At 69.4% G+C, this 57,671-nt stretch carries 50 protein-coding genes, 1 tRNA gene and 1 riboswitch (1 of these 52 cut by a window edge); of the genes, 30 read left to right on the forward strand and 21 right to left on the reverse strand.

The window, feature by feature from the left end; translation table 11 throughout:
- Window positions 1–175: 175 nt before the first annotated feature.
- The gene (locus ACIG5F_RS03895; protein WP_396515864.1) at window positions 176–811 is read left to right on the forward strand and encodes a TetR/AcrR family transcriptional regulator; all 636 of its coding nucleotides are present in this window, start codon (window positions 176–178) and stop codon (window positions 809–811) included.
- 405 nt (window positions 812–1,216) lie between these two features.
- On the opposite strand, the gene ACIG5F_RS03900 is transcribed toward ACIG5F_RS03895, so the two are convergent.
- Window positions 1,217–1,846 carry a disulfide bond formation protein DsbA gene (locus ACIG5F_RS03900; protein ID WP_396515865.1) on the reverse strand — a complete coding sequence of 210 codons (630 nt, stop codon included), beginning with the start codon at window positions 1,844–1,846 and terminating at the stop codon, window positions 1,217–1,219.
- 214 nt (window positions 1,847–2,060) lie between these two features.
- Here ACIG5F_RS03900 and pepN point away from each other — a divergent pair, with 214 nt between their 5' ends.
- A complete protein-coding gene (pepN, locus tag ACIG5F_RS03905) occupies window positions 2,061–4,613 on the forward strand; it encodes an aminopeptidase N (protein ID WP_396515866.1) in 2,553 nt (850 codons plus the stop codon).
- A gap of 98 nt (window positions 4,614–4,711) precedes the next feature.
- On the opposite strand, the gene ACIG5F_RS03910 is transcribed toward pepN, so the two are convergent.
- Entirely contained in the window at window positions 4,712–5,197 is a 486-nt protein-coding gene (locus ACIG5F_RS03910) for a DUF5130 family protein (protein WP_396515867.1), read from the reverse strand.
- On the reverse strand, window positions 5,184–5,447 hold the full coding sequence (locus ACIG5F_RS03915; RefSeq protein WP_396515868.1) for a hypothetical protein: 264 nt from the start codon (window positions 5,445–5,447) through the stop codon (window positions 5,184–5,186). The genes ACIG5F_RS03910 and ACIG5F_RS03915 overlap by 14 nt, the downstream gene beginning before the upstream one ends.
- Window positions 5,448–5,830: 383 nt before the next feature.
- Here ACIG5F_RS03915 and ACIG5F_RS03920 point away from each other — a divergent pair, with 383 nt between their 5' ends.
- A complete protein-coding gene (locus ACIG5F_RS03920) occupies window positions 5,831–6,112 on the forward strand; it encodes a hypothetical protein (RefSeq protein ID WP_396515869.1) in 282 nt (93 codons plus the stop codon).
- Between the two features lie 90 nt (window positions 6,113–6,202).
- Here the strand turns inward: ACIG5F_RS03920 and ACIG5F_RS03925 are convergent, their stop codons facing one another.
- Window positions 6,203–6,886, reverse strand: coding sequence for an HNH endonuclease (locus tag ACIG5F_RS03925; protein ID WP_396515870.1), 684 nt, complete (start codon window positions 6,884–6,886; stop codon window positions 6,203–6,205).
- Between the two features lie 151 nt (window positions 6,887–7,037).
- Here ACIG5F_RS03925 and ACIG5F_RS03930 point away from each other — a divergent pair, with 151 nt between their 5' ends.
- The 5 genes from ACIG5F_RS03930 to ACIG5F_RS03950 all read left to right on the forward strand — a co-directional run bounded on the left by ACIG5F_RS03930 (window position 7,038) and on the right by ACIG5F_RS03950 (window position 14,266).
- On the forward strand, window positions 7,038–9,164 hold the full coding sequence (locus ACIG5F_RS03930) for a prolyl oligopeptidase family protein (protein WP_396515871.1): 2,127 nt from the start codon (window positions 7,038–7,040) through the stop codon (window positions 9,162–9,164).
- Window positions 9,161–10,147, forward strand: coding sequence for a mechanosensitive ion channel family protein (locus tag ACIG5F_RS03935; protein ID WP_396515872.1), 987 nt, complete (start codon window positions 9,161–9,163; stop codon window positions 10,145–10,147). Before ACIG5F_RS03930 ends, ACIG5F_RS03935 begins: the two co-directional genes overlap by 4 nt.
- Before the next feature lie 15 nt (window positions 10,148–10,162).
- Complete coding sequence (locus ACIG5F_RS03940; protein ID WP_211762858.1) at window positions 10,163–10,546, forward strand: globin; 384 nt, start codon at window positions 10,163–10,165, stop codon at window positions 10,544–10,546.
- 102 nt (window positions 10,547–10,648) lie between these two features.
- Window positions 10,649–12,241 carry a glycoside hydrolase family 13 protein gene (locus tag ACIG5F_RS03945; protein WP_396515873.1) on the forward strand — a complete coding sequence of 531 codons (1,593 nt, stop codon included), beginning with the start codon at window positions 10,649–10,651 and terminating at the stop codon, window positions 12,239–12,241.
- 189 nt (window positions 12,242–12,430) lie between these two features.
- Window positions 12,431–14,266, forward strand: a complete 1,836-nt coding sequence (locus tag ACIG5F_RS03950; RefSeq protein WP_396515874.1) for a LamG-like jellyroll fold domain-containing protein — start codon at window positions 12,431–12,433, stop codon at window positions 14,264–14,266.
- A gap of 389 nt (window positions 14,267–14,655) precedes the next feature.
- Here the strand turns inward: ACIG5F_RS03950 and ACIG5F_RS03955 are convergent, their stop codons facing one another.
- From ACIG5F_RS03955 to ssb, 7 genes are all read right to left on the reverse strand, one after another.
- Window positions 14,656–14,784, reverse strand: coding sequence for a hypothetical protein (locus ACIG5F_RS03955; RefSeq protein ID WP_396515875.1), 129 nt, complete (start codon window positions 14,782–14,784; stop codon window positions 14,656–14,658).
- A gap of 46 nt (window positions 14,785–14,830) precedes the next feature.
- Complete coding sequence (locus ACIG5F_RS03960; protein WP_396515876.1) at window positions 14,831–15,466, reverse strand: hypothetical protein; 636 nt, start codon at window positions 15,464–15,466, stop codon at window positions 14,831–14,833.
- A complete protein-coding gene (locus ACIG5F_RS03965; RefSeq protein ID WP_396515877.1) occupies window positions 15,459–15,890 on the reverse strand; it encodes an acyl-CoA thioesterase in 432 nt (143 codons plus the stop codon). The genes ACIG5F_RS03960 and ACIG5F_RS03965 overlap by 8 nt, the downstream gene beginning before the upstream one ends.
- Before the next feature lie 145 nt (window positions 15,891–16,035).
- The gene (locus tag ACIG5F_RS03970) at window positions 16,036–21,006 is read right to left on the reverse strand and encodes an NAD-glutamate dehydrogenase (RefSeq protein WP_396515878.1); all 4,971 of its coding nucleotides are present in this window, start codon (window positions 21,004–21,006) and stop codon (window positions 16,036–16,038) included.
- A gap of 165 nt (window positions 21,007–21,171) precedes the next feature.
- Complete coding sequence (locus ACIG5F_RS03975) at window positions 21,172–24,204, reverse strand: diguanylate cyclase domain-containing protein (protein ID WP_396515879.1); 3,033 nt, start codon at window positions 24,202–24,204, stop codon at window positions 21,172–21,174.
- 15 nt (window positions 24,205–24,219) lie between these two features.
- The gene (ettA, locus tag ACIG5F_RS03980; protein ID WP_396515880.1) at window positions 24,220–25,896 is read right to left on the reverse strand and encodes an energy-dependent translational throttle protein EttA; all 1,677 of its coding nucleotides are present in this window, start codon (window positions 25,894–25,896) and stop codon (window positions 24,220–24,222) included.
- Between the two features lie 287 nt (window positions 25,897–26,183).
- The gene (gene ssb / locus ACIG5F_RS03985) at window positions 26,184–26,636 is read right to left on the reverse strand and encodes a single-stranded DNA-binding protein (RefSeq protein WP_396515881.1); all 453 of its coding nucleotides are present in this window, start codon (window positions 26,634–26,636) and stop codon (window positions 26,184–26,186) included.
- 298 nt (window positions 26,637–26,934) lie between these two features.
- Between ssb and ACIG5F_RS03990 the strand changes: the two genes are divergently transcribed.
- From ACIG5F_RS03990 to ACIG5F_RS04015, 6 genes are all read left to right on the forward strand, one after another.
- A complete protein-coding gene (locus tag ACIG5F_RS03990) occupies window positions 26,935–27,987 on the forward strand; it encodes a hypothetical protein (RefSeq protein ID WP_396515882.1) in 1,053 nt (350 codons plus the stop codon).
- A gap of 60 nt (window positions 27,988–28,047) precedes the next feature.
- Complete coding sequence (locus tag ACIG5F_RS03995; RefSeq protein ID WP_396516369.1) at window positions 28,048–28,728, forward strand: response regulator transcription factor; 681 nt, start codon at window positions 28,048–28,050, stop codon at window positions 28,726–28,728.
- Window positions 28,725–30,122, forward strand: a complete 1,398-nt coding sequence (locus ACIG5F_RS04000; protein ID WP_396515883.1) for a sensor histidine kinase — start codon at window positions 28,725–28,727, stop codon at window positions 30,120–30,122. Before ACIG5F_RS03995 ends, ACIG5F_RS04000 begins: the two co-directional genes overlap by 4 nt.
- 88 nt (window positions 30,123–30,210) lie before the next feature.
- Window positions 30,211–30,849 carry a TetR/AcrR family transcriptional regulator gene (locus tag ACIG5F_RS04005; protein WP_396515884.1) on the forward strand — a complete coding sequence of 213 codons (639 nt, stop codon included), beginning with the start codon at window positions 30,211–30,213 and terminating at the stop codon, window positions 30,847–30,849.
- Window positions 30,846–31,787: an ATP-binding cassette domain-containing protein gene (locus ACIG5F_RS04010; protein WP_396515885.1), complete on the forward strand. Its 942-nt coding sequence runs from the start codon at window positions 30,846–30,848 to the stop codon at window positions 31,785–31,787. The genes ACIG5F_RS04005 and ACIG5F_RS04010 overlap by 4 nt, the downstream gene beginning before the upstream one ends.
- A 22-nt stretch (window positions 31,788–31,809) precedes the next feature.
- Complete coding sequence (locus ACIG5F_RS04015) at window positions 31,810–32,661, forward strand: ABC transporter permease (RefSeq protein ID WP_396515886.1); 852 nt, start codon at window positions 31,810–31,812, stop codon at window positions 32,659–32,661.
- A 320-nt stretch (window positions 32,662–32,981) separates the two neighbouring features.
- On the opposite strand, the gene ACIG5F_RS04020 is transcribed toward ACIG5F_RS04015, so the two are convergent.
- Window positions 32,982–34,955, reverse strand: a complete 1,974-nt coding sequence (locus ACIG5F_RS04020) for a cytochrome c oxidase assembly protein (RefSeq protein ID WP_396516370.1) — start codon at window positions 34,953–34,955, stop codon at window positions 32,982–32,984.
- A gap of 90 nt (window positions 34,956–35,045) precedes the next feature.
- Complete coding sequence (locus ACIG5F_RS04025) at window positions 35,046–36,248, reverse strand: MFS transporter (protein WP_396515887.1); 1,203 nt, start codon at window positions 36,246–36,248, stop codon at window positions 35,046–35,048.
- Between the two features lie 95 nt (window positions 36,249–36,343).
- On the opposite strand from ACIG5F_RS04025, the gene ACIG5F_RS04030 reads away from it, so the two are divergent.
- Both ACIG5F_RS04030 and ACIG5F_RS04035 read left to right on the forward strand, forming a co-directional pair.
- Window positions 36,344–37,426 (forward strand): LacI family DNA-binding transcriptional regulator, encoded by a 1,083-nt coding sequence (locus ACIG5F_RS04030; RefSeq protein WP_396515888.1) that lies wholly within the window; start codon window positions 36,344–36,346, stop codon window positions 37,424–37,426.
- A gap of 147 nt (window positions 37,427–37,573) precedes the next feature.
- A tRNA-Arg gene (locus ACIG5F_RS04035) sits at window positions 37,574–37,646 on the forward strand.
- 850 nt (window positions 37,647–38,496) lie between these two features.
- Here the strand turns inward: ACIG5F_RS04035 and ACIG5F_RS04040 are convergent.
- The 4 genes from ACIG5F_RS04040 to ACIG5F_RS04055 are packed head-to-tail and all read right to left on the reverse strand — an operon-like array spanning window position 38,497 to window position 41,849.
- Window positions 38,497–39,111, reverse strand: a complete 615-nt coding sequence (locus ACIG5F_RS04040) for a response regulator transcription factor (protein ID WP_396515889.1) — start codon at window positions 39,109–39,111, stop codon at window positions 38,497–38,499.
- 1 nt (window position 39,112) lies between these two features.
- On the reverse strand, window positions 39,113–40,228 hold the full coding sequence (locus ACIG5F_RS04045) for a sensor histidine kinase (RefSeq protein ID WP_396515890.1): 1,116 nt from the start codon (window positions 40,226–40,228) through the stop codon (window positions 39,113–39,115).
- Complete coding sequence (locus tag ACIG5F_RS04050) at window positions 40,225–40,959, reverse strand: ABC transporter permease (RefSeq protein ID WP_396515891.1); 735 nt, start codon at window positions 40,957–40,959, stop codon at window positions 40,225–40,227. Before ACIG5F_RS04050 ends, ACIG5F_RS04045 begins: the two co-directional genes overlap by 4 nt.
- Entirely contained in the window at window positions 40,959–41,849 is an 891-nt protein-coding gene (locus ACIG5F_RS04055) for an ABC transporter ATP-binding protein (protein ID WP_396515892.1), read from the reverse strand. Before ACIG5F_RS04055 ends, ACIG5F_RS04050 begins: the two co-directional genes overlap by 1 nt.
- Before the next feature lie 88 nt (window positions 41,850–41,937).
- Between ACIG5F_RS04055 and ACIG5F_RS04060 the strand changes: the two genes are divergently transcribed.
- Window positions 41,938–42,237: a hypothetical protein gene (locus tag ACIG5F_RS04060; RefSeq protein WP_396515893.1), complete on the forward strand. Its 300-nt coding sequence runs from the start codon at window positions 41,938–41,940 to the stop codon at window positions 42,235–42,237.
- Here ACIG5F_RS04060 and ACIG5F_RS04065 read toward each other — a convergent pair.
- Window positions 42,200–43,411: an alpha-hydroxy-acid oxidizing protein gene (locus ACIG5F_RS04065; protein WP_396515894.1), complete on the reverse strand. Its 1,212-nt coding sequence runs from the start codon at window positions 43,409–43,411 to the stop codon at window positions 42,200–42,202. The two genes, ACIG5F_RS04060 and ACIG5F_RS04065, sit on opposite strands and share 38 nt — an antisense overlap.
- A 70-nt stretch (window positions 43,412–43,481) precedes the next feature.
- Here ACIG5F_RS04065 and ACIG5F_RS04070 point away from each other — a divergent pair, with 70 nt between their 5' ends.
- Together ACIG5F_RS04070 and ACIG5F_RS04075 are read left to right on the forward strand one after the other, a co-directional pair.
- Entirely contained in the window at window positions 43,482–44,438 is a 957-nt protein-coding gene (locus ACIG5F_RS04070) for a TrmH family RNA methyltransferase (protein ID WP_396515895.1), read from the forward strand.
- Window positions 44,439–44,441: 3 nt separating this feature from the next.
- Window positions 44,442–45,158 carry an MgtC/SapB family protein gene (locus ACIG5F_RS04075; protein WP_396515896.1) on the forward strand — a complete coding sequence of 239 codons (717 nt, stop codon included), beginning with the start codon at window positions 44,442–44,444 and terminating at the stop codon, window positions 45,156–45,158.
- Here the strand turns inward: ACIG5F_RS04075 and ACIG5F_RS04080 are convergent, their stop codons facing one another.
- The gene (locus tag ACIG5F_RS04080) at window positions 45,159–45,767 is read right to left on the reverse strand and encodes a class I SAM-dependent methyltransferase (RefSeq protein ID WP_396515897.1); all 609 of its coding nucleotides are present in this window, start codon (window positions 45,765–45,767) and stop codon (window positions 45,159–45,161) included.
- 75 nt (window positions 45,768–45,842) lie between these two features.
- Here ACIG5F_RS04080 and ACIG5F_RS04085 point away from each other — a divergent pair, with 75 nt between their 5' ends.
- Window positions 45,843–46,937 carry a DNA glycosylase AlkZ-like family protein gene (locus tag ACIG5F_RS04085; protein WP_396515898.1) on the forward strand — a complete coding sequence of 365 codons (1,095 nt, stop codon included), beginning with the start codon at window positions 45,843–45,845 and terminating at the stop codon, window positions 46,935–46,937.
- A 15-nt stretch (window positions 46,938–46,952) separates the two neighbouring features.
- On the forward strand, window positions 46,953–47,945 hold the full coding sequence (locus ACIG5F_RS04090; protein WP_396515899.1) for a helix-turn-helix transcriptional regulator: 993 nt from the start codon (window positions 46,953–46,955) through the stop codon (window positions 47,943–47,945).
- 58 nt (window positions 47,946–48,003) lie between these two features.
- On the opposite strand, the gene ACIG5F_RS04095 is transcribed toward ACIG5F_RS04090, so the two are convergent.
- Both ACIG5F_RS04095 and ACIG5F_RS04100 read right to left on the reverse strand, forming a co-directional pair.
- A complete protein-coding gene (locus tag ACIG5F_RS04095) occupies window positions 48,004–48,753 on the reverse strand; it encodes a sugar isomerase domain-containing protein (RefSeq protein ID WP_396515900.1) in 750 nt (249 codons plus the stop codon).
- A gap of 80 nt (window positions 48,754–48,833) precedes the next feature.
- Entirely contained in the window at window positions 48,834–49,379 is a 546-nt protein-coding gene (locus ACIG5F_RS04100; protein WP_396515901.1) for a precorrin-8X methylmutase, read from the reverse strand.
- A gap of 70 nt (window positions 49,380–49,449) precedes the next feature.
- Window positions 49,450–49,625, forward strand: a riboswitch (cobalamin riboswitch).
- Between the two features lie 52 nt (window positions 49,626–49,677).
- Between ACIG5F_RS04100 and cobM the strand changes: the two genes are divergently transcribed.
- From cobM to ACIG5F_RS04145, 9 genes are all read left to right on the forward strand, one after another.
- Entirely contained in the window at window positions 49,678–50,514 is an 837-nt protein-coding gene (gene cobM / locus ACIG5F_RS04105) for a precorrin-4 C(11)-methyltransferase (RefSeq protein ID WP_396515902.1), read from the forward strand.
- The gene (gene cobJ, locus ACIG5F_RS04110) at window positions 50,511–51,356 is read left to right on the forward strand and encodes a precorrin-3B C(17)-methyltransferase (protein WP_396515903.1); all 846 of its coding nucleotides are present in this window, start codon (window positions 50,511–50,513) and stop codon (window positions 51,354–51,356) included. Before cobM ends, cobJ begins: the two co-directional genes overlap by 4 nt.
- Window positions 51,353–52,129: a uroporphyrinogen-III C-methyltransferase gene (cobA, locus tag ACIG5F_RS04115; RefSeq protein ID WP_396515904.1), complete on the forward strand. Its 777-nt coding sequence runs from the start codon at window positions 51,353–51,355 to the stop codon at window positions 52,127–52,129. Before cobJ ends, cobA begins: the two co-directional genes overlap by 4 nt.
- Window positions 52,116–52,778 carry an energy-coupling factor ABC transporter permease gene (locus ACIG5F_RS04120; protein ID WP_396515905.1) on the forward strand — a complete coding sequence of 221 codons (663 nt, stop codon included), beginning with the start codon at window positions 52,116–52,118 and terminating at the stop codon, window positions 52,776–52,778. The genes cobA and ACIG5F_RS04120 overlap by 14 nt, the downstream gene beginning before the upstream one ends.
- A gap of 196 nt (window positions 52,779–52,974) precedes the next feature.
- Complete coding sequence (gene cbiQ, locus ACIG5F_RS04125; protein ID WP_396515906.1) at window positions 52,975–53,751, forward strand: cobalt ECF transporter T component CbiQ; 777 nt, start codon at window positions 52,975–52,977, stop codon at window positions 53,749–53,751.
- Window positions 53,682–55,442, forward strand: a complete 1,761-nt coding sequence (locus tag ACIG5F_RS04130) for a CbiX/SirB N-terminal domain-containing protein (RefSeq protein WP_396515907.1) — start codon at window positions 53,682–53,684, stop codon at window positions 55,440–55,442. The genes cbiQ and ACIG5F_RS04130 overlap by 70 nt, the downstream gene beginning before the upstream one ends.
- A 4-nt stretch (window positions 55,443–55,446) precedes the next feature.
- Entirely contained in the window at window positions 55,447–56,520 is a 1,074-nt protein-coding gene (locus tag ACIG5F_RS04135; RefSeq protein WP_396515908.1) for a hypothetical protein, read from the forward strand.
- A gap of 91 nt (window positions 56,521–56,611) precedes the next feature.
- Window positions 56,612–57,418 carry an SAM-dependent methyltransferase gene (locus ACIG5F_RS04140; protein ID WP_396515909.1) on the forward strand — a complete coding sequence of 269 codons (807 nt, stop codon included), beginning with the start codon at window positions 56,612–56,614 and terminating at the stop codon, window positions 57,416–57,418.
- 7 nt (window positions 57,419–57,425) lie between these two features.
- Window positions 57,426–57,671, forward strand: the beginning of a protein-coding gene (locus ACIG5F_RS04145) for an SAM-dependent methyltransferase (protein WP_396516371.1). It continues 576 nt past the right edge of the window; only the first 246 of its 822 coding nucleotides appear in the window; the start codon lies at window positions 57,426–57,428; the stop codon falls past the right edge of the window.

The following is a 57,671-nucleotide window of genomic DNA, read 5'->3' on the forward strand; positions in this document are numbered from 1 at the left end:
CCGCCACCGAAAATATCGAGGTCCCCGCTTGGTCGCCGGGGTTCACCCCCCCCGCTTGGCCCCCGGGCCTGTGTTTGTCGGGGTTGTGCCCCGCCCGCCGGGGCGGGCCCACAACCGGCCCTTCGGCCAGGTAGCCTCGTCCGGGCACATACCTGCCGGTGGAGGCGTGTGGGGAATGACGGGACAACTGCGGGCGGACGCGAAGCGCAATCGCGACCAGATCCTCGCTGCCGCCCGTGACCTGCTGGTCAACCAGGGCGCAGGCGTGCCGATGGAGGAGATCGCCCGCCACGCGGGTGTCGGTGTCGGGACGCTCTACCGGCGGTTCCCCGACCGCGTCGCCCTGCTGCGGGCGCTGTCCGTGCACACCGTCGAGAACATGACCGACCTCGCCCGCACCGCGCTGCGCACCGAGCCCGACGCCTGGAACGCCCTGAGCCGGTTCGTCCGCGAATGCGTCGCCCTGCGGCTGGGCGCGCTCCGGTCCATCGTCGATCCTCAGCTGCAGACCGCGGTCCACCACAGCGACGAGGTCCGTTCGGCCCGCCTGGAGCTGCTGGGCATCGTCGAACAGATGATCACCACCGCCCAGCGCGACGGCTCCATGCGCACCGACGTCGGCGTCGTCGACGTGGCCATGCTGGTGTCCCTGCACCTCAAGCGGCCGTTCGACCTGCCCGGCACCCGGGATGAGGAGATCGACGCCCGCCTCACCCAGCTGATGCTCGACGGCCTGCGCCCCGACGCCGCGACCCCGCTGCCCGGCAAGCCCATCAACCTCGCCGACGTCGTCTGGGAAGCCGGACGCTGAGCACTCCGGCGCACCCGCGCGGGCAGTCCGACGAAAACCACGACTTCGCACGACCTCGAGCAGACCGACGAACTCGAGAAGTCCGCCGAAGTCCAGCAGACCGACGAAGTCGAGCAGCGCGTCGAAGCACCGAAGCGCGACCAGGTCGAGAAGCTCGACGGAGCCCAGCAGACCGACGAAGTCGAGAAGTTCGTCGAAGTCCAGAAGTTCGTCGAAGTCCAGAAGTTCGGCGAAGTCGACCGGGACGCGAGCGGACGAGCTGTCCGGGTGAGCACGACCGGCCCGCACGTGGGCGAGGACTCCGACGAAATGCAGTGGAGCGACGCGGACGACTGCCGCGGACGACAAAGTCAGGCGCGGCTGCCGCGAGGAGTGCGGCGGCCGCGCCCGGGTTCGGTCAGGCGGTCAGGAGAAGTCGGGCGACTCGGTCCGGGTCCGCTTGAGCTCGTAGAAGTGCGGGTAGCCGGCCAGCAGCCGGGCGCCGTCGAAGACGCGGACGGCGTCCTCGCCACGCGGGATCTTGGACAGCACCGGGCCGAAGAAGGCCACGCCGTTGACGTGGATGACCGGGGTGCCGACGTCCATGCCGACCGGGTCCATGCCGGCGTGGTGGCTGGCCTTCAGCTCCTCGTCGTACTCGGTGCTGGTGGCCGCCTCGGCCAGCTCGGCCGGCAGGCCGACCTCGGCCAGCGCCTGCTTGATGACCTCGTCGTACTCCTTGGCCCCCTCGTTGTGGATCCGGGTGCCCAGGGCCGTGTACAGCGGCAGCAGCACCTTGTCGCCGTGGTGCTTGGCGGCGGCGATGGCCACCCGCACCGGGCCCCACCCACGGTCGAGCAGCTGGCGGTACTCCTCGGGCAGGTCCCGCCCGGAGTTGAGCACGGACAGGCTCATCACGTGGAAGTTCAGCTCGATGTCGCGGTGCTCGGCGACCTCGAGGATCCACCGGGACGTGATCCACGCCCACGGGCAGATCGGGTCGAACCAGAAGTCGACCTTCACCTTCTCGTCCGCGACGGACGGCACTGCGGTCATCAGCACATCTCCATGGCTCAACGCCGGCCCGGCCTGCCCGGGCCCACCCCTTAGGGCAACCATCGGGGGGCGCCGTGTCTTCCCGTCCGGCGATTACGCCGGATCCTGGCAGCGCGGCGACCACGTCACGTGATTGGATGCGGGGACCCCTGCCCATCCCCGGTGGCCGACGACAGCCACCCGGACCCCCGACATCCACAGATGAGGTGACCCAGTGGCCGCGCCGAACCTCACCCGCGACCAGGCCCAGCAGCGCGCGGCGCTCCTCGAGGTCCAGTCCTACGGCATCGCTCTGGACCTGACCGGCGACGGTCCGACGTTCGGGTCGACGACTACCGTGCGCTTCCGCAGCCGCACGGTGGGCGCGTCGACCTGGATCGACCTTGTCGCGGGCGAGGTGCAGTCCGCCGTGCTCAACGGCGTCGAGCTCGACGTGTCCGGCTACCGGGACGAGGACGGCATCGCCCTGCCCGACCTGGCCGAACAGAACGAGCTGGTGGTGCGGGCGCAGTGCCTGTACACGAACACCGGCGAGGGCCTGCACCGCTTCGTCGACCCGGTCGACAAGGGCGTCTACCTGTACACCCAGTTCGAGACGGCCGACGCGAAGCGCATGTTCACCTGCTTCGACCAGCCGGACCTGAAGGCGGTCTACGACGTCACGGTGACCGCGCCGCAGGACTGGAAGGTGATGTCCAACGCGGCGTCGGCGAGCGTCGAGGAGATCGACCCGGAGACCTCCAAGCACGTCTTCGAGACCACCAAGACCCTCTCGACCTACCTGATCGCGCTGGTCGCCGGCCCTTACGCCGAATGGCGCGACGAGTACACCGACGACGAGGGCAGCATCCCGCTCGGCCTGTACTGCCGGGCCTCGCTGGCCGAGCACATGGACCACGAGCGCCTGTTCACGCAGACCAAGCAGGGCTTCGACTTCTTCCACCGCGCGTTCGGGGTGCGCTACCCGTTCGGCAAGTACGACCAGGCCTTCGTGCCGGAGTTCAACGCCGGCGCGATGGAGAACGCCGGCCTGGTGACCTTCCTGGAGGACTTCGTCTTCCGCAGCCGGGTCACCCGCTACCTGTACGAGCGGCGCTGCGAGACGGTGCTGCACGAGATGGCCCACATGTGGTTCGGCGACCTGGTCACCATGCGCTGGTGGGACGACCTGTGGCTGAACGAGTCGTTCGCCACCTGGGCCAGTGTGCTGTCGCAGGCCGAGGCCACCGAGTACAAGCACGCCTGGACGACGTTCGCCAACATCGAGAAGTCCTGGGCCTACCGGCAGGACCAGCTGCCCTCGACCCACCCGGTGGCGGCCGACATCCCGGACCTGCAGGCGGTCGAGGTCAACTTCGACGGCATCACGTACGCCAAGGGCGCCAGCGTGCTCAAGCAGCTGGTCGCCTACGTCGGCCTGGACAACTTCCTGGCCGGGCTGCGGGTGTACTTCGCCAAGCACGCCTGGGGCAACGCGACCCTGTCCGACCTGCTGGCAGCCCTGGAGGAGGCCTCGGGGCGCGACCTGTCGTGGTGGTCGGCGCAGTGGCTGGAGACGACCGGCCTGAACCTGCTGCGGCCGAAGTTCACGGTTGACGCGGACGGCCGGTTCAGCGAGTTCGCCGTGCTCCAGGGCGGCGCCCGGCCGGGCGCGGGCGAGCTGCGCACGCACCGGCTGGCCATCGGCGTCTACGACGACGACCCGTCGACCGGCAAGCTGGTCCGCACCCACCGCGTGGAGCTGGACGTGACCGGCGAGCGCACCGAGGTCCCGGACCTGGTGGGCGTGCCGCGGGGCAAGCTGGTGCTGGTCAACGACGACGACCTGACCTACTGCACGATGCGGCTGGACAACGACTCGCTGGCCACGCTGGTGGACCGCATCGCGGACATCACCGAGCCGCTGCCGCGCACGCTGTGCTGGTCGGCGGCCTGGGAGATGACCCGCGAGGCCGAGCTGAAGGCCCGTGACTTCGTCACGCTGGTGCTCGGCGGCATCCGCTCGGAGAGCGAGGTCGGCGTGGTGCAGCGGCTGCTGCTCCAGGCGCAGACCGCGATCTCCTCGTACGCCGACCCGGCGTGGGCGCCGGAGGGCTGGCGGCGGTTCACCGACACGGTGCTGGAGCTGGCCCGCACCGCGGAGCCGGGCTCCGACCACCAGCTGGCGTTCGTCAACTCGCTGGCCGGCGCGTCACTCACCGACGACGTCGTCGCCGTGCTGAAGGGCTGGCTGGACGGCAGCGAGCCGCTGGCGGGCCTGGTGGTGGACACCGACCTGCGCTGGCGGCTGCTCCAGGCGCTCACCGCGCACGGCGCGGCCGGCGACGCCGAGGTGCGCGCCGAGCTGGAGCTCGACCCGACGGCGGCCGGTCAGCGGCACGCCGAGCGGGCCCGGGCGTTGGTGCCGACCGAGGCCAACAAGGCCGAGGCGTGGCGGCGTGCGGTGCACGACGACGAGCTGCCGAACGCCGTGAACGAGGCGATCATCTACGGCTTCTCGCACCCGAGCCAGAAGGAGCTGCTCGCGCCGTACGCGCAGCAGTACTTCGCCGATGTCGCCGACGTGTGGCGGCGGCGGTCCAGCGAGCGGGCGCAGCCGACGGTGACCGGTCTGTTCCCGTCGTGGGCGGTGGACGCGGCGACCGTGGCGGCGTCGGACGAGTGGCTGGCCGCCGACGAGCACCCGCCGGCCCTGCGCCGGCTGGTGTCCGAGGGCCGTGCCGGCATCGTGCGGGCGCTGGCCGCCCGGGAGTTCGACAGGTCCTGACCAGGACGAACACGAAGGGGCCGTTCCGGATGGGTTGTCCGGAACGGCCCCTTCGTCGTCTGTGCTGAGTTGTCAGTGCCGCATCGGCCGGCCGAGGTTCAGCGGCGCGGGGCAGGGCCCGCCTGGTCGGTCAGCATGCGCAGGCCGCTGACCAGGCCGCCAGCCAGGTTGCTCTCCTTGAAGGAGGCCACCATGCTCATCACGGCCAGCTTGCAGCCACGGTCGGGCAGCCGACGGTGCGACTCCTCGCCGGTCACGATCTCGACGGCCCGCTGGCCCGGCGACACGGCGATCAGCACCGCGTGCGTGGGCCGCAGGGTCTGGGCGTGCAGCTCCTCGGCGGCCTTGCGGGTGTCGTCGCCGTCCAGCTCACCCAGGTAGATGCTGAAGTCGAGGCCGGTCTCACGGCTGGACAGCGTCAGCGCCTCGTCCAGCTGGGCCAGCTCCGAGGAGCGGAACGGCAGGGCGGGCGGCTTGGGCTTCTGCTCGACGGCGACCGAGATCCGGCCGTCGGCCATGCGGGCCGCGCCGTAGCCCAGCTCGCCGTCCTCGACGTCCTGTCGCGCGATCTCACCAGTTGCCACGAGCACCTCCCCGTGCGGTCGGCGCGGGCTCACCGGCCTCGCCCTGCTCCAGCGCCAGGTGCGCGGAAGGGGCGTGGGCGCCTACGCCCGCGGGATTGGCGGTCCACCACACTGGCGCGTAGCCCCACTCCTGGCCTGCCTGGTACCGGGGGGTACGCGCGAACTTCGGCCACAGCGTCAGCAGCGCGATCAGGCCGTACACACACAGCGGGATCAGCGCGAAGACGAGGAGGGTGTCCACGACGTTCACGGGGCTTTACGGTAGCCGAGCCCTCCGCCAGGCGCGTCACCGGCGTCCGAGTGTGGGAGGTTGCCATTGCCCGATCGACCACGGTCAGCGACGACGTGACCACTCCGTTGCCGATGACAGGGCGTGAAAGTGATCATCAGCACGCACTCTTGTGGCGGAGCGCGCTGCGCCGAACGGCCCCCGGGTTGGCAACGCGAATGCCGCCGATTTGGCGGCTTGTCCTGACCGGCGAATCAAGATTAGCTTTCACCTAGACGGGTCTTGCGGAGCAAGGGCCTTGCCTGAAAGCCACCCCGAACCTCCCAGGAGGGCACGCCATGTACACGCCGAGCCTCCCCACCCCGGTTGCGACTGTCACCCGATCGAGTGAAGAGACGCCGTCCGTGCTCACGTTTGCGGCGGGCATCCGGGTGAACAAGTCGACCCTTGTCCAGCGTGGCATTCGGGTGAACGCCCAGGCCGGGATCCGCGTCAACCGCGACGGCATCCGGGTCAACCGCGACGGGATCCGCGTGAACCGGGCCGCCGCCGACCGCGCCGGCATCCGCGTCAACCGCGAGGGCATCCGCGTCAACCGGGCCGCCGCCGACCGCGCCGGCATCCGCGTCAACCGGGACGGCATCCGCGTGAACCGGGACGGCATCCGGGTCAACCGCGCGGCCTGACCCCACAGACACACAACGACGGCGGTCCTGGCGGGAAACGCCCGGACCGCCGTCGTGTGTCGTGCGACTCCTACCTGGACGAGCCCGGGCTCACGCCGCCGGCTCGCCCAGGTATGGCAGCCATTGGGGGTCGGCGTCGGCCACGCCCGCGAGCAGCCGCCAATGCGGCCCACGCGGCGCGGTCGGCACGACCAACAGCCTCCAACCCAGTTCGGACAGCATCTTGTCGGCCTTGCGGTGGTTGCACTTGGCACAGCAGGCCACGCAGTTGGTCCAGCTGTGGGCACCCCCGCGCGAGCGCGGCACGACGTGATCGATAGTCTCTGCCCGCCCGCCGCAGTACGCGCAGCGGTAGCGGTCCCGGTGCATCAGCCCGGCCCTGGTCAGCGGCACCCGTCCGCGATAGGGGACCCGGACGTAGCTGGACAGCCGGATCACCGAGGGCACCACGACACTCGCAGTGGAGGAATGCAGGATCAGACCGGCCGAGTCGCCGTGCACGACCTCCGCCTTGCCGCAGACCACCAGCACCACCGCTCGTCGTAGCGGTAACGCCGTCAGCGGCTCGAACGTGGCGTTGAGCAGGAGCACCCGCCTTCGACCCCAACTGGGCCCGCCCGGCGCACCGCGCGCCCGGTCCTGGCCGACCCGGTCCGCGTCCACGCTGGATACGTGGCTGCTGGCCGTGGCCTGGGCAGGAATTTGAGACAGGGGGACCCGCGGCGCCAGACCCGATCTGGGGGCGCCGATCGGAGTTGGTTGTCGGTCGGGCACGCGACCACCTCCACCGGTGCTGCCCTAGTCGACCACACTTGCCCCGTTCAACGCACGTGTGATGCATGACATGTCATGAACCCGACGTGAAATCCATGGTGAACCGTGGCCTAACGGCGATCGTTTTCACCTGGTCGCTACTCTTCGGCAGATGACGGAGGCTCTCCCCCATTCGACGGCGTCCTATCCACCGGCCGAGCGGCTCGCGCTGGTCGAGGACCTGCACGGACACGCTGTGTCCGACCCTTACCGCTGGTTGGAGGACCCGGCCGACGAGCGCACCGTCGCCTGGTCGGCCGCACAGGACACGCTCACGTCGTCATGGCTGGCGGCGCTGCCCGGCCGCGAGGCGCTGCGGAGCCGGCTGGAGCGGCTGATGGCCGCCGGCTCCATCGGGACACCCGTCTGGCGCAACGGCCGCGCCTTCTTCACCCGCCGCGACCCCGGCCAGGACCACGCCTCGCTGTGGCTGCGTGAGCGCGACGGCAGCGAGCGCGTGCTGCTCGACGTCGCCGCCATCGACCCGTCCGGGCGCACCACCCTCGACGGCTGGTCGCCGAGCCGCGAGGGCGCCCGGCTGGCATACCAGATCTCGGTCGGCGGAAACGAGGAGTCGCTGCTGCACGTCCTGGACGTGGACAGCGGCGAACTGCTGGACGGCCCGATCGACCGCTGCCGGTACAGCTCGATCGGCTGGCTGCCCGGCGGCGAGGAGTTCTTCTACGTCCGCCGGCTGTCCACCGACCTGGTGCCGGCCGGCGAGGAGCTGTTCCACCGGCGGGTCTGGCGCCACCGTGTCGGAGCCGACGCCGTGACCGACGTCAACGTGCACGGCGACGGCATGGACCCCACGTACTACTTCACGCTGCACACGTCGGAGGACGGCCACTGGCTGATCGTCGACGGCCGCCGCGGCACCACGCAGCGGGAGGCGGTGTGGATCGCCGACCTCACCGCGGACGAGTTCGTGCTGAACGACGTGCTGCCCGACGACGCCGGCGCGCGATGCAACGCGTGGGTCGCCGGTGACGGCCGCCTGTACCTGCTGACGACGCTGGACGCCCCGCGCGGCCGACTGTGCGTCACCGATCCGCGCCGGCCCGGCCGTGAGCACTGGACCGAGCTGGTCGGCGAGGAGCTCGACTCCGTGCTGGAGAACGCCGAGTGGGTACGCGGCGTGGACGATGGCGCCCACCTCCTGCTCCAGCGCACCCGACACGCCGTGTCGGAGCTGCACCTGCACGACCCGTCCACCGGCGTCCACACCGGCCAAGTGCCGCTGCCGAGCAAGGGCAGCCTGCACGGCATCACCATGACCGACGCGCGCACCGAAGGCGACGACGGCGTCATCTGGTTCGGCTGGACCGACTTCACGACGCCGGTCTGCGTGCGCAAGTACCGCATCGGCGCGGCCGACACCGAGCTGTGGGCCTCGGCGCCGGGCTCGGTCGTGGTCCCGGACGTGCGCACCGAACAGCTGGAGTACGTCTCCAAGGACGGCACCGTGGTGCGCATGTTCGTCGTGTCGCAGCACGGTCGCCCGACCCGGCCGCTGCCGACGCTCGTCACCGGCTACGGCGGTTTCGCCCTCACGCGGCGTCCCGGCTACAACAGCACCGCGCTGGCCTGGGTGCAGTCCGGCGGCGTGTACGTCGTGGTGTCGCTGCGCGGCGGCAGCGAAGAGGGCGAGCAGTGGCACCAGGCTGGCATGCGCGACCGCAAGCAGAACGTCTTCGACGACTTCCACGCCGCCGCCGAGCACCTCGTGCGCCAGGGATGGACCACGCCGGAACAGCTCGCGATCATGGGCGGATCCAACGGTGGTCTGCTTGTCGGAGCGGCGTTGACCCAAAGGCCGGAGCTGTACCGGGCGGTGGTGTGTTCCGCGCCACTGCTGGACATGGTGCGCTACGAGCGGTTTCTGCTGGGCAGGCTGTGGGCGGAGGAGTACGGCAGCGCCTCGGTGGCCGAGGAGCTGGCTTGGCTGCTGGCCTACTCCCCGTACCATCGGGTGCTCGAGGAGGTCGAGTATCCCGCCGTGCTGTTCACCGTCTTCGAGTCGGACAGCCGGGTGGACCCGAACCACGCCCGCAAGATGTGCGCAGCGTTGCAGCACGCCACCAGCGCGGACCCCACCAAGCATCCGGTGCTGATCCGGCGCGAGACCGAGGTCGGCCACGCCGCGCGGTCGGTGTCCCGCAGCGTGGCGCTGGCCGTCGACGAGCTCGGCTTCCTCGCCAACGAGGTCGGCTTGGAGCTGGAGGAACCGCATATATGACCGGGCAGGACAACAACGTGGTCGCGGCGGCCGGGTGGTTCGCCGACAACTGGCCGTTGTTAGTCACCGGAGCCGTCCAGATCGCGGTCATCGTGGCGCTCGCCGTGGTGATCCGGTTCGTGCTCCACCGGATGATCGACAAGTTCACTCAGGGCAGCGGCGACATGCCGCCGCTGCTCCGGCCGCTGAAGGAGCGGGCGCAGCAGCTGCCCGCTCCGCAGCGCTCGGAGCGGCGCAGACAGCGGGCCAAGACCATCGGCTCGGTGCTCAAGTCGCTGACGACGCTGATCACCTACGGGATCGCGTTCCTGATGGTCCTGCAGCAGTTCGCCATCAACATCACGCCGATCATCGCCTCGGCCGGCGTGCTCGGCGTCGCCATCGGTTTCGGCGCCCAGTCGCTGGTCCGGGACTTCCTGTCCGGCGTGTTCATGATGCTGGAGGACCAGTACGGCGTCGGCGACGTGATCGACGCCGGTCAGGCCACCGGCACCGTGGAGGCGGTCGGGCTGCGGGTGACCACGCTGCGTGACGTCAACGGCACTGTCTGGTACGTGCGCAACGGCGAGATCGTCCGGATCGGCAACTCCAGCCAGGGCTTCGCCGTCGCCGTCGTCGACGTGCCCCTGGCGCACGGCAGCGTCGACGAGGCGCTGTCGGTGATGGGCGAGACCGCCGAGCAGGCCGTGGCCGAGACGCCGATGGCCGACGACGTGATGGACGCCCCGCAGGTGCTGGGCGTGGAGAAGGTCACCCCCGAGGGCATCACGCTGCGCCTGACCGTCAAGGTCCGGCCCGGCCGGCAGTGGGCCACCCAGCGGCTGCTGCGGGCCCGGATCATGGGCGCGTTCGTCGCCGCCGGCATCGAGCCGCACTTCGTGCGCACGCCGCCGAAGGCCGAGGAGGAGCTGCGCAAGCCCGCGCCGGCCCGTCCCCGGGCCAACGGCTTCGACGACGCCAAATCGTCCGACGTGAGCAGCTAGTGCGAGGATTGTGACGTGGGAACGCCGCAGAGCTTTTACGAGGCCGTCGGCGGTGAGGAGACGTTCCGCCGCATCGTCGGCCGCTTCTACGCCGAGGTCGCCAAGGACGAGGTGCTCCGTCCGCTGTACCCGGAGGAGGACCTCGGCCCGGCCGAGGAGCGTCTGCGGCTGTTCCTGATCCAGTACTGGGGTGGCCCGCACACGTACTCCGACCAGCGCGGGCATCCGCGGCTGCGGATGCGGCACGTGCCGTTCACGATCGGGCCCATCCAGCGCGACGCCTGGCTGCGCTGCATGCGGATCGCCGTGGACGAGGAGCGGCTGCCCGAGCCGCTGCGGCAGCAGCTGTGGGAGTACCTGGAGATGGCGGCCAACAGTCTGCTCAACAGCTGGGTGTGAGATCCCGGTGAGAACGATCACTGGGCCGCTGACCACGGTTTTCCGGATGGCGTAACCCATTAGGGGACAACCAATCCCGGACGGATGGCAGGATGACACCCTGTGCGACGATCCGCTGACGTTCATGCCGAGATCGCCGAGAAGTCGGCTTGGTGGCGCGACGCGGTCTTCTACCAGGTGTACGTCAGGTCCTTCGCGGACTCCGACGGGGACGGCGTCGGCGATCTCGAGGGCATCCGGTCCCGGCTGGGGTACCTCGAACTGCTCGGTGTGGACGCCCTCTGGCTGACGCCGTTCTACCGGTCGCCGATGGCCGACCACGGCTACGACGTCGCCGATCCCCGGGACGTCGATCCGCTGTTCGGCGACCTGGCCGCGTTCGACCGGCTCGTCGCCGACGCGCACAACTGCGGCATCAAGGTCACCGTCGACCTCGTGCCCAACCACTCCAGCGACCAGCACGAGTGGTTCCAGGCGGCGCTTCGGGCCGGGCCCGGCAGCGCCGAGCGGGACCGCTACCACTTCCGGGACGGGCGGGGCGACGGCTCCCAACCACCCAACAACTGGACCAGCGTGTTCGGCGGGCCGGCGTGGACGCGGGTCGCCGACGGGCAGTGGTACCTGCACCTGTTCGCGCCGCAGCAGCCCGACCTGAACTGGGCCAATCCCGAGATCCGGGTCGACCTCGAGCGCACCCTGCGGTTCTGGCTCGACCGGGGCGCCGACGGCTTCCGCATCGACGTCGCCCACGGCATGGCCAAGCCGTACGGGCTGCCCGACATGGACTCCCGGGCCCCGGTCCGCGCCGGTGTGCTGCACGACAACACCCTCGACCCCCGGTTCGACGACGAGGGCGTGCACGAGATCCACCGGATGATCCGCAAGGTGCTCGACGAGTACCCGAACGCCATGGCCATCGGCGAGATCTGGGTCAAGGAGAACGAGCGGTTCACCCGCTACCTGCGGGCCGACGAACTCCACCTCGGCTTCAACTTCCGCCTGGTGGAAGCCGATTTCGACGCCGACTCCGTCCGGGCCGCCATCGACTCCTCGCTGGCCGCCGTCGCCTACGTCGACTCCCCCGCCACCTGGACCCTGTCCAACCACGACGTCGTCCGGCACGTCACCCGCTACGGCGACGGGCTGCTGGGCCGGCAGCGGGCCCGGGCCATGGCCCTCGTCGAGCTCGCCCTGCCCGGCGTCGTCTACGTCTACAACGGCGAGGAGCTCGGGCTGCCCAACGTCGAGCTGCCCGAGTGGGCCCTGCAGGACCCCATCTGGCTTCGTTCCGGGCACACCGAGCGTGGCCGCGACGGCTGCCGCGTGCCCATCCCCTGGGAGGGCGACCAGCCCCCCTTCGGCTTCTCGTCCGGCGCCGGAAGCTGGCTGCCCATGCCCCACGAATGGGCCGGGCTGACCGTCGAGTCCCAGCTCGAGGACCCCGGCTCGATGCTCTCCCTGTACCGGCAGGCCCTGGAGCTGCGCAAAACCCACCCGTCCTTCGCCGGCGAGAGCCTCGAGTGGTACGGCGCGCCGCCCGGCTGCTTCGCCTTCCGCCGCAAGGGCGGCGGCCTCATCTGCGCCCTCAACACCGGCAGCGCCCCCGTGCCCCTGCCGCCCGGCCAGGTCCTGCTGGCCAGCGGCCCCATGGCCGCGGACCAACTGCCCCCCGACACCGCCGTCTGGCTCGTCTGAGCCATCGCGCCGCTTCGCCTGTGACCACTGCGGGCTGGTCAGGTCGCGTCGCCAGTCCGCCCGCCATCGACACCTGCCTGGCTCGTCCGAACCAGACAGTCGGTCCGTTCGGCCACACGTCCGACCTGATCCGACACCGTTCACTGGCAGTTCCGCCCACGTTGACGTGTGGCGGCTAGCTTGCCCGCCATGACTGACTCAAGTCGCCGCAGCTTCCTGCGCGGCGCCGGGCTCATCGGTGCGGGCGTGGCGGCGAGCAGCACGCTCGGTGCGGCGGCCTCGGCCGCCGCACCGTCGTCGGCGTCCGGCTGGCGCCCCGATCCGAACGACCCCCGCTTCACGCTCGTGGTCATGCCGGACACCCAGTACCTGTTCGACGAGGACCGCGGCGACGCCGCCCCACTGGACGCCTCCCTGCGCTACCTGCTCGACGGCGGCGATGACAACGTTGTCTTCCTGTCGCATCTCGGCGATCTCACCGAGCACGGCGAAGTCGGCGAGATCGCCCAGATCGGCCACTCGTTCCAGGCGCTGGACCGCAACCGGGTCGGCTACAGCGTGCTGGCCGGCAACCACGACGTGAACTCCTCGACCGACGACCAACGCGGCGGCTCCCCGTGGCTGTCCGCCTTCGGTCCGCAGCGATTCCACGGTTCGCCGACATACCGAGGTTCGTCGAAGGACGGCTACAACAGCTACCACGTCTTCCGCGCCGGCGGCCGCGACTGGCTGGTCCTCGCCCTGGACTGGCGGCTCTCGCCAGCCGGCTTCGACTGGGCGCGGTCGGTGATCCGGCAGCACGCGAAAACGCCGGTCATCCTCACCACCCACGAACTCGCCTACGCCGACGACTCCGGCCAGGCCGCACTGTCCGACTATGGGCAGCAGCTGTGGGACCAGCTCATCAACGACGACGACCAGATCTTCCTCACCCTCAACGGCCACTTCTGGCCGCCGGGGCGGGCTGTGCTCCGCAACAAGGCCGGCCACGACGTGCACGTGCACATCACCAACTACCAGGACCACTATTACGGCGGCAGCGCCATGATCCGCCTCTACCGCTTCGACCTGGCCCGCAACGCCATCGACGTGTCCACCATCTCGCCCTGGCTGCTCGCCCAGAACTCCTCCCGGCTCAACGAACTCGACCGGCGGGAGATCGAGCTGACCGGCCCGGTGAACCGATTCACCCTCGACATCGACTTCACCGACCGGTTCAGCGGCTTCGACCCGGTGCCGCCGCCCGCGTCCCGGCCGGCCAGGGACGTGCTGATCCCCGGCACGCTCGCCTACTGGCGGTTCGACAACGGGCCCGTCGCCGGCACGCCCTTCGCCGACGGTCTGGTGCAGCGCGACCTTTCAGGTCATGGCAACGACCTCGCCCGGGTCACCATGCCCGGCAGCGCTCCGTCGGCGTTGACCTGGTCTGCCGACTTCCACCCCGGCGCACCCGCTCACGGCAGCCTCCGATTCGACGGCGGCAAGAACCCTGGGCACGGCGCGTACTTGCGGACCGTCGACAACGCGCCCCTCAACTCCGCCAACTTCCAGCACGGCTACACGATCGAGGCGTTCGTCAAGGTGCCCGGCGACTTCAAGAACGGCCTGCACTCCTGGTGCGGCATCTTCTCCCGACTCTGCCGCGGCGGCGACGCCGGCAAGACCGGCGACGATCCGCTCGAGCCCGCCGCCACCCTGGCCCTGTCCGACGGCGCCCAGTTCCAGTGGGCCGTCTTCCCCCTCAATCAGAACGGCATCTCCACCTGCTGGGGCCACGAACTGCCCCTCGACCAGTGGTGGCACGTCGCCCTCGTCAACAATGGTCAACACAACTCAATGTTCGTCAATGGTTGTCAAGTATTGAGGAACCCCAAGACACCCGCCGCCGGCATCGCCGGCACCGGCAACTGGCTGCTCGGTGCCTACGACTACGACCGCACCGTCGACCAGGGCTTCTACGGTTGGATCGGCGACGTCCGCATCGTCAATCGCGCCCTCTCCGTCCACGAGTTCATGCTCCGCTGAGGCGCGCGTCGACCTCGCCGACCTCGCCGACCGCCCCGACGCCGCCGGCGAAGTCGGCCGCTACGCACTCCCCAGCGCCAACGCGCCCAACTTCGCCGACCACGACCACGACGTCCCTCACGACCAGATCGCCAACCCCGCAGAACTTCGCCCGCCCACACGACTTCGCCCGACGCTCACAACTTCGTCGGCCGGCTCAACTTCGTCGGCCGGCACGATCGCCGACGAGCCAATCTCCGCCGAACACGTCGACTCGGCCGACGAACTCGCCTTCACCGACACTGTCGTCTCCGCCGGCCGGCTCGCCTCTCACCGCCGACCTCAACCCCGACGGCCAGCTCCGCGTTGACGCCCAGCTCGGCTTCGTCAGGCAGCTAGATCACGCCCGGCTACCGCTGGTCGACGACCGACACGATTGCGCCGAAAAGCTCGACTTCGCCGGACTCCTCGACCTCGTCGGACTCCTCGGCTTCGTCGCAAAGCTCGATCTCGCCACTCAGCTCAGCCTGATCGCGCAACCGAGCCTGATCGCACAGCTCGATTTCGTCGGAGTTCTGGATTTCGTCAGACCAGCAGCGGCAGCAACGCGTGGCGGCGACGGACCACCGCGCCGAAGCGGGCGTCGATGCGCAACCACGCGTCGGTGGCCGTGACACGCACACTGCCACCCTCGCCGCCAGCCCCCAGGAAGCCCATTCCGGAAAGCGCGAACAGGCAGCGCAGCGGGATCTTGACGTCAAACCCGCTGCCGCTGACCGTCAGCACCGTCTGGTCCAGCAGCGACGCGGGCGGTGTCCCGTGTGGGCCGGCGTTCTCCTTCGCGACCGCCACTCCCTGGTCGGCCAACTCCGACATGACGGTCACGGGCAGGTTGTCGACCTGCTTCCAGCCCTCCGCCGGCGGCAGCGCACTACGCCACATCAGATCCTTCGACACACCCGGATCCACCCGGTCGCCGCGCAGGATCGCCAGGCCGGACAGCAATTCGCTGCCGGCGACCGCGACGTCGGCGGGCGTCACCGTGCCGGCGACGGTCCTGGTGGCCAGAACGTCGAACGGCGTCGCGGCCCAGGCCTCGACCCGGTCGTCACCGCGGTTTCGCAGCCGCACGATCCCCTGCTGGTCCAGCCGCACGGCCCTGGCCACGAATGCCCCGAGGTCGTCGCGTTCGGAAGGATCGGCGAATACCAGCTCAGCCACGTGCGCCCCCGGAGTGCCAGCTCGCGAGAAAGTCCCGCTCCGCGTCGGTCAGCCGTCGCGGCCGCGTCTCCTCGACGTCGTAGGCGCAGATCAACGTCTCGGCCGTCACGGCGACCGTCGACGAACCGTTGCCACCCGCCCGCACCGAATAGTCCAGCACGAACGACGATGCCCTGAGATCGCGCACGGACATCTCGATGTCGACCGCTCCGCCGTCGAAAACCAACGGAACCCGGTAATCCACGGCCAGCTTCACCACGACCATGCCTCGGGACATGTCCATCAGGCCCTGCCGGGCCGCTTCGGTGAACACGAGCGCGACGCGCGCCTCTTCCAGAAGGGTGACCGTGTTCGCGTGGTTGACGTGCCCGTAGGCATCCATGTCAGACCACCGCGGTCGCACCTGCGCGACGAAGACACCCAACGACAACGCCTCCCTGGCCAATGCCCAGATTCAGCGTTCGATCCTACTCAGCCAGCTCCCGTGCCCTTTCACGGACAGCGGCCCCGAGCAAGACGGAGGCCCCGCCGGCGACACACGCCGGCGGGGCCTCCGTCCTCCGCCGATGTCAGCGAACCATGCTGCGCACCTGCCGAGCCGCCACCGACAGCGTCGCCAGATCGAGCCGGCCGACCCGGCTGATCTCCTGCAACGCCGCCCGCGCGCGGCCCAGCCGCGACGCGTTGGACTGCTCCCAGTTGGCGATCTTGACTTCCGGGCTCTCGCCCGGGTCGCTGTGTCGGAGCACGTCGAGTGTGATCGTCCGCAGCGACGAGTACAGGTCGTCCCGCAGCGCCAGCCGGGCCAGCGCGTGCCAGCGGTTGCCGCGCTCCAGGGCGCTGACCGAGCTGAGCATCTGGTCGATGTTGAGGTGCTCGGACAGCGCGTAGTAGAGCTCCGCCGTCTCCTGATGGGTGCGCTCGACCCCCAGGCCCTCACGCTCGGCCAGCTCCGCAACCTCGCTGATGTCCAGGAGGCCGTAGGTGTAGAGCAGCGAGGCGACCCGCTCGGCCAAGTCCTTCGGCGCGCCCTGATCGATCAGCTGCTCGGCGTGGTCAGCGACGATCTCCCGTTCACGGCCACGCAGCAACATGAGTGCCTGGGGCGCCAGCTCACCGACCATCGTCGAGAAGCGGTTGATCTCGGCGCCCACGGCAAGCGGCTGCGGCCGATTGGACAGCAGCCACCGGGACGCGCGGTCGAGCAGCCGGCGAGTCTCCAGCATCAACGCGTTCTGAAGATCGGTGGACACCTTGTTGTCCAGCGCGTCGATCTCGCGCCAGATCTGCGGCAGGCCGAACACGTTCGTCACCACCGCGTAGGCGCGGACCGCGTCGGTCGCGCTCGCGCCGACCTCCTCGGCCAGCCGGAACGCGTACGAGATGCCGCCGCCGTCGACGACCTCGTTGACCAGCAGAGTCGTGGTGATCTGCTTGCGCAGCGGGTGCGAGCCGATCGCGTTGCCGAACTGCTCCCGCAGCTTGCTCGGGAAGTACTCCGGGAGGCGACGGACGAACACGTCCGACTCGGGCAGGTTGGTGGCCAGCACCTCGTCCTTGATCGCCAGCTTGACGTGCGCCAGCAGCGTTGCCAGCTCCGGCGAGGTCAGCCCGTCACCCGCCTTCTCCAGCGCCTTGAACTGGGCGCTCGACGGCAGAGCCTCGAGGCGGCGGTCCAGACCGTGGTTGGCCTCCAGGTCGTCCACCAGCCGCGCGTGCACCGACAGCATCGGCGCCGCATGCGCTCGGCTGACGCCCAGCACGGCGTTCTGCCAGTAGTTGTCGCGGAGCACCAGCGCGCCGACCTCGTCGGTCATCTCCGCGAGCAGCTCATTGCGCTGCTCACGCTCCAGCCGGCCCTCGGTGACGAGGTGGTCCAGCAGGATCTTGATGTTGACCTCGTGGTCGGAGCAGTCGACGCCGGCCGAGTTGTCCAGCGCGTCGGTGTTGACCCGACCGCCGGCCCGGGCGAACTCGATCCGGCCGCGTTGCGTCAACCCGAGGTTGCCGCCCTCGCCGACGACCTTGACTCGCAGGTCGGCGCCGTCGACCCGGACCGCGTCGTTCGCCTTGTCGCCGACCTCGGCGTGCGATTCGGCGACCGACTTCACGTAGGTGCCGATGCCGCCGTTCCACAGCAGGTCGACCGGCGCCAGCAGGATCGCCTTGATCAGGTCGGTCGGCGCCAGGTGCTCGACGCTGTCATCGATGCCCAACGCCGCCTTGACCTGCGGGCTCAGCGGGATCGACTTCGCCGTTCGCGGCCACACGCCGCCGCCCTCGCTGATCAGGCTGCGGTCGTAGTCGTCCCACGACGAGCGCGGCAGCTCGAACAGCCGCTTCCGTTCGGCGAACGACGACGCGGCCGCCGGCATCGGGTCGAGGAACACGTGCCGGTGGTCGAACGCGGCGACGAGCCTGATGTGCTCGGACAACAGCATTCCGTTACCGAACACGTCGCCGGACATGTCGCCGACACCGACGACCGTGAACTCCTGCGTCTGGGTGTCGACGCCCAGCTCTCGGAACGCCCGCTTGACGCTCTCCCACGCGCCCTTGGCGGTGATGCCCATCTGCTTGTGGTCGTAGCCGACCGAACCACCGGAGGCGAACGCGTCGCCGAGCCAGAAGCCGTACTTGCCGGCCACCTCGTTGGCGATGTCCGAGAACGTCGCCGTGCCCTTGTCGGCGGCGACGACCAGGTACGTGTCGTCATCGTCGTAGCGGACGACCTGAGGGGCGGGAACGACCTGGCCCGCGTCGAGGTTGTCGGTCAGATCCAGCAGGCCGGAGATGAACATGCGGTAGCAGGTGACGCCCTCGGTCAGGAACGCCTCGCGGTCCAGGCCCGGGTCACCCTTCGGCGCCGGCGGCCGCTTCAGCACGAACCCGCCCTTGGCGCCGACCGGCACGATGACGGCGTTCTTCACCGCCTGCGCCTTCACCAGGCCCAGGATCTCGGTGCGGAAGTCCTCGCGCCGGTCGGACCAGCGCAGGCCGCCTCGGGCCACCGGCCCGAACCGCAGGTGGACACCCTCGAATCGGGGCGAGTACACGAAGATCTCGAATCGCGGCTTCGGATCCGGCAGCTCCGGCAGGGACCGCGAGTTCAGCTTGAACGCCAGGTACGGCCGCACATCGCCGTTGGCGTCGCGCACGAAGTAGTTGGTGCGCAACGTCGCGTTGATCAGCGACAGCAGCTGGCGGAGGATCCGGTCCGCGTCGAGGCTGGTCACCTCGTCGATCAACTCGGTGATCTCGGCGGTCAACGTCGTGACCACACCGGCGCGGGTCTCATCGGACAGCGCCGGGTCGAATCGCGACTCGAACAGCCGCACCAACGCCTCGGCGACGTTGGTGTAGCGCAGGACCGCGTCCTCGATGTAGTCCTGGCTGTACGGGATGCCCACCTGGCGCAGGTACTTCGCGTACGCCCGGAGCACCGAAGCCTGCCGCCAGCCGAGCCCGGCACGCAGCACGAGGGCGTTGAAGCTGTCGACCTCTGCCTCGTCACGCCAGGCCGCCGCGAACGCGTCCTGGAACAGGACCCGAACCACGTCCAGGTCCTGGGTGGCGAGCCGCTCCAGCACCGCCGGCTCCATGCGCAAGCCGAAGTCGAAGATCCAGCATTGGGTGCCGTCCTCGCGCTGGATCTCGTACGGGCGCTCGTCGACGACCTCGACACCCATGCGTTGCAGCACCGGCAGCACCTGGGACAGCGTCACGCGGGCGCCGGCCAGGTACAGCTTGAACCGTCGCTCGCCCGGCTCCGCGTCCGCCGGCAGGTAGAACGACATGTCGAGGTCGCCCTCGGACAGCCGCTGAATCCGCCGCAGGTCAGCGAGACCCTCGGTGGCCGTGAAGTCTTCCTTGTAGCTTTCTGGGAAAGCCATCGCGAAGCGCTGGCCCTGCTCGGTCGCCGACTCGGCGCCCAGCTGGTTCGCCTGTTCCGAGGCCTGCTCGGGCTCGCTGTGCTCGGACAGGATCGCGTCGGCCATCCGGTCGTCCCAGTTGCGGGTGGCCTCACCCAGCAGCGACTGAATGTGAGCAGCGTTCGGCTCTGCCACCTCGCTCGGCTCGGTGTGCACCATGAAATGCACGCGGGCCAGCGGGCTCTCGCCGATCAGCGCGCTGTACTCCAGGTTCTTGCCTTGGAGTTCGGCCAGCAGGACTTCCTGCATCGCCAACCGCGACGTCGTCGTGTACCGGTCGCGTGGCAGGTAGACCAAGCAGGAGTAGAACCGGCCGTATGGGTCGCGGCGCAGGAACAGCCGCAGCCGACGGCGCTCCGCCAGGGCCAGCACGCCCGTGGCGATGTCGTACAACGTGTCCGCGTCGGTCGAGAACAGCTCGCTTCGCGGATAGTTCTGGATGACCTCGAGCATCTTCTGGCCGGAGTACGACTCCAGCGGGAAGCCCGCCCGGTGGATGACGCTGCGGACCCGGCGGCTGATCACCGGGATGTCCAGCACGTCCTCGTGCAGGGCCGAGGTCGTGAACACGCCGAGGAATCGGTGTTCGCCGCTGACCTTGCCCTCGGCGTCGAACGTCTTCACGCCCACGTAGTACGGGTACATCGACCGGTGCACCGCGGACGGCGCACTCGCCTGCGTGAGCACCAACAACTCCGGCGCCAACGCCTGAGCCGCCGTGTCCGGGCCCGCGGTCAAGCTCCGCGCCGCCAGACTGTCCTGGCGCAGCACCCCCAAGCCGGAGGCCAGAACCGCGCGCAGCGCCGGCTCATCGCCACCGGCCGGGTCTTCGACCAGCTCGTACTGGCGGTAGCCGATGAAGGTGAAATGACCTTGCGCCAGCCACCGCAGCAGGCTGGTGCCGTCCGCGACCTGCTCTTCGTCGAGCGGCGGGGGCGCCTGCTCAAGCTGATCCGCGAGTTGACGGGCCGTGCCCGCCATCTTGTCGGTGTCCTCGACCACCTCGCGGACGTCGTTAACCACCGTGATGAGCCGGTTCTCCAGCTCACGGCTCCGCTCCGCGTCCGTGATGAGGTCGACCTCGATGTGCATCCACGACTCGGCGAGGGTGTCCGCCGGTGGATCCCCGGGGTCCGCCTCCGGCAGCACCTCGCGGAGCTCGCCCGTCACGTCCCGGCGCACCACCACGATCGGGTGCACGACGCGGTGCACCTGGATCCCGCTGCGGATGAGCGCCGAAGAGATCGAGTCGACCAGGTAGGGCATGTCGTCGGTGACGATCTGCACGACCGTCACCGGACACGTCCACCCGTCCTGGGACCGGGTCGGGTTGAGGATGCGGACCACCGGCCGGCCAGGGACACGGTTGTCCGCCAGCTGGTAGGTGGACCGGACCGCGCCGACCAGGTCGCTCGGGTCGTCGTCGATGACTTCCTCGGCGGGCACGTAGCGGTAGTAGAGGCGGATCAGTTCTGCGAGTTCCGGAGCGGCGGCGACCGCGCCGCCGATCAGTTCGTCGCGTACCTGTTCGGGACTGTCCAGCCGGTCTTCGCGGCTCACGCCGGTGTCGGCGGTCGCAGGGCGGGACGGGGCTCCAGTCGAGGTCATTTTCAGGCGGCTCCACGCTATCCGGCGCCTCGGTGCGCCGGGACCACCGTCCACCCTAGATGGGCCTTCGTCCGCAAACGCCTAGGGGTTGCAGCTGAATCGAACCTTGTGACGGGAGCCACCAACGGGCGTTCGGAGGTTACTGACGAGTTGGCTTTCGCCTGGTCAGCGTTCCGGTGGTGTCCACGTCCAGTCCGACCAGTTCCGCTCCGGCTCGGCCGGTCGCGGCTCACGGTCGACGACCGGCCGGTCTTCCCGGAACGACGTCGGCTCCCAATCGCCGAGCCCTGAGGTGTCAGCCCGCGGAGGCCGGCTCTCCTTGCCCGAAAGCACCCAGTCGGACAACATCGGCGGTTCGGACGAAGTGCTCGGCACCTCGATCCGGTCATCCGGTTCGGGCTGCCGGTGCCGCGACCCCGTCGGCTCCGGTTGCCAGTCGTACCGGTCGACGGTCGGCATCGGTTCCGGCGAGGGCCGCGACTCCGACGGCGCATCGTCGAAGTGCGCGTGAACAGCGTGCTCGGTCGACTCGAACGCCACCAGCGCCTCGGCCAGCAGGTCCGCCAATTCCGAACGCGGCCGTCGACCACCAGTGCTGCTGACACGCTCGTCGGCTGACCGATCGGCCGTCCTCGAACCCGCGTCGAGGTCGGCGGCCGCTGCGGCAGCATCCCGCTCAGCGACAGGCTCGGGTTCGCGTTTGACGACGCTGTCCCGTCCCACGACCTCCTGCGGCAGACCGGCGTGAGTGGCAAACGGCACTGTCTCAGAGTCCGCATCACCGCCGAGCTCAGCCGCCTTGGCCCCAAGAACCGGCGGCCGCCCTGGCGTCCCGAGCGAAGCGGCCAGGTCATCTGTCCGCGTGGATGGCGCGGGCGACGGCGAAGGTGGGCGGGCGGTCACAGGCTCGACGGCAGGCGGCTCAGCGGTGACCCGGCTCGACGGCGGCTCAAGCCGCCACCGCCCGGAATCGGCACGGAGTTCGTCGGCAATTTCGCTGCGTTCAAACGACTCGGCGCGGCGACGCCTGCCGCTCGTCGGCTGGTCAGCCGCCGGCTTGACGGCCGGCGCCGGCTCGGCCGGCGCCTCGCCTTCGGACGGCTCCGGTGCCCGCCGCCGCCCGCCAGTACCAGCTGCGGCCAGCAACTCGACCAACGAGGCAAGACCTGGGCGGTTCGAGTCGTCATTGGCGTGCCGTGACTGTGCTCCCGCCTCAGCCCCAGTTTCACGGTTCTCAGCGCGACGTCGGCCGCCACTGGACTCCGCCCGGGGCGGCTCAGCACTAGTCGAGTCCGAATCGGTAGTGGCCCGGAAGAACGCCGCCAGCGCACCCGGCGCCTGTGGGCGCTCACGGGCCGACACTTCGGTCCCGTCCGAGAACATGTTCGCGGCATGCACGACGTCTACCGGCGTAGTAGGCGTTCCGGCGTTGCCCATACGCCATCGATCAGCCGCTTGTGCCCAGGCTGTCGACAATCCCGCTGCCTGCTCATCCGCTCGCCTCGTACGACGGCGAGGCAACTCGCCGGCCGGCGGTGGCGTTGATTGAGGCGCGGGATCAACCAGCTCGACCGAAGTCTCCGCAGCCGGCGCAGTCCCGCGGGCATCCAGGTCGACGACCTGGTGGGCGCTGTTGCTACTCCTCGCCTGCGATAGCGCATGGTCCGCGTCGCTCAGCAACGCCTCGCCACCGCTCCCGGGACGGTATTCGGCAACGCCGCTGGTCATCGTGATGGGTAGACGCGGCGACACCTCGGACCTGAGTTCCTCAGCCCATTGCTGAGCCTGGTGGCGCGTAGTGTGCGGAAGCAGCACTGCCAGCTCGCCGCCGGCGGTCCTCCCGACCGCCGCTTTGTCTGGAGCTGTGTCCCGCACCCGATCAGCGATCTTGCGCATGATCTGGTCGTCCACCTCGGGTGCACCGGAGCCGTTCACCCGCGCGACGTCGACATCCAACAACACCAAGCTCAGCGCGTGGTCGATGTGGCCACCATTGACAACGACGTCGATCTGCCGACGGAACCCGTTGCGGTTCAACAAACCAGTGGCCGAATCGGTCTCCAGCGGAGGACGCGAGCTGGTTGCCGGCGGCTTGATCAGGCCGGCCAGCTGCTCCTTGAGGCCCGCGCTCTCCCGATGCGCGGCCGCGAACTCCTCAGCGAGCTTCGCCCGCACGGTATACAGCGCGGCAGTCCGGCGCCGCTCCGCGGTGTGGGCACTACGCAGGCAACTCAACGCATCAGTGAGTTGGCCTGCCATCTCGTGCAGATGGGACAACGCAAGCATGCTCTCCGACAGCAACGGATCTAGCTGGTGCCTCCCCGCGCTGTCGGCAACGTCGAGAAGCAAGTCGTTCGCGATGCTGGTGCGGCCAGCCGGCAGGTGGACCCTCGTCGCCAACGCCAACTTCAGCCAGCCCACTGCGGCTGCCGATGGCGCGCGCACGGGCTGTTCGAGCAGCTCCTGCGCTGCTGTCACCGCATCCGCCAACTGCTCGGAGTCCATCAATGCGCATACGAGCTCCAACACCAATCGGCTGGCGACATAACCCGAATCGGCCGCCGCGTCGCTCAACTCTGCGAGCAACGCGAGGCCGTCACGGGCCGATCCGACCGCCGCCTTCAGGTCTCCCCACCGACGGTGTTGCCGCGCTGCAGAGGCACGCAGCAACGCTCGAGACAACAACTTCGCGTCGGCATCGAGGGTGGCGTCCTCGCCGTAGAGCTGATCGGCTTGATCCAGCGCGTCGGTGAGCTCCTCGCTTCGACCGATCAGCACCAGGCAGTCCGTCAGCGCGACAAGGGCGGAAGCACGTACCTCCGTCGGCACGTCCTCGGCACGCAGGACCGGCTTGAGCACGCCAAACCCCGTGAGCGGGACACCGGCGGCACGCGCACAAGCCGCCAGCTCGACGCGCAGGCGCCAAGCAAGCTCGGCGTGGTTGCCCGCTTCGGCGGTTTTGAGCGCGGTGACCGCCCGCTCGACGGCTTGAACGCCCCTGTCGAGCCGGTTGAGGGCGAACACCGTGAGCGTGTCCGCCCTCAACCTCTCCAGCTCGTCTCGACGGCCTGTGGCGAGTGCGGACGCCCGCTCGCTGAGCACCAGGCTCAGCTCCGGAGCCCGCCAACGCATCAGCCAGGCCGGCACGCTGAGCGTGCCGACCTCCGCATCCGTCTGCGCCTCGTCACTGCCGGCCACGATCGATTGCCGTCCTCAGTCCCGTGTCAGCTTCCGGTGGGTCACCCGATGCGGACGGGCCGCGTCAACGCCCAGCCGGTCCACCTTGTTCTTCTCGTACCCTTCGAAGTTGCCCTCGAACCAGAACCACTTCGCCGGTTGCTCGTCGGTTCCCTCCCACGCCAGGATGTGCGTCGCGACCCGGTCAAGGAACCACCGATCGTGGGAGATGACCACGGCGCACCCCGGGAACTGCTCGAGTGCGTTCTCCAGCGAGCCCAGGGTCTCGACGTCAAGGTCGTTCGTCGGCTCGTCGAGCAGGATCAGGTTGCCGCCCTGCTTGAGGGTCAAGGCGAGGTTGAGGCGGTTGCGCTCGCCACCGGACAGCACACCGGCCGGCTTCTGTTGGTCGGCTCCCTTGAAGCCGAAGGCGCTGACGTAGGCCCGCGAGGGCATCTCCGTCTGACCGACCTGGATGTGGTCGAGGCCGTCCGACACAACTTCCCAGACGTTCTTCTTCGGGTCGATGCCGCCACGGTTCTGGTCGACGTAGGACAGCTTGACCGTCTCGCCGATCTTGACGGTGCCCGCGTCCGGCTGCTCCAGGCCGACGATGGTCTTGAACAGGGTGGTCTTGCCGACGCCGTTGGGCCCGATCACGCCGACGATGCCGTTGCGCGGCAGGTCGAAGGACAAGCCGTCGATCAGGACGCGGTCGCCGAACCCCTTGCGCAGGTTGCTGACCTCGACGACAACGCTGCCCAGACGCGGGCCGGGCGGGATCTGGATCTCCTCGAAGTCGAGCTTGCGGTTCTTCTCGGCCTCCGCGGCCATCTCCTCATAACGCTGGAGACGGGCCTTCGACTTGGCCTGACGGGCCTTGGCCCCGGAGCGGACCCACTCCAACTCGTCCTTCAGGCGCTTCTGCAGCTTGACGTCCTTCTTGCCCTGGACGGCGAGGCGCTCGGCCTTCTTCTCGAGGTAGGTGGAGTAGTTGCCCTCGTAGCCGATCACCCGGCCACGGTCCACTTCCATGATCCATTCGGCCACGTTGTCAAGGAAGTAGCGGTCGTGGGTGACCGCCAGGACGGCGCCGGCGTACTGGGCTAGGTGCTGCTCGAGCCAGAGCACGCTCTCCGCGTCCAGGTGGTTGGTGGGCTCGTCGAGGAGCAGCAGGTCCGGCTTGCTCAACAGGAGCTTGCAGAGCGCGACCCGGCGGCGCTCACCACCGGACAACAGCGTCACGTCCGCGTCGGGCGGCGGGCACCGCAGGGCATCCATGGCCTGTTCGAGCTGCGAGTCGAGGTCCCACGCGTTGGCGTGGTCGAGCTCCTCCTGGAGCTTGCCCATCTCGTCCATGAGCTCATCGGAGTAGTCCGTGGCCATGAGCTCGGCGATCTCGTTGAAGCGGTGCAGCTTCACCATGATGTCGCCGACCCCCTCCTCGACGTTGCCGAGGACGGTCTTCTCCTCATTCAGCGGCGGCTCCTGCAGAAGGATGCCCACGGTGTAGCCGGGGCTGAGGAACGCCTCGCCGTTGCTCGGCTGGTCAAGGCCGGCCATGATCTTGAGGACACTCGACTTGCCCGCGCCGTTCGGGCCGACGACACCGATCTTGGCGCCTGGGTAGAACGCGGTGGTGACGTCATCGAGGATGACCTTGTCCCCATGCGTCTTGCGCGCCTTTTTCATGGTGTAGATGTACTCGGCCATGGGCGCGATCGTAGAGCGACGCGGAGTGGACCAGAACCTCGGTAGCCACGAACGGGCGGGACGAGCCACCGAAGTTGACGCGAACGTGGAACGCACGGGATGTCCCGTACCGCCGTTCGGTCCATCTCACCTGCGGTGACGACCCGACCATCGACCGCGACAGCCCGAGTCCACCCCCGCGAGGGTGGCGGACCTCACTCTTGCTGCCGCCCGGCCGCACCAGGTCAACCGGGATCGAAGACAGAGGTGGGCACGAAGGCCTCGATCGGCCGTCGTGCCCACCCGTCTCAGACCGCGACAGCGGAAAGCGGCGGCGAGACCTGCTCCCCGCCGATCTTGTCGAGGTCCACCGCCCGCAAGAACGAAGCGAAGTCCTGCTCAGCGCTGACACGTTGGGCGTCCGCAGTGCAGAACGCCAGGTTCGGCCCGATCGCAGTCGCGTCGACCTTGGCCAGCGTTCGCTTCTCACCGTCCTTCTCGAACTCCTCCATCCGAAGCCTGCCGTTGACGATCACCGGGTCGCCCTTCTTCAGGGAGGCGGCCGCTCCCGTCGCGAGCCGCCTCCATCCGGTGACCCACACGAAGAGCTTGGGCCCGTCGGACCAAGTCGCTTTCTCCCTGTCGAAGAACCTCTCCTTGGAGATCAACCCGAAGCTGACAAACGGGCTTCCCTCCTTGCTCTGACGAAGCACCACGTCCGTAGAAACGTTCCCCACGACGGTTACCGTTGTTTCAAACACTGATCCCACCCTTCGCACGAGCCATCAGGCCACGGCCTTGCTCCACACCTGCCGTCGACCACCAACAAGCCCACTGTGCACCCAGGCGGCCGACGAAAAAAGCTGGTCAGACACAGCCTGTGGATAACTCGGGGCCGGCAGGGAGTTGTCCACAGGTTGATCTTGAGTCGCCGCCGCGAGCACTCAATTGTGGTATACGCACCGATTCGCGAACGGTACCCAACGTGGCAAATTGACGTAGTTGCGAAAGCGGCGACGAACGCTTAGCGTGAATGGCATCCGCCCCAAAGGAGCAGCCATGCAAGAGCCTTGGAACACACCCACTCTGCTGACCACATCGCTAAATCTCACCGAGGGCAGTCAGACCGACCGTGAGGTTGTAGAGATGGCAAGGGAACTCGTCCGACTGGAATCAACCGTACGTGCGACCCTCAGCCACGTTGTCGCCGTGATGGTCGGGCAAGGCGCCCATGAAAGCTTTGGCCACGCCACGACCGCCGACCTGCTCAGGAGCGAGTTCCACCTCTCCGGTCGCGAGGCCAGCGAGCTTGCGGTGGCCGCGGTTCGACTACGCGAGCAGCTCCACTGCACGTTCCTCGCACTGCAGGCCGGACTGATCACCTGGTCGCATGCGACGACATTCGTCCGCGCCGTGGACCGGCTGGGCATGAACGCGGTCAGCGACACCGAACACGACTGGATTGAACGCATCGCCACCCGGACCAGCCCCGAAGTGCTGCAACGCGTCGTGCACAGCCGTCACCTGGAACAGGTCGGCTATCCGTCGCCGTCGACACCCGAGCCTGGCGTCGACAAAGGCCGACGCGCGAGCTCGACCGCGTCGTCGGGCACACCCACCGACGCCTCAACCGACGCTTCCAAAGCTGCAGGCGACTCCGAAGGGCTGGGAGCCCGGGACGCCGAACCCGTAGATCAGGAACCTCAGCCAGCGAGCTCGACCGACGAGCAACTGCAAGAACGAGACGATTTCGCCAAGTCAACCCACGTCGAACCTGGCGCAGCTGCCGATCCTCGATCAGCTCAATCACCCGTGCCGACGACCGCGCCGACATCGACACCATCGGGTGACAAAGCATCGTTCGCTGCCGAGACGTTCGCCACGTCATTCGACGGATGCCTGCACCCGGCCTGCGTGGCCGAGGCGTTTCCACGGGAGATCGCGTTCACGATGCGCTGGCTCGACGGCAGTGTGTCGACGATTCTCGGTCATAGCCCCGCCTGCGACGAACACGCTGCCGAGCTCGCAAGTCGTCCGGTCGACCGCATCCGTGTCGGACATGGCAGTGGGTTCAGGATGATCGGGCCGGCTCTGGTCACGGACGCCGCCTGAGCAACTGAGAGGTTGCTGTGAACAATCGCGATGGCGGTCGATGTCGGTGAGGATGGCCCCATGCGTGTCCTGGTCGTAGACGACGAACCCGCGGTTCGCGAGTCCATCAGTCGCAGCCTCCGGTTCGAGGGTTACGAGGTCGAACTTGCGGCCGACGGGGAGTCGGCTCTCAAGTTCCAGGCGGCCAGGCCTGCTGACGCCGTAGTTCTCGACGTGATGATGCCCGTGATCGACGGACTTGAGACGTGCCGCCGACTCCGGGCGACCGGGGACCGGGTGCCCGTCCTGATGCTGACCGCGCGCCGCGCCGTCGGTGATCGCGTGACCGGCCTCGATGCGGGTGCGGACGACTATCTGGTCAAGCCGTTTGCCCTTGAGGAGCTGCTCGCGAGGTTGCGAGCGTTGCTCCGCCGAACCGACACCGGCGGCAGCGAGAAGCTCACCTTCGGCGACCTCGAACTGAACGTCACCGCGCGCACCGTGCTCAGGGGTGACCGCCTGATCGAACTCACGCGCACCGAATTCGACCTCCTCGAGCTGCTGCTGCGGCATCCACGGCGGGTGCTGTCACGGTCGGTTCTGTTCACGGAGGTATGGGGATACGACTTCGGCACGGGTTCGAACAGCCTGGACGTGTACATCGGCTACCTGCGCCGCAAGCTGGAGGCGCACGGTGAGGGCCGACTCGTGCACACTGTTCGTGGAGTCGGCTACGTGCTCAAGGAGTCGGAGAACGCGTGAAGGGACGACGACCGTCGCTGCGCCGACGCCTCGGCGTCGTGTCGGCGGCTGCGGTCGCGGTCGCGGTGATCGGTGTCTCGGTCGCGGCCTGGCTGCTGCTCCGCGACCAACTGAGCGATGTGATGAACGAGCGTCTCGATCGGCAGGTGGTCTTCGCAGTGAAGATCGACTCGGCCGGGATGCGGTCCACGATCCAGAACAACGGGCCTGACACACCGCTCTACCAGACCGTGTTCCCGGATGGGTCGTCGTTGACGCCGGTGGGGCAGGCGTCAATTCCGGTGTCGGCTGCCGATCGGCAGGTGGCCCGCCGGGAGCTGTACGACACGACCGAGGACGTCAAGATCAGCGGCACGTCCTACCGGGTCCTCACGCGATGGATCCACACCAAGCAGACCGGACCGAACGGACACGCGGTCCAGATTGCCATCGATCTGAGTGAGACGAACGGGACACTCGCGAGCTTCGGCCTGATCCTGGCGTTGACCGGGGGCGTCGGCATCGCGGCCGCCGGCGTACTCAGCTACTGGCTGACGCGTGCGGGTCTTCGACCAGTGGACCGCGTTGTCGCCGCAGCCGAGCATGTCGCGAGCACTCAGGATCTCAGCGCCGCGGTTTCAGTGGATCACCGAGATCCCGATGAGGTGACACGTGTCGCGGAGAGCATGAACTCGATGCTCAATGCGCTCGGCGCTTCGCGCGATGCGCAACGCCAACTCGTGGAAGACGCCAGCCACGAGTTGGCGACGCCGCTGACGAGTCTGCGCACGAATATCGATCTTCTTCTACGGGCGGAGAACCATCCCGAGCGCCGACTGGAGTCGGCCGACAAACAGCGTTTGCTGCAGGATGTCCAGGCTCAGATGCACGAGCTTGATCATTTGATCGATGAGGTCGTCGAACTGGCGCGTGACCCACGCACCGGGGAGGACGTCGAAGATCTTGATCTGGCCGAGGTGGTGCGGTCGGCGATGACTCGCGCCCGGGCCAGGACGCCACAAGTGAACTTCACGCTGACGGAGAATCACGCGATGGTGCGGGGGCAGGCGAACGCACTGGAGCGGGCGGTGTTGAATTTGCTGGACAACGCCGCGAAGTGGGGCCCGCCAGGCTTGCCGGTCGAGGTGCTGGTGCGGCAGTGGGGGGCCAGCGCCGAGGTGAAGGTCTCGGATCGCGGGCCGGGAATTGCCGAAGGGGACCTGGAACGGGTGTTCGAGCGGTTCCACCGCACGAAGGAGGCCCGGCAGATGCCGGGGTCGGGGCTCGGGCTGGCGATCGTCAGGCAGGTCGCGCAGGGGCATGGCGGCCGGGCCTGGATGAGTCGTCGGGACGGCGGGGGCACCGATGCCTGGATCCAGATTCCGCAGGTGGGGCCAGCTTCAGCATCGTTATGAGTGATAACTCATTGCATGAGTGAGTCCACACTCATAAGCTGTGTCCATGTCCACCGAGTCACCCCCACGCCGTCGGCGCGCTCCTGCGATGAGCATGGAGGACCGGCAGGAGGCCATCGCCATCGCGGCGATCCCGCTGCTGGCCGAGCACGGCACCCACGTCACCACGGGACAGATCGCCAAGGCGGCGGGGATCGCGGAGGGCACGATCTTCCGGGTCTTCAAGGACAAGCAGGAGTTGCTGGATTTCTGTGTCCTGCGGGCGTTTCGGACGCGTGAGCTGGTCGAGCGGATGACCTTGATTCCGGTCGACCAGCCGATGCGGAAGCGGTTGATCGAAGCGATGACGATGATCGACGACATGGCTGCCCGGTTGGGGGCACTGATGCACACGCTGGGTGCCACCGGCTATCGCCCGGACGAAGCGAACCACGCGAAGGACCAGGAGTCGGGCGAGCACGGAAAGCCTCCGATGATGGACGAGTTCGAACAGACGACCACGGCGATCGCCAAGATGCTGTCGTCGGGCCAGGAAGAGCTGCGGCTGCCGGCTGATCGGGCAGCCGGCTATCTGATGGGGCTGGTCTTCATGACCAGGATGCAGGCGGTCCGGGCCGCTCGGGCCGAGGAGAAGGAGTCGGACTCGTTCGTGTCAGAGATCGTCGATCTCTTCATGAACGGCGCCATTGCCAACGGGGCGGAACAAGGGGGGAAGGACGCGCGATGACCGAAGTGATGATCGAAGCTAGAAACGTGAGCAAGGTGTTCGGCAGTGTGACGGCGCTGGACGACGTGAGCATTTCGGTGCCACAGGGGACGGTGCTCGGGCTGTTGGGCCACAACGGAGCCGGCAAGACGACGCTGGTGAACGTGCTGACGACGCTGCTCAAGCCGACGTCGGGATCGGCTTCGGTGGCGGGTATGGACGTGATGCGTCAAGGCGACCAGGTGCGTGGGCGGATCGGCCTGACCGGGCAGTTCGCCTCGGTCGACGAGAACATTTCGGGCCACGGCAATCTGGTGCTGATCGCGAGGTTGTTGGGGGCGAGCAAGAAACAGGCGTCGGCGCGAGCGGACGAGTTGCTGGAGACGTTCGACCTGACCGAGGCGAAGGACCGGACGGCGAAGACGTATTCCGGTGGCATGCGGCGCCGGTTGGATCTGGCGGCGAGCCTGGTGGGCCGGCCGGATGTCATCTTCCTTGACGAGCCGACGACCGGGTTGGACCCGATGAGTCGGATTGGCCTGTGGGAGATCGTCGAGAGCCTGGTTGGCGACGGCACGACGGTGCTGCTGACAACGCAGTACCTGGAGGAGGCCGACCGGCTGGCGGACTCGATCACGGTGCTGTCCAAGGGAAAGGTGGTCGCATCCGGCACGGCTGCGGAGCTGAAGGCCGGCGTCGGCAAGCGCACGGTGAGCGTGGTGCTGGCCGACCCGAAGGATGCCGCGACGGCGTTGAACGCGCTGTCCAAGGCGGGGCTGCACCCGGTCCACGACAAGGTTCGGCACTCGGTCACCACGCCTGTGGAGAAGTCGACCGACCTGGCGACTGTGGTGCGGGCGCTCGACGAGGTCGGGGTCGAGGTGGGTGAGCTGGCGCTCACCGAGCCGACGCTCGATGACGTTTATCTGGCCGTCAACAGCGAAGCTCCGGCCGCCTGAGTCGGACGAGGGGGAAAGTTCCATGACCACGACAGTGCAGACCACGACGCCGACCGGCCACTCGCAGGGGCGCAACGGGCTGGGGTGGCACGGCAGCAGCTTTGCCACGCAGGTGTGGGTGCTCACGCAGAGGTCGCTCAACACGTTCTTGCGTGATCCACGGATGCTGTTCTTCAACTTGTTACAGCCACTGGTGATGCTGCTGCTGTTCAGTCAGGTCTTCGGCGGGATCAGCCAGCTGGGCAGCTTGCAGCAGTGGGGCTCCTACATCAACTACCTGCTGCCGTCGACGTTGGTTACGACGGCGATGACCTCGGCGATGAGCTCCGGGGTCGGATTGCTGACCGAGATGTCCAACGGCGTGATCGCCCGGTTCCGGTCGATGCCGGTGAGCCTGTTCTCGGTGCTGCTGGCCCGGAGTCTGTCCGACACGGTGCGGATGGCGATCCAACTGGTCTTCATGCTGATCGCGGCGGCGGCGCTGTTCGGCTTCACACCGGCGGGCGGCATGCTGGGTGTGGCGGCGGCGCTGGCGGTGTCGCTGGTGGTGGGTTGGGGCCTCGGCTGGCTCTTCCTGGCCATCGCGACCTGGGTGAAGAAGGCCGAAACGATGCAGGCGGTGGCCTTCCTCGCGATGTTCCCGCTGATGTTCGGCTCCAGCGCGTACATGCCGGTGTCCACGATGCCGGGCTGGGTGCAGGTGATCGCCAATGTGAACCCGCTCAGCTACGCGATCTTCGCCTCGCGCGGTCTGGCGACGACGATCTGGGAGGCAAACCCGGCCTACACGCTGATCGCCTCCGTGGCGATCTCGGCGGTGATCGCCTTGGTCGGCGGAGTCATCGCGACGCGGAACTTCCGTCGCACGAACTGATCGGCGAGCGAACGGCCCAGTCGGCAGTGGTGTTGCCGACTGGGCCGTCGCTTTTCCGACGTGAGCTCGGGTCTTCGTGATGGCCCGAGCTCGGTTGGGGACCGCTGGTTGAGCGGGCCGGTGGTGGGCAGCGTGAGCTGCGGATGGGCAACGTCAGGAGAGGCTGAGCAGCTTCAGAGGTGGGTGGGCAACGTCAGGGTGGATAGGCAGTATCAGGGGGGAGGCGGGCGACACAAGGTGTTGGCGGCCAATACAAGCCGAGGGTGGAACCGTATCGGCTCTGAGACGATCACGATGGACATGAGGGGCGCTCGGGTCGGCTACTTCGGTTGGGGGCCACCACGTTGACTCATCTGTTCGAGCATGGCGTTGTAGGCGTTGAGGTCGGCGTCGCCGTCGGTGTCGGCGCGGCGGTCGGCCCGGCGGGCAGCGCGTTCGTCGGTGCGGGCCCACTGGGCGAGCAGGGCGAGCATGACTATGAGTAGGGGCAGTTCGCCGGCGGCCCAGGCGATGCCGCCGCCGAGGTGCTGGTCGGAGAGCTCGTTGGTGACCCAGGGCAGGGCCAGCGACCGGTAGAAGTTCTGGCCGATCACGGTCTGCATGCTCATGAGAATGACGCCGAAGAACGCGTGGAACGGCATGGAGGCGAAGACCATGCCGAGGCGGCCGAGGGGAGGGAGGCGTCGGGGTGCGGGGTCGACGCCGATGACGGGCCAGTAGAACAGGTAGCCGACCAGGATGAAGTGGGCGTTCATCACCAGGTGCGCCCAGTGGTAGTTCAGTGCAGAGTCGAACAGGCCGGAGAAGTAGAGCCCGTAGAAGGAGCCCACGAAGAGCACGAGGGCGACGACCGGATTGGTGAGGACACGGGCGATGGGCGAGTGCACGGCGGCGAGCAGCCATTCGCGGGGCCCGGGGGCGCGGTCCTTGCCGGCGGTGGGCAGGGCGCGAAGGGCGAGGGTGACGGGCCCACCGAGGGCAAGCAGCGGCGGGGCGAGCATGTTGAGCATCATGTGCCCGCCCATGTGCACACTGAACATCGCGGTGGAATAGCGGCCAATACCGGACGAGGTGGCCAGCAGCACGGTGGCGCAGCCGCCGACCCAGGCGATGGTGCGGCCGACGGGCCACCGGTCACCACGCAGGCGAAGGCGGCGCACACCCAGCAGGTAAAGGGCGATGCCGAGGATGGCGGCGGTGCCGTAGACGAGGTCGAAGCGCCAGTCGAAGAGCAGACGGAACACGGTGGGCGGCCCGTCGAGCGGATAGCCGATGAGGCGTTCGACGTCGCTGACTGCGGAGTAGACGTCCTGGGGTGGAGGGGTCCGGGCCAGCGCGGACGCGACGCCGAGGGTGACGAACATGATCAGCACTTCGACCGCGGCGAGCTGGATCAGGGCCCGTCCGGAGCCACGAGCGATGACGGCCTTCACGCCGCGTTGGCGCTGGAAGTAGCCGATGACGCCGAGCACGGCGAGCAAGGCGATCTTGGCAAGGACCAGCAAGCCGTAGGAGGTGCTGAGCAGGTCGGACAGGGGCAGCCGGACGAGGGCGTTGATGACACCGGAGGCGGCCATCACGATCCAGCAGACCAGGGCGATCTTGGAGAAGCGGCTGGTGGCGAGGGGCAGGTCGGCGCCGCGGCGGCGGGCGTGGGCCAGCAGCGCGATCAGGCCGCCGACCCAGATGGCAGCGGCGATCAGGTGGTACAGCAGGCTGTTGGTGGCCAGGTCGTGGGAGCCGCCGGCGGACGAGTGCCCGCTGGCCGCGACGGGCACAAGCGCGATCAGGGCGAGGAAGAACAGGCTGGCGGTCCAGCCCCAGGACAGCGCGAAGAAGCAGCCAATGGCCAACAAGAAGACGATGACGGCGGTGATGACCCACGCCTCGGACTGCTCGACGATGCCCACACTGCTGATGAGCACGCTGGGGTTGAGCATGAAGCTGATCGGCTTGCCCTCGGCGTCGGCGAGGGTGAACGGCACCTCGAGCAGGGCGCCGACACACCAGGCGACGGCGGACCAGCCGGCGGTGCGGAGCGCCGCGTAGCCGTCGACGGCGAGCCGGCCGGAACGCCGCGGCGCGGTGAGGAAGGCGGCGAACAGCAGGGCGCCGACGCAGACGGTCGAGGCGGCCTCGGTCAGGACCCGGACGGCGGTGATGCCGTAACGGGTGATCGCGCCGGGATCGGGCAGGCCCAGGTTCGTGTACAGCAGCTCGCTGCCGGAGAACAGCGTCAGCACGGCCGCGACCAGCGCGGCGATGACGGTACTGATCAACAGCAGCGGGAGCATGCCGGCGGGTCGGCGAACCTGCGCGCCGGGTGTGGGCTCGGCGGTCACGACGTCTTCGGCCACGTAGTTGAGGGTAGGCCGCGACGCAGCTCACACCGTCGGCGCACCGACCGCAGTTGGTGCGCATTCCCGACGACGGGCGCGAATCACCAAAGCGACGGTGGGCACGATGAGCGCGGCGATGAGGGCGGCGGCGCCGAGCGTGAGGCCGAGGCCGCCCCACTGGGCGAGTTGCCCGAGCAGCGGCGGCCCGGCGAGGAAACCGGTGTAGGCGATGGTGCTGACGAAGCCGATCTCGCGTTCGCCGCCGGTGCCGTCGGCGCGCCGGCCGGCAGCGCCGGCCAGGCTCATGGTGACGGGGAATGAGTACGCGAGCCCCGCTCCGGCGAACGCCATGCCGACGTACGCGATGACGGGAACGGGAATCGTGACGGCGGCGAGAAGTCCGACGGCGGCCAGCGATGCGCCGAAAACGAGCATTCGGTACGGACCCCAGCGCCGCTCCACGGGTTCGCCGGACAGCCGGGCAACGGCCATCGCGATGGAGTACACCGAGTAGCCCGCGGCGGCAAGGGAGTCCGGCACGCCGCGATCCTGGGCGAGAAATAGCGCGGTCCAGTCGGCCGAGGCCCCCTCGGCGACGGCGGAGAACAGGGCGATCAGTGCCAGCAGCCAGAGCAGAGGGCGACGGAGCGGCGAGGGACCGGCGACGACAACGTCGCCCGATCGGGTCCGAGACCGTTCTCCGGCCTCCGCCGGCAGCGAGGTGACGATAAGCGCGACGGCAACGACGCCGATCCCCGCGAGTGTCAAGAACTGCTGTGACGGGCTCCACCGCATGCCGGCGGCGAACGCGGCGCCGAGAGATCCGATGAGCCCGCCAAAGCTGAAGCCGGCGTGGAACACGGGCATGAGCGGCCGGTCGAGCAGGCGGATCACGGTGACGGCGGCGATGTTCATGGAGACGTCGAGCGTGCCGATGGTCAGGCCGAGGCCGAACAGCACGAGGCCGAGTTGCAGCGGCGACGCGGTGAGCCCGAGCACCGGCAACACGACGAAGCCGGCGGCAGCGGCGAGCACCATGACGGCTCGCGAGCCGAAGGCCGCGCAGAGGCGGCCGGCGATGGGCGCGGAGACGAAGAGCCCGACGCTCACGCCGAACAGCGACAGTCCGAGCCCGGCGGGGGTGGCGCCGACCTGCGCGGCGAGGGCCGGCACGCGGGCGGCCCATGAGCCGAAGACCACTCCGTTGAGCACGAACACGACGAACACAGCGGTGCTCTTGGCCAGCATCCATACCCCCTTCGACTGGAACGTGACTGTACTGAAGCGCTTCAGTTGAGTCTAGTGCGTCAGTTCGCCCCTCCGCGCCAACTACGCTCTCCCCTGTGGACACCGAGCAGAGCCGCCGACCGACCCTCGACACGGTCGCCCGTGCCGTCGGGGTCTCGCGGGCGACCGTGTCCAACGCCTACAACCGGCCCAACCAGCTCTCCGCCGGTCTGCGCACCCGGATCCTCGAGGTCGCCGACCGCCTCGGATACCTCGGCCCCGACCCGGTCGCCCGCAGCCTGGCGACGCGGAAGTCGGCCGCGGTCGCGTTCATGCTGCCGTCGGGTCTCTCCAGCGCCTTCTCCGATCCAGCGCTGACGATCATGTTGGACGCGCTGGCGGCCACGGTCGACGGCCGCGACCACGCGCTGGTGTTGTTGCCCGGCGACGAGACCGGCGGACCGCGGCCGGAGAGCGTCGCCCGGGCTCAGGCCGATGTGGCCGTGGCGTACTCACTGCCGGACAGCGCCCCCGCGCTGACCGCGGTACGCCAGCGCCGGCTGCCGATGGTGGTCGTGGACCAGCCGGCGAGCGGCGGCACGGCGCGCGTCGAACTCGACGATTTCGGCGGAACGCAGGCGGTCGGCCGTTATCTGACCGAGCTCGGACATCGCGACTTCGGCGTGATCTCACTCACCCTTCATCCGGACGGCCGCTCCGGCCCGGCCGAGCCGCAACGCCGCACCGGCTCGCCGTTCCGGGTGACGCGCGAACGCATGAGCGGCTACGTGGACGCGCTGGCCTCGGTCGGCATCGCCGCTGAAACGGTGCCGGTCTGGGAGGCCGTGACCAGCGGACGCGAGTACGGCCGGACCGGCGCGCGGTGGTTGTTACAGCAGAGCCCCCGGCCCACGGCGCTGCTGTGCATGTCCGACGAACTGGCGTTGGGCGCGCTCCAGGCGGCTCGCGACGCCGGACTGTCGGTGCCGGAGGACGTGTCGGTCGTCGGATTCGACGACACGCCGGCCGCCGGTGTCGCCGACCCGCCCCTGACCACGGTCCGACAACCGCTGGTGGAGAAGGGTCGACTGGCCGGTGAGCTGGCGCTGACCCTGCTGGACGGCGGCAGACCGAGCAGACCCGTGCGGTTGGACGTCGACCTGGTGGTGCGCGCATCAAGCGCAGCCCCGATCCGGTGAACCCGAACGCGGATTGACAACGCCGAGTACAGAAATCGGCACCCACGGTGGTTGTCCATATCGTGATCATCCAAATGAGGGTCAACCGGAAACGACTGACGGGCTTCAAGCGATGTACCTCACGGGGCGTGCGCCTGCATGCCTCAAGCCTCCGTAGCTCAGCGGACAGAGCGAGTGACTTCTAATCACTTGGTCGCAGGTTCGAGTCCTGCCGGGGGCACCCTTTCCACCTGCGAGCGCACCGTGCCGCAGGCGCACGGCCACGGCGGCGCGGCTTCCTTCGCTACTCCATTTCGCACCGAGCCGCGGCCGGGAATACGCACGCTGGGAACCGGCTCCGTCACGTGGCGTAAGTCTCACTTGAACGTGGTGCTCTCGCCACGGAGCGCAGCGGTCGGCAACAGCATTCGACTGTTGATTGGGAAAACAGCGGTCAAACACGTCGACGCGGACATCGCGACCGCCACGCGATCCAAGGAAAGGCTGATCCGGGAAAGCGCCGACGGAAGATTAGGCAACGATGACCGCCACTGCGACAAACGGTGCCCGCCCACGGCCGCTGTTCGTCACTCCGGTGACGCCCATCCGGCCGATCCCCGCGACAGCCGGATCATTCGAAGGCCGGCATTCGGTCGATCAGGCCGCGCAGAAAGACCACCTCCCTGGCGGACCGAGCCGCCGAGCGCGCAGCTCCGAGGCACCCGCCATCAAAGCCGGTCCATCGTGCAATCTGGTCAGCCCGGGGCACGCCGCCATCAGAGCAGGCCACGTTCGCCGATGGCCTGAGTACCACTCTCCGCACCATCAACAGCACCAGCCTGCCCGGGCAGCCTCGCGCACGCAGCCAGCCACGGTCCCGAGCAACCCGGTCCGCCACGTTGACGGGCACGCGACCCTCCGGACCAACAGCAGCACTGGCCGCACTGGTGACCTCGCTCGTACAGCCAACCGCGGCTCAGAGCAGCCCGGCCGGAGCACCCACCGCCAGAGCACGCCACGCTCACGCGCGGACGACCCTCCGGACTGACAGCGGCACCGGCGGAATTGGGTGGCCTCGGTGCGTTTCGCGCTCAGAGCCAGCCGCGTTCGCGGGCGGTGTGGGCGGCCTCGGTGCGGGTGCGGGCGGCGAGCTTGGCCATCGCGGTGGACAGGTAGTTGCGGACGGTGCCCTCGGCCAGGTGAAGGGTGGCGGCGATGGTCGCGTTGGTGGCTCCGTCGGCGACGGCGGCGAGGAGCTGGCGCTCGCGTTCGGTGAGCGGGTTGGCCTGATCCCAGGCGGCGAGGGCGAGGGCGGGCGTCACGACATGCTCGCCGGCGTGGACCCGGCGGAGGGCAGAGACGAGTTCGGCGATGGGGGCGTCCTTGAGGACGTAACCGGAGACGCCGGACTCGAGGGCCCGGCGGAGGTAGCCGCCGCGGGCGAAAGTGGTGACGATCAGGACCCGGGCCCGAAGGCCGAGCCGGCGGAGGTCGGCGGCCAGGTCGAGGCCGGTGCGGCCGGGCATCTCGATGTCGGTGAGCAGGACGTCGGGGTCGTGCTCGCGGACGGCGGCCAGGGCGGCGTCGCCGTCGGTCGCGGTGGCGACGACCTCGATGCCGGGCTGGAGCCCGAGCAGGGAGGCGAAGGCGTCGAGCACCATGCCCTGGTCCTCGGCCAGCACCACGGTGATGTTCGGTTCGGACATGTCAGGTGGCCACCCTCAGCGGTACTCCGATGGTGATCGTCGTGCCGGACGAGCTCAGCCGCTGCACCCGACCTCCGATGGCGGTGATGCGTTCGCGCAGGCCGGTCAGGCCGTTGCCCTCACGCGGCGTCCCGCCGATGCCGTCGTCGGAGATGACCAGGCGCAGCTCGCTGCTGTCGGTCTCGATGCCGATGTGGCAGGTACGGGCGCGGGCGTGCCGGGCGACGTTGGTCAGGGCCTCCCGCAGGGCCAGGGCCAGCTCGTGCTCGGTGGCGCCGGCGATGGTCAGGCCGGGATCGCGATGCACGGTGAGTTCGACGCCGAGGCTCGTCAGCGTGGTCCGTGCGGACTCCAGCTCGGCTTCCAGGGTGGCCTGCCGCCAACCGGACAGCGCCTTGCGCACCTCGTCGAGCGCGCCGCGGGCGGTCCGCTCGACCTCGGCGGCCTCGCGTTGCGCCCGATCGGGGTCGACGGCGATCAGGGACTGGATCAGCTGGGTGCGCATGACCACGGCGGTCAGCGAGTGGCCGAGCAGGTCGTGCAGGTCGCGGGCGATCCGCTCGCGTTCGACGACGGTGGCAAGGTGCTCGATGCGGGCGTTGTGCAGCCGGAGCTCGGCCTGCTCCCGCACCCGCTCGGAATGCTCGACCTGGATCAGGCCGATCACCCAGATGAACATCAGCGGCGGGATGATGCCCCACAGCCGCCACGGCCATTCCACTGTGGACACCAGCGACAGTAGGCTGACCAGGATGGTGAGGCCGGCCAGCCAGCGCAGCGCGTCCCGCCGGGATTCCGACAGGCCGGCGCTGGCCGCGGCGTAGACGAACAGGGTGCCGGCGCCGGCGTTGAAGGGCGTGGCGAGGATGGCTAGCACGGCGATGGGAACCGTGAACCACCAGCGGGTCCGCTCCGGGCGGGCCAGCATCACGGCGTACAGCGACATCGTGATCACGACGACCACGCCGACCAGGATCCAGTCCCAGGTGGTGCCTTTCGGGGCGAACATGGGCTGGAACACGATCAGCACCAGCCACACCAGGTGCACCCAGCGGGAGATCCGCAGCCAGGGTCGCCCGGCTGCGGACCTCACGATGTCATCGGCGGTGTCGGTCATGACTTCGCATGACGATAAGACACGGCCGCGAACGCGGCGGTGATCACAGTCATGCCTGCCAGAACCACCGCATGCATCATGGCGGCACCGCCGTTGATCTGGGCCAGTGCCAGCTGGGCCAAGTGATACGTGGGCAGGAACTGGGCGATCACGGTGAACACCGGCGGCAGGATGGACAGCGGCATCCACAGGCCGGACACCACGGCCGAGGCCATCAGGAACGCGGTCAGCACGGCCGAGGTGGTGTTCGGGCGGGCCTGGAAGCCGACCGCGAGGCTCAGCAGCGCGAACGGCAGCGCGCCCAGCAGCAGCACCACGCAGACCCGCAGCAGCTGCGGGACCGAGGCCACCAGCGTGCCGTTGAACTCGGCCAGGATCGACATGATCACCAGCAGGCCCACCGCGTACGCCAGCGCGGCGGTGACCTTGGCGGCCAACGTCACACCCACCGGTACCGGCGACACCTTCTTGGCACGCAGCCAACCCCGGTCGCGGTCCCGGGAGACTCCGATGCCCGGGTTCATCAGGGTCACCGCCAGCACGCCGTACGCGCCGAAGGTCGCCACCATCGCGGTGCCCGCCGGCACCGCGCCGGCCGGCTGCGACCCGAACAAGGACACGAACAGTGCGAAAAAGCCCACCGGCATCATGATCGAGAAGAAAAGCGCGGCTGGCTCACGAACGATGCCCTTGAGCTCGTCCGCCACCTCCACGCCGAACACGCGCGTCATCACACCAACGACCCTTCGGTCAGATGAACCACTGCGTCCTCCAGCCTGGCGCCCTCCACGCGGAGGCCGCCGACGGCCGGGTCCTCTGCCAGCAGCGCCCGCAGCACCTGCTCGCAATTGCGCGTGCCGAGGTGGACCTCGTCCCCGTCGCGGTTGACCGAGAGCACGCCGGGCAGCGCGGCCAGCCGGTCGTCGGCCAGCGTCGTGGTAGCCACGACACTGCGCACGGTGATCCGGTCGATCAGGCGGTCCGGCCGCTCGTCGGCGAGCACCTTGCCCTTGCTGACGACGACCACCCGATCGGCGACTTCCGAGCATTCCTCGATCAGGTGGGTGGTCACGAGCACGCCGGCGCCTCGGAAGCGGCGTTCGGCCAGGATCTCCCAGAACCGTCGGCGCGAGGGCACATCCAAGCCGACCGTCGGCTCGTCGAGCACCAGCAGCGCGGGGTCTCCCACCAGCGCCATCCCCAGCTGGACCCGCTGCTGCTGGCCGCCGGACAGCTTGGCCGCCCGCCGGTTGGCCAGCGACGTCAGGTCAAGCTCGGCCAGCACCGGCCCAGCCGCGCCGCGCGAGGCCCCCCGCCGCACCGCCGCACCGGCCACCAGCTCGCCGACCTTGAGCGTGTTCGGGAAGCCGATCGACTGCTGCACAGCACCCAGCCCCCTGCGGGTGCGAGCGTCCCTCGGGTCGCCGCCGGCCAGGCTGATCTGCCCAGTCTGCCGGGCCAGCAGCCCAGTCACCAGGCTCACCAGTGTCGTCTTGCCGGCGCCGTTGGGCCCGAGCAGCGCGACGCACTCCCCGGGCCGGACGGTCAGGTCTACGCCATCCAGCGCGACCGTGCCCCCATAGCGGTGGCGCAGGTCCCGCACCGTGAGCACCTCGTTCACGGGATCCCCCTCCTTCGTCTGTGGCACCAGCCTGCTGGTCGGAGGGGATTCCGCGTAGTGAGGTGACGTCACCAACCGGAGATGACAAGTGTCATTTCCGGGTCAGATCCAGCCGCGCAGGTCGGCACGGACCTCGAACCGGCCGAACTTGCTTCGGGAGGCCTGGCTGCCATACGAGTTCGACGCCCTGCGCATCCCGCTCGGCGAGAGCCGCGCGCGGTACGAGGCCCCCATCGACGCCGTGCTGCGACTGTGGACCGAGGAGAAGGTCACCGAGCAGACGCCGCTCTTTTCCTACCAGGACGTCACCTCGCTGCCGCCGTCTTTGTCGTACGACGACCAAACCATCTCTAACGCAACCGAGCATGGCTCGGGCGCAGGTCGGTGACCGCACGCACGCCGAGCAACTGCATGGTCCGCACGATCTCCTTACGCAGGATGTCAACGGCGCGCTGCACGCCGCGCTCGCCGCCGGCCATCAGCCCGTACAGGTAGGCACGGCCGATCAGGCACAGGTCGGCGCCCATCGCCCGGGCGGCCACGATGTCAGCGCCGGACAGGATGCCGGTGTCCAACCAGACCTCGGCGTCGCCCTTGACCTGGTCGACGACCTGCGGCAGCAACTCCAGCGGCGTCGGCGCGCGGTCGAGCTGTCGACCTCCGTGATTGGAAAGCAGCACCGCGTCGGCGCCGTGCTTCACGACGTCGCGGGCGTCGTCGACGTTCTGGACGCCCTTGACCACGAGCTTGCCCGGCCACAGATCGCGGACCCAGTCCAGATCGTCGAAATTCAGCGTGGGGTCGAACATCGAGTTGATGAGATCCTCGACCGTGCCGCCCCATTCGGTCAGCGACGCGAAGGTCAGCGGCTCGGTCGTCAGCAGGTTGAACCACCACGCCGGATGTAGTGCGCCGTCGACGAACGTGCGCAGCGTCAGCGCGGGCGGAATCGTCAGGCCGTTGCGCACGTCCCGCATCCGCGCACCGCCAACGGGCGTGTCGACGGTGAGCAGCACAGTGTCGTAGCCGGCCGCCCATGCGCGCTCCAGCAGCTCACGCCCTGCGCCCTTGTCACGCCACACGTACAGCTGGAACCACTTACGCGCGTCGGGCGCGGCCGCCGCGACGTCCTCGATGGACGTGGTGCCCATTGTCGACAGTGCGAACGGAATACCGACGCGCTGCGCGACCTTGACGACCGCCCGCTCCCCTTCATGGTTCATCATGCGCGTGAACCCCGTGGGCGCGAATGCGAACGGCAGTGCGCTGCGCCGGCCCAGCACCTCGACACTGGTGTCCGGATCGGCGACGCCGCGCAGCACGTTCGGCCGGAACTCGACGCGGCGGAACGCCGTGCGCGCACGGCGGAGACTGTCCTCCAACTCGGCGGCACCGTCGGTGTAGTCGAACACCGCGCGCGGTGTGCGCAGGCGCGCGATGGTGCGGAGGTCGGCGATCGTGTGCGCGGACGCGAGGCGCCGTTCGGTCGGGTCCAGCACGAACGGCTTCGGTCGCAGCAGCTGCGCCAGCTCGCTGGGACGTGGCAAACGGCGTTCAGTCACCTCGCACCTTCCTCACTCACTGTCCGGGCACAGCACGGGCACGATTAGTGCGGCAGATACGGTCGTCAGCGTGCCAGCAGTCATCACGTCGCTCAAGGACGATCACCTCCAGCAGGTCCGGGCCCTGGCCAGCCGCACGGGTCGGGCCGAGGCGGGGAGCTGCCTGCTCGAAGGGGCCGCGCTGATCACCCAGGCGGTGGAGGCCGGCGCCACGCTGCGGTTCGCACTCGCCGCCGACGGGACGTCCGACCCGGTGGCGTCCCTGCTGGCCGAGTCGCGGGTGCCAGTGCTGGTGGCCAAGGAGTCGGTGCTGCGTCAGGCGGTGCGGCTGAACCGGTCCGTCTCCTGGCTGGCGGTCGCCGAACTCGCGGCCACCGACGACGACCAGCCGTACGGGGATTTCGCCGTCGTGCTGGACAACGTGCTCGATCCCGGCAACCTGGGCACGATCGTGCGGACGGCCGTCGGCCTCGGCGTCGCCGACATCGTCTGCACCGATCCAGAAACGGATCTGACCAGCCGTCGCGTGCTGGACGCCTCACGCGCCGCAGTGCTGCGGGCCCGGCTCCGCCGCTACGACACGCCGATCGACGCGGTGCGCGACCTACACGCCCGCGGCTTCGAGATCGTCGCCACGTCGGGACTCGCCGAGACGCCGCAGGGATCGGTGCCGCTGAGCGGACGGCCGGTCGCGCTGGTCGTCGGCAATGAGACCGCCGGTGTCGCCGACGACGTGCTGGCACTAGCCGACCACGTGGTCCGGATCCCCATGTCGGGCGCGGTCGAGTCGCTCAACGTCGGCGTCGCCACCGGCATCAGCGTGTACGAGCTGCGCACTCGAATGGCGCTGGCCACCCTCGGCACGACCGTCGCCGAACTCACCGGGGCCGTTTCCGACCTGCGCGATTCGGGGTACACGGGAGAGAATGCGGCGCAACGGGCGCTGTCCGGTTTCAGCGAGGCGGAGCGGGCGGAGCTCCTGAATCTTCTTCGCCGCCTGCGGGAGAACCTCCGACGAGACGAGTGAGCGATGGACCAGCTGGCGCCCTTCGGCGAACCGTCCGGCCAGGGCTGGACGCAGATCATCGAGCTGGCCACCGCGCTCGTCCTGTGCTCGCTGATCGGTCTCGAGCGGGAACTGAAGCAGAAAAGCGCCGGGCTGCGCACGCTGACCCTGGTCGGGCTGGGCGCCGCGCTGTTCCTGCTGATCAGCAAATACGGTTTCACCGACGTGCTGGTCGAGGGTCGGATCGTGCTGGACCCGTCCCGGGTCGCCGCCCAGATCGTGTCCGGCGTCGGCTTCATTGGCGGTGGCCTGATCTTCGTGCGGCAGAACATCGTGCGCGGCCTGACCACTGCCGCCGTGGTGTGGGTGAGCGTCGCGGTCGGCTGCGCCTGCGCCGCCGGTCTGCCGCTGCTGGCAGTTTTTGTCACCGCGGCGCATTTCCTGGTCGTGTACGGATATCCGCCGCTGGTTCGACTGCTGACCCGCTCCCGGCCGACGACCACGGTGGTGCGCGCCAGCTACCGCGACGGCGAAGGGGCGCTGCGCGACATCCTGGAGCTCGTCACCACATCGGGCTACGTCGTGGAGCACGCCTCGACCAACCGGAACGAGGCAACCCACGTCATCGACCTACGACTACGCCTGACCGGCCCGCGCCAGCTGGCCGTGCTGGTGGCCCAACTCGCCGACCAGTCCGGCGTGCTGGCGGTCGACACCGGCGAGCAGGAATCCGAGGAGTGATCAGGCCTTGGGCGCGGCTGCCAGCACCCGGTAGCCCTTGGCGTTGGCGATGCGTTCGGTGGCGTGGCCCTGGTCGGTGAGCCACTTGGCCAGCGAGTCGGAGCCGAGGTTCTTCTGCACCACCAGGTAGGCGACGCCGTCCGGCCGCAGCCGGCCGAGCCAGTGCAGCAGCAGCTCGTGCAGCGCCGGCTTGCCGATGCGGATCGGCGGATTCGAGTAGATCGCCGCGAACCGCTGGTCGGCCGGCACCTCCTCGGGCAGCAGGCAGGTGATCGTGCCGATGCCCGCAGCCTTGGCGTTGGCCCGGGCCAGCTCCAGCGCCCGGGTGTTCACGTCGACACCGGTGATCCGCCGCTTCGGGTAGCGCTTGGCCAGCGTCACCGCGATCGGGCCGTAGCCGCAGCCGACGTCGAGCAGGTCGCCCTCGGCGGTCGGCGCCGGGGCGTGCTCCAGCAACACCCGGGTGCCGGGGTCAAGCTGCTTCGGCGAGAACACCCCGGCGTCGGTGTTCAGCTTCAACGTCAGGTCGGGCAGCTCGACGGTGAGCAGCCGGGGGTCGCTGGCCGCGTCCGGGTCGGCGGTGAAGTAGTGCTGGTGCTGCTCGGTCACGCGACGATGGTAGTCAGGACGATCGGGCCGCCGATCCTGACAGCAGGTGGCAGTCTTTCGGGTGATGATGGCGCCGTGACGAAGAACGTCAGCCGCGACCAGGTGCTGTGGTACCGAGTCCGCCAGCACGGGCTGCTCCGCGACAGCGAGGAGCCGGCGGTGGTGGACATCGGCCTGCAGGACACTCAGGTCGGCTCCGCCCAGTTGGCGCTGGCCGCGCGGACGACCGGGCCGGTCAGTCTCGACCAGTACGAGCTGGCCTGGACGCTGCGCGGCGCCCCGTACCACCACCGGCCCGGCGAGCTCCGGCGGTGGGCCGGCGAGCTGTGGCCGTGGAGCGACACCGACGCGCGGGCCAGGCTCATGTGGCCGAAGTCGCGGGTCGTCACCGACGAGCTGACCGCGTTGGAGACGTATCGGCTGATCGCGGAGTCGATGCGCGAGGTCGTCACCAAGCCGATGACCAAGGGTGCGGCCAGCGCCGAGGTCACCAAGCTGATGCCGCCTGGTCAGCGCAAGGATTGTCGAGCCTGCAAGTCGACACATATATACGAGCAGCCCTTCCGACTCGGCGCGCTGCCCGGCGGGCTGCGGCTGCGCGCCGGCGAGAGCGGCCTGCTGATCGAGCCGCTGCCCAAGCGCGGTCCGATTCCGACGAAGTCCACCAATCCGCACGGACTGGTCCACCGCTATCTGCGCTTCCTCGGGCCGGCGACGCCGTCGGAGGTGGCCAAGTGGCTCGACACGTCGACGGCGAACGTGCGCGAGATCTGGCCCGACGACCTGGCCGAGGTGACCGTCGACGGCCGGCAAACATGGATTCCTCTTGATTATGTTGATGAACTTGTCAATGTTGATCCAGTCAATGTGGTTCGCCTGCTGCCGCCGATGGACCCGTTCCTCCAGGCCCGCGACCGCGACCTGCTGGTGCCCGACCGGGCCGAGCAGAAGGCGCTGTGGATGATCCTCGGCAACCCCGGCGCGCTTCTGGTCGACGGCCAGATCGGCGGCGTGTGGAGGTCGAAGCTGGTCGGCCGCAAACGGCTGGAGGTCACCGTGACCTCGTTCGACATCGATGTCGACCCAGCGCTGCGGGACGACGTGCAGGCCGAGGCCGAGCGGATCGCCGAGGTCCGCGGAGTGCCGGCGGCGGTCGTCCGCTTCGCCTGACCCACAATGCGGGGTATGCGCGCGAGCCGGTTGCTGTCCACCCTGCTGCTGTTGCAGACCAGGGGTCGGATGACCGCGCAGGAGCTTGCCGACGAACTCGAGGTTTCCGTCCGAACGGTCTACCGCGACATCGAATCCCTGTCCGTCGCCGGCGTGCCCGTGTACGCCGACCGCGGGCCGACCGGCGGCTACCAACTGCTCGACGGCTACCGGACCCGACTGACCGGGCTCACCACCGACGAGGCCGACTCCCTCTTCCTGGCCGGCATGCCCGGGCCCGCCGCCGAACTGGGACTCGGCACAGTGGTCGCGACCGCCGAACTCAAGATGCTCGCCGCCCTGCCGCCCGACCTGCGGGCCAGGGCCAGCCGCATCCGCGAGCGGTTCCACCTCGACGCGCCCGGCTGGCTGCGGGAGGCCGACGAAGTTCCCTTTCTCGCCGAAATCGCCGACGCCGTCTGGAACGAGCGTCTGGTCGAGATCCGCTACCGCCGCTGGAAGACACCCCGCGAGGTCACCCGCCGCCTCGCCCCGCTCGGCGTCGTGCTCAAGGCCGGCACCTGGTACCTCGTCGCCCTGGCCGGGCCCGATCTACGCACCTTCAGGGTCTCCAACGTGCTCGCCGTGCAGACCCTCGACGAACGCTTCGACCGCCCCGCCGACTTCGACCTCGCCGCCTACTGGCAGGACTGGGCCGGCGACTTCGAATCCCGCATGCGCGGCCAGCGCGCCCGCGTACGCCTGTCACCCGATGGTGTGCGCATGCTGCCGTACTTCCTCGGCCGCCAGGTCGCCGACCTCATCACCGCCACCCTGTCCGCCCCGGACCCCGACGGCTGGGTCGAGGCCACCGTCCCGATCGAGACCCTCCGCCACGCCCACGGCGAGTTCCTCCATTTCGGCGCCGAGGTCGAAGTGCTCGACCCTCCGGAGCTGCGGGAGATGATCGCCACGAGCGTCACCCGCCTGAGTGCGATCTACGGATCGAGCAGGACCAGCCCGGCGTAGTCCTTCTGCGCCGGACCGTCGGGACGCGACGCAGCCGGGCGGAGTCTGCTCCTGGGATCTACGGATCCCGGCGGATGCGGCCTGAGTAGCGCTCCTCCAGGCCCTTGTTGTGCTCGTCCCCACCCGGGACGTTCGCCGACAGGTATACCGGTGGTGTCTTGCCGGCGGTCAGCAGTCGGGCGCAGGCGTCGGCCAGCATCATCTGGGCCGCGAACGCGGCGGTGATCGAGGAGATCGCGCACACCTGGCCGCCGCCGGGCAGGGGCAGCAGGGTGTCGCCCATCGGCCCGCAGTTGTCGATGACGACGTCGGCGAAGTCGTGGAGGTGCTTGCCGGACGGGTGCCGGGACTCGACGGCCGTGGCGTGGGCCAGCGACGTGAAGGCGATCAGCCCGTGTCCCCGGTCCTTGACGAGCGAGGCCATTTCGACGGTCGAGCCGTTTCCGCCGGAATTGGAGGCGATGACGAAGAGGTCGTTCACGTGCGGGGCGGCGAGTTCGTACACGCGGTGCGCGATCGCCGGTTCGCGCTCGGTGTGCGGGCCGAGCGAATCGGCCGGATCGCCGCCGTAGGTGACGACATCGCGCAGCGCCAGCCGGTTGGTCGGGATCAGGCCGCCGGCCCGGCCGGCGATCTCCATCACCAGGCCCTGCGAGTGGCCGGTGCCGAACGCCTGGACCACGCCGTCGGCGAGCACGCAGTCGGCCACCAGGGCGGCGGCGGCCGAGATGGCGTCCCGCTGGGTGGTGACCAGCTGGTCGATCAGGTCCTTGGCCGCCGCGACGAACTCGTCCTGGCCGATCGACATCCGCCACACTCCCTCGTTAGAGGATTTCGACACCAGCCAACATCACGTTAACGGCAAACCGGACCGGGGACACGACTGCATCAGAGGTACAACAGCGCGTTGACGGCCGCCGTCGCCAGCGCCGCGCCGCCACGTTCACCCCGGTTGGTCAGCGTGGGCGCCCCCGACGCGCGGATCGCCCGCTTCGCCTCGACGGCGCCGACGAACCCGGCCGGCAGCGCGATGACCAACGCCGGCCGGTTTTCGCCGGACCGGCAGCGCGCGGCGAGTTCGGTGACGATCGACACGTCCTGGCCGATCGCCCACACCGCGCCGGCTGGTGCGTTTCGGACGAATTCCTGAATTCCGCCGGTCGTCTCGGCGACGACGGTCGCGGGTCGGCTGGTGATGCCGACAGCGACCATCCGGACGTCGGCGATCACCGGCGCGCCGTCGGCCAGGGCCTGCCTCCCCGCGGCGAGCGCCTGTTCGTCGACCAGCAGATCGCCGGCCCAGGTCGGGTCGGCGGTGGTGTGCACGAGCCGCTCGACCACGGCCCGGGACAACGGCCCCAGCCCGGTGGTGTCGACACGTCGACGGAGGATTTCGTACGACTCCGACTCGATCGGATGAGGCACTCGCGGCACGTCCGGACTTCCCCTCTGCTGGGTCGTTTCACACCGTAGTCGGCGGTGTCGGCGCGCCGACGCGTCAGTTAACCTGCTCCGCGAGCGTGGTTACGGGAAGCCGGTGTGAATCCGGCGCGGTCCCGCCACTGTGACCGGGGAGTTGTCCCGCAGAGCTACAGCCACTGGGCGGCGTGCCGCCCGGGAAGGCGCGGCGACGGCGGCGATCCGGGAGCCAGGAGACCGGCCACGCGACCGACACGCGTCGCACGGAGGATGTGATGGCTGGCAGCGGGCTGCGCCCCGGGCGGTCCCCGCGGTGATCTCACCCGGGCTGATCTCTTTTGTCGGCGCCGGTCCCGGCGCGGCTGACCTGATGACCTTCCGCGGTGCCGACCGACTGGCCAGGGCCGACGTCGTGGTGTGGGCGTCGTCGCTGGTGCCGGCCGAGGTGCTGGCGCACGCGAATCCGGCAGCCGAGCGGCACGACTCCGCCGGCATGACGCTGGAGGACGTGCTCAAGGTCTACGCCGACCATCCGCACGCCGCCGTCGTCCGGCTGCATTCCGGCGATCCGACCGTCTACGGCGCGATCGGCGAACAGATCGAATGGTGCCGGCGGACCGGTCGGCCGTACGAGATCGTGCCGGGCGTCGGATCGCTCGGCGCCGCCGCGGCGGCCGTTGGTTGTGAACTGACTTCACCGACGATTGCGCAGTCAATCGTGTTAACACGCCTCGCCGGGGGGCGGACGGCCGCGTCGATGCCGGACAGCGAGACGGTCGCCTCGTTCGCGTCTCATCGCACGACGATGGCCGTTTACCTCTCGACGCAGCGTCCCGAGCAGTTGCAGGCCGAGCTGCTCGCCGACGGCGACGGCTACTCCCCCGACACTCCGGCGGTCGTCGTCGCCAAGGCGACCTGGCCGGACGAGCGGATCGTCAGCACGACCGTCGGCGAGCTCGCCGCCGACCTGCGGGCGTCCGGCATCCGGACGGCCGCGTTGGTGCTCGTCGGCGAAGCGCTCCGCGACGACCGCGAGGTCCAGCGCACGAGGCTGTACGACCCGGCCTACTCGCACGGCTGCCGACGACGGTCGGTCGAGGGCACCACGGAGGGTCGGCCGATTCCGGTGGAGAAGCGGAGGCTGCCATGACCGGCGTGCTCACCATCGTCGGTCTCGGTCCCGGCGACGCACGACACCGCACGCCGGCCGCGACCGAGGCGATCGCCGACGCCGAGGCCGTCTACGGCTACTCCGCCTATATAGAGGTGTGCGACGACATCCTCCGGCCGGACCAGTTCGTCGTCCGCGGTCGCATGACCGAGGAGAGATTGCGAGCCGAGCAGGCCGTCGACGACGCCGCCGCCGGCCGGCGAGTCGTGCTCGTGTCGTCGGGCGACGCCGGTGTGTACGGCATGGCGACGTTGGCCTTGAGCAAGGCGTCCGAAATCGAGGAAACCGTCCGTCCTGAGGTTCGCGTGCTGCCCGGCGTCACCGCGGCGCTCGCCGCCTCCGCGCTCGTCGGCGCCCCGCTTGCCCACGACTTCGCCTGTCTGACGCTGTCCGACCTGCTGACTCCTTGGGAGGAAGTGGAGCGTCGGCTCCGCGCCGTCGCCGACGCCGACCTGGCTATCGCGCTCTACAACCCCCGGTCCAAGGGCCGGCCGTGGCAGCTCGACCGGGCTCGTCAGGTCCTGCTCGAACGACGCGCGCCGGCCACACCGGTCGCCCTCGTCGCCGACATCGCCCGCGACGGGCAGCGCGTCGAGCTCACCACGCTCGCCGACCTCGACTGCGACAAGGTCGGCATGACCACCACCGTGCTGGTCGGGTCGTCGACCACCCGGCGGTTCGGCGACTGGCTGGTGACTCCGCGGTCGGCAGCCGGCAAGGGCGCGGCACGAGGAGGCGCGGACGACCAGGATTCCGCCGACCGGGCCGCGGCCGACCGGACCGCGGCCGACCGGACCGTGGCTGAACGGGGCGCCGGGTGACCGTGCACCTGGTGGGCGCCGGTCCCGGTGATCCCGGTCTGCTCACCTGCCGTGCGGTCGAACTGCTCAAGTCCGCCGAAGTCGTCGTCTACGACCGGCCGTCGATGGCCGACATCGTCGCGATCGCGGATTCCGTCGAAATCGTGCATTGCGTCGGAAAAGCAGGAAGTCGACCGGCGTGGCCGCAGGCCGACGTGAACGAGCTTCTCGTCGAACTCGGGCGGGCCGGCCGAGACGTGGTCCGGCTGAAGGCCGGCGACGCGTTCGTGGTCTCCCGCGGCGGCGAAGAGGCCGTCGCGCTGGCGGCCGCCGGCGTGCCGTTCGATGTCGTGCCCGGCATCTCCGCCGCGATCGCCGCCCCGGCGCTCGCCGGCATCCCGGTGATGGTCCGCCAGGTCGCCACGACGTTGACGGTCATCGCCGGCAACGACGACCCCGAGTACCACCAGCACATCGACTGGGACGCCGTCGCCCGGGTAGGGGGCACCGTCGTCGTGCTCACCGGCCGGTCCGCATTGCGGGACATCGCCGCGAAGCTGATGGCCGGCGGTCTGGCGCCGGAGACCCCGGTCGCCGCGATCAGCGCCGCCAGCCGTCCGCACCAACGGACCGAGCTCGGCACCCTCGCCTGCCTGCCGAATCCCCGCATGCGGCCGCCGGTCACCTTCGTGATCGGCCCGGTCGCCGCCCTCGACCTGTTGGCCGGCGGGGGCGCGCAGGCAGCCGACAGCGGAGCGAACGGACCGGTGGAGGGATCCCATGCACATTCCTGACGGCTTCGTGAACGCGCCGGTCTCCATCGCGGGCGGCGCGGTGGCGGTGGCCGGGCTGGCGGTGTGCAGCCGGAACCTGGGGCCGTCGCTGCGGGACCGGGACATTCCGCTGGCCGGCTTGGCGGCGGCGTTCTTCCTGGTGTTGGAGGCCCCGATCTTCCCGATCGGCGTGGGCACGGGCGGCCATCTGCTGGGCGGCACGCTGGCGGTGGCGCTGTTGGGCCCCTGGCTGGGACCGGTGGTGATCTCGGTGGTCCTGGTGGTGCAGGCGCTGTTCGCGGGCGACGGAGGCGTGACGGCGCTGGGGGTGAACGCGGTCAACATGGCGCTGATCCCGGCAGTCGTCGGCTACCCGCTGATCCTGGGCCTGCGCAAACTCCTTCCCTGCACGAAAACCTGGGTGGCGGTCAGCTGCGGGGTGGCGGGCTTCGTGTCGGTGGTGGCGGGCTCAGTGCTCTACAGCCTGGAGTACGCCATCGGCGGCGCCACCGCCGTGCCGGCAGGAACGGTGGCGGTGACGACGATCGGCACGTACTCGGTGATCGCAGTGTTCGAGGGCCTGGTGACCGGACTGATCGTGGCGGCGCTGCTGCGGCTGCGACCGGACCTGGTGCGAGTGGGCCGGCATTTGAGCAGGGCGAGCGCATGAGTGGCCGTGCCAGCGAATCCTTCAACGTACCGCTAACGCGATCACCGGGCGCTAGCCAGACGCGGCGGGTAAGCACGCCTACGAGCGAGCCGTCCAACACAGAGCGAGCGCGGGCACTGGGTGCTGGCGAGCGTGCGAGCGAACCGGTCGCTGTGCGTCCAAGAGCAGGGACGCCGAGCGCCAGCGAGGTGCCGAGGTGAGCGGAGCCGCCCATAATCCGGGCGCGGACCTGCTGATTCCGGCGGACACGCCGCTGCACCGGGCGGCGCCGCAGTGCAAGGTGGCGGCGACGGCGTTGTGCATCCTGGTGGTGGCCTGCACTCCCCGTGACGTCTTCTGGCCCTACATCGGGTACGGCCTGGTGCTGGCGGCAGCGGCCGCAGTTGCCCAGATTCCGGCGGGGACGTTGTTGCGGCGGCTGGTGGTGGAGATCCCGTTCGTGTTCTTCGTGGTGCTGCTGCCGTTCCTCGCGACGGGCCCGGAGGTCCACGTCCTGGGCGTCCCGTTGTCGATCGCCGGCCTCGAGTCGGGGGCGGCGATCGTGCTGAAGGCGAGCTTCGGCCTGCTGGCTACGGGGGTGCTCGCGGCCACGACACCGCTGCCGGAGGTGATCACCGGCCTCGAACGGCTGAGGGTGCCGAAGATCTTCACGGCAGTGGCGTCGTTCATGATCCGGTACGTCGAGGTGCTCAACTCGGAGCTCAACCGCCTGCGCACGGCCCGTGCCTGCCGGGGCGGGGATCCGCGCTGGCTTTGGCAGGCGAGGGACACGGCGGTGTGTGTGGGAGCGTTGTTCGTGCGGGCGTTCGAGCGCGGCGAGCGGGTCTACCTGGCCATGGCGTCGCGCGGTTACGACGGGTCGCTGCCGACAACGCTGACCGGCGAGCCGGCGACGAGAACGGCGTGGCTGATGGCATTCGCCCCGCCGGCGGCCTTCGCCACACTGATGGCGACCGCGTGGGCGACGGCGTGACCGCGCCGGCGATGGTGCTGCTGGGCCACGGCAGCCGCGACGCGGACGGCGTCGACGAGTACTGGGCGCTCGCGGAGACGGTGAAGCGCAGCGCGCCGGAGCTCCGGATCGGTTGCGGCTTCGTGGAACTGGCCGAGCCGGGCGTGGACGAGGCGATCGATCGCCTGGTCGCGGACGGCGCGCACGAGGTCGTGGTGGTGCCGCTGGTCCTGCTGGCGGCCGGCCACCTCAAGAACGACGGCCCGGCGGCGATGGCCCGCGCCCGCCTCCGGCACCCGACTGTCCACTTCAGACTGGCCCGGGACCTCGGCATCGAGCCGACGATCCTGGCGGTCGCCGAGGAACGCATCCGCGACGCGGCCGGCGACGCGGATCCGGAGAAGCTGGGCGTGGCGCTGATCGGCCGCGGCTCGTCCGACCCGGACGCCTGCTCGGACCTGTGGAAGGTCGGCCGGCTGCTGGCCGACAAGCGCGGCCTCGGCACGATCGAGCCGGGCTTCGTCTCAGTCGCCCGCCCGAACGTCGCCGAGGCGATGGAACGCTGCCGGCTGCTGGGCGCGACCACGATCGTGGTCAGCCCGTTCTTCCTGTTCACGGGCCTGTTGGTGCCGCGAATCCATCAGCAGGCCGGCGAATGGGCGGCGCAGCACCCGGAGATCACGGTCCGCGGCGGCGCGCATCTCGGCCCCGATCCCCGCCTGGCCCGGATCGTTCTCGAACGCTACCGCGAGGCGTTGCACGGCGATGTCCGGATGAACTGCGACCTGTGCACGTACCGGGTGCAGCTGCCCGGTTACGAGGACAAGGTCGGCCTGCCGATTTCCCTTACCCCGCACGGCGACGAGCCGGCCCGAGGCAAGCGGAAGGCCCGCAGGGCGATCCGCACGCCGGCCCCCGCGCCGACGGTCGAGGTGCGCCGGGGCCGGTTCATGCCCTCGGCGACGGCCTCCGACGAGCAGCCGGCGATCGAGATGCGCGGCGTCAGCTTCGACTACCCCGACGGCACATCGGCACTGTCCACTGTGGATCTCACGATCCACCGCGGCGAACGGGTCGCGCTGCTCGGCCCGAACGGCGCCGGCAAGACCAGCCTGGTGCTCCAGCTCAACGGCGTCCTCGCGCCCAACGCCGGCGAGGTGCTGATCAGCGGCACCACGGTCGGGCCGAAGACGCTCAAGGAGGTCCGCCGCAAGGTCGGCGTGGTCTTCCAGGATCCCGACGACCAGTTGTTCACGCCGACGGTCGGTCGGGACGTGGCGTTCGGCCCGGCCCATCTGGGCCTCAAGGGCGACGAGCTCAACGCCCGCGTCACCGAGGCACTGTCCTATGTGGGCCTGGCCGATCTGGCCGACCGCCCCCCGCATCGGCTCTCGCTCGGCCAGCGCCGCCGGGCCGCGGTGGCGACGGTGCTGGCCATGCACCCGGAGGTCCTGGTGCTCGACGAGCCATCGTCCAATTTGGACCCGGCCGCCCGCCGGGAGTTCGCGGATCTGGTCAAAAGGCTCGGCATGACCACGTTGCTGGTCACCCACGACCTGCCGTACGCGCTGGAGCTGTGCCAGCGGGCCGTGGTGCTGGACCACGGCCAGGTCGTCGCGGACGGCCCGATCCGGGAGATCCTGTCCGACGCCGGCTTCATGAGCGCGCACCGGCTGGAGCTGCCGGCCGGCTTCAACCCGTTGGGAGGCTGACGAAGTGGCCCGCCAGCTCGTTCTGGTCGCCCTGCTGATGCTGGCGCTGGCCGCGCCGGCCTCGGCGCACGACGCCGACGCGCACACCCCGCCGGACCGGGTCGGCGACCTGCGCAGCGCCATGATCGACTCCAGCCTGCCGCCAGGGGTCGAGTTCCGGGTGTTGCAGAACGGCGAAGCGGTGTGGTTGCGCAATTCCACTCGAACGGATGTCGTGGTTCTCGACCCCGACGGGGCCCAGCGCTACCAGCTCGGGCCGGACGGCGCGGCGGTCAACGCGGCGCTGCCGGCCGAGGCGACGCCGTCCGGCGACATCAGCGAGGATCCGGACAAGTCATCCGGTGACGCGACGGCGGCTCCGCGCTGGCAGCGTATCTCCACCGACCCCGCGGTGCAGTGGCACGATCACTACGCGCACTGGGGCGACGCAACACTTCCGTCGCAGGTTCTCGCCGATCCGGATCACGAGCACCTGATCCGGGCCTGGCAGGTGGACCTGGTCTCGGACGGCAGGACCTATCAGGCCCGGGGTGAGTTGCGCTGGGTTCCGGGGCCGTCGCCGCTGCCGTGGATCCTGGTAGCGGTCTCGCTGGCGATCGCGACGGCCCTGCTGGGCCTGGTCCGCGGCCACCGTCCGCCGGCCGCCGCGACGGCCGTGCTGGTCGCGGCGAGCGCCACCCACGGAATTGCGACGATTCTTGGTCGCCAGGCGGAGAATCTGTGGACTGTCATCCAGCACGAGTACCTGCCGATCGCGCTGGCCTGGCTGATCGGGGCGGCCGCGGTGGTGCTGCTGGGCCTGAATCGGAGCACCGGGCGGTGGTTCGCCGCGCTGGCGGCGGTCGGCCTGGGCGCCGTCGCCCTGCTTCAGGACCTGCCGGTCTGGTGGAGCTCCACCAGCGTCGTGGCGCTGCCGATCGACCTGGACCGCGCGCTGGTGTCGATCACAGCCGGTGTCGCGGCCGGCCTCCTGTTCACGGTGCTTCGTGCGCCCAACATCACCCGATCGGACGCCGTAACGGCAACGCAGCGAAGCGGGTCTGCCCGAGTGGACGGGGTTTTACCTCAAGGTAGGTAGACGTCCCCACCCCGGTCACTACACTCCCCAGGGCTACCACCGAGAACCCAGGGTGCGCGCCGTTCGCAGCACCGGACCCACGAGGTGCGCCGTGCTTGACCACACGAGCTGGGCTCACACCTACATAGACCTCGACACCCCCAACGCCGCGCGGATCTACGACTACCTGCTCGGCGGGGCCACCAACTCGGCCGCCGACCGGGAGATGGCGCGCGAAGTCATCAAGGCGATGCCCGAGGTGGGGTACCTGACCCGGGCCAACCGGGCGTTCCTGCGCCGCGCCGTGCGCCACCTGGTCGACCTGGGCGTCCACCAGTTCATCGACATCGGCTCCGGCATCCCGACCGCCGGCAACGTGCACGAGGTGGCGCAGGCGCGCGACCCGCGGTGCCGCGTGGTGTACGTCGACCGTGAGCCGACCGCCGTGTTCCACAGTGAACTCCTGTTGCAGGACAACGACTTCGCCGCCGTCGTGCACGAGGACTTCTGCCGGCCGGGCGCCGTGCTGGCCTCGCCCGAGGTGCAGCACCTGATCGACTTCGACCAGCCGGTCGGCCTGCTGCTGTTCGCGCTGCTGCACCACGTCCCGGACGAGGACGACCCCGCGGAGCTGATGTCGGTGTACCGGGAGGCGCTGCCGGAGGGCAGCTACGTGGCGCTCTCGCATTCCACGCACGAGGCCGTCTCCGACCACATCCTCGCCGTGTACGACCTGTACGCGGCCAACCGCACTCCGATCACGCTGCGCGGCGAGGCCGACATCGCCCGCCTGATCGACGGGTTCGACCCCCTGGATCCGGGCATCGTGCATGTGCCACGCTGGCGGCCGGAGTCCCCCGAGGACGCGGACCATCCCGAGGAGGCGGCCATGTACGGCGTGGTCGCGAGGAAGCGCTGACGTGCCGATGCTGGACAGATCGAGCTGGACGCCCAAGCAGATCGACCTCAGCCGGCCCAACGGCGCGCGCATGTACGACTACCTGCTCGGCGGCGGCTGCAACACCGCGGCCGACCGGGAGATGGCCAAACGGCTCGTCGCCCTGATGCCGCAGGTCAAGGAGACCGTCCGGCTCAACCGCAGCTTCCTGCGCCGGGTGGTGACCTTCCTGGTCGCCCAGGGCGTCACCCAGTTCCTGGACATCGGCGCCGGC

The sequence above is a fragment of the Kutzneria sp. NPDC052558 genome, assembly GCF_044547355.1.
Classification (GTDB): Bacteria; Actinomycetota; Actinomycetes; order Mycobacteriales; family Pseudonocardiaceae; genus Kutzneria.

What these genes read in the sequence shown, in the direction of transcription:
- ACIG5F_RS03895 (WP_396515864.1), top strand. Translation starts at nt 176, where the DNA reads ATGACGGGACAACTGCGGGCGGACGCGAAGCGCAATCGCGACCAGATC.
- ACIG5F_RS03900 (WP_396515865.1), bottom strand. Translation starts at nt 1,846, where the DNA reads ATGACCGCAGTGCCGTCCGTCGCGGACGAGAAGGTGAAGGTCGACTTC.
- ACIG5F_RS03930 (WP_396515871.1), top strand. Translation starts at nt 7,038, where the DNA reads ATGACGGAGGCTCTCCCCCATTCGACGGCGTCCTATCCACCGGCCGAG.
- ACIG5F_RS03935 (WP_396515872.1), top strand. Translation starts at nt 9,161, where the DNA reads ATGACCGGGCAGGACAACAACGTGGTCGCGGCGGCCGGGTGGTTCGCC.
- ACIG5F_RS03950 (WP_396515874.1), top strand. Translation starts at nt 12,431, where the DNA reads ATGACTGACTCAAGTCGCCGCAGCTTCCTGCGCGGCGCCGGGCTCATC.
- ACIG5F_RS03970 (WP_396515878.1), bottom strand. Translation starts at nt 21,006, where the DNA reads ATGACCTCGACTGGAGCCCCGTCCCGCCCTGCGACCGCCGACACCGGC.
- ettA (WP_396515880.1), bottom strand. Translation starts at nt 25,896, where the DNA reads ATGGCCGAGTACATCTACACCATGAAAAAGGCGCGCAAGACGCATGGG.
- ACIG5F_RS03990 (WP_396515882.1), top strand. Translation starts at nt 26,935, where the DNA reads ATGCAAGAGCCTTGGAACACACCCACTCTGCTGACCACATCGCTAAAT.
- ACIG5F_RS03995 (WP_396516369.1), top strand. Translation starts at nt 28,048, where the DNA reads ATGCGTGTCCTGGTCGTAGACGACGAACCCGCGGTTCGCGAGTCCATC.
- ACIG5F_RS04005 (WP_396515884.1), top strand. Translation starts at nt 30,211, where the DNA reads ATGAGCATGGAGGACCGGCAGGAGGCCATCGCCATCGCGGCGATCCCG.
- ACIG5F_RS04010 (WP_396515885.1), top strand. Translation starts at nt 30,846, where the DNA reads ATGACCGAAGTGATGATCGAAGCTAGAAACGTGAGCAAGGTGTTCGGC.
- ACIG5F_RS04015 (WP_396515886.1), top strand. Translation starts at nt 31,810, where the DNA reads ATGACCACGACAGTGCAGACCACGACGCCGACCGGCCACTCGCAGGGG.
- ACIG5F_RS04020 (WP_396516370.1), bottom strand. Translation starts at nt 34,955, where the DNA reads ATGCTCCCGCTGCTGTTGATCAGTACCGTCATCGCCGCGCTGGTCGCG.
- ACIG5F_RS04025 (WP_396515887.1), bottom strand. Translation starts at nt 36,248, where the DNA reads ATGCTGGCCAAGAGCACCGCTGTGTTCGTCGTGTTCGTGCTCAACGGA.
- ACIG5F_RS04040 (WP_396515889.1), bottom strand. Translation starts at nt 39,111, where the DNA reads ATGTCCGAACCGAACATCACCGTGGTGCTGGCCGAGGACCAGGGCATG.
- ACIG5F_RS04045 (WP_396515890.1), bottom strand. Translation starts at nt 40,228, where the DNA reads ATGACCGACACCGCCGATGACATCGTGAGGTCCGCAGCCGGGCGACCC.
- ACIG5F_RS04050 (WP_396515891.1), bottom strand. Translation starts at nt 40,959, where the DNA reads ATGACGCGCGTGTTCGGCGTGGAGGTGGCGGACGAGCTCAAGGGCATC.
- ACIG5F_RS04075 (WP_396515896.1), top strand. Translation starts at nt 44,442, where the DNA reads ATGGACCAGCTGGCGCCCTTCGGCGAACCGTCCGGCCAGGGCTGGACG.
- ACIG5F_RS04090 (WP_396515899.1), top strand. Translation starts at nt 46,953, where the DNA reads ATGCGCGCGAGCCGGTTGCTGTCCACCCTGCTGCTGTTGCAGACCAGG.
- ACIG5F_RS04095 (WP_396515900.1), bottom strand. Translation starts at nt 48,753, where the DNA reads ATGTCGATCGGCCAGGACGAGTTCGTCGCGGCGGCCAAGGACCTGATC.
- cobJ (WP_396515903.1), top strand. Translation starts at nt 50,511, where the DNA reads ATGACCGGCGTGCTCACCATCGTCGGTCTCGGTCCCGGCGACGCACGA.
- ACIG5F_RS04120 (WP_396515905.1), top strand. Translation starts at nt 52,116, where the DNA reads ATGCACATTCCTGACGGCTTCGTGAACGCGCCGGTCTCCATCGCGGGC.